Below are 55698 nucleotides of genomic sequence, written 5' to 3' on the forward strand. Positions count from 1 at the left end.
AATTTTTTGTATACCCGTGTACACTGAATCTTGTGTAGACTGAAAATATTTATAGCTGTCTCGTCTATAGCCACATGGGCATTATCGCCAACGAAGCCGTATTTTCGCCCAGCTATGTCCCCGACAGACTCCCCCACAGGGAGCAACAGCTACAGCAGCTCGACACGTTGTTTGGCGGATGGCTGAGGAGCCCCGGCAACCACTACCCAAGAGCTACCCTCCTCGGCAGGCCGGGCACCGGCAAAACAGTCACCTTGCGCAAGCTGTGGGAGCTCCGCAGAGGCGAGGCGGCGGCGCGGTTTGTCTACATCAACGGCTTTCTATTCCGCAACTTCACAACCATCGTAGGCGAGATAGCCAAGTCGCTGAATATACCCTTCCCGAGGCGGGGCCTCAGCCGCGACGAGTTCCTGGCCCTCCTCGTTGAACACCTCCGCGAGAGGGACATCTACGTTTTTCTAGTTCTAGACGACGCCTTCAACTTCGCGCCAGACATACTCTCGACTTTTATCAGACTTGGGCAAGAGACCGACAAGCTCGGGTCTTTTCGAATAGCCCTCGCCGCCGTGGGCCACAGCGATACGATCCTCAACAACCTGGACCCGTCCACCAGAGGCATCATGGGGAAATACGTCGTGCGTTTTACGCCATATACAAAAGACCAGATCTTCGACATATTGCTCGAGAGGGCGCGGGCGGGGCTCGCAGACGGGTCCTACAGCGAGGAGATACTCCAGATGATCGCGGATATAACCGGGGCGCAGAGTCCGCTTGATACAAACAGGGGAGACGCCCGGCTCGCGATAGACATTTTATACAGAGCAGCCCACCTTGCTCAACAAAGCGGCAGGAGACAGATAACGCCAGAGGACGTCAGAAGATCATCCAAGGAGGTCCTATTCGGCGTCTCGGAGGAGGTGCTCGTGGGCCTCCCCCTCCACGAGAAGCTCTTCCTACTGGCGGTCGTCAGAACGCTTAAGACCACCCGCGCCCCATACGTCTCCTTCGGCGACGCCGAGGAGGTGTACAAGATGATATGTGAAGAATATGGAGAGAAGCCCAGGGTACACAGCCAGCTGTGGACCTACCTAGGGGATCTACGGGAGAGGGGCATAATCGAGACGCGGCAGAACAAAAAAGGCGAGGGCATGAGGGGCCGCACGACGCTAATATCCATAGGGACGGAGCCTCTGGACACGCTAGAGGCCGTCCTCACCAAGATGATAAACGAGGAGCTTAAATGATAGAGCTCATTCTGGGCTCGCCCCTCCGCATACGTATCGTCCTAACCCTCTGGAGGTTTGGAGAGCTAAACGCCACAGAGCTCGCGAAGAGACTTGGGACAAACTACAGACAGCTGACGGCACACATCAAGACGCTGGCAGAAAACGGCATAGTGGAGGAGAGGCGTATAGGCAGGGCGAGACTTGTAAAACTGCGGAACACAGGGTTTGTGGAGGCCCTCGCGAAGGCCTTAGCCGAAGCCGAGGAGGCTCTGTTGAGGAGAGCCTCCGCTTAACCATCACCTTTTTAGCCACCGACATACCCACAGGCGTGGGGGCTAGGTTCGAGCGATATGTCGTCGATCTACTCCCGGCTCTAGGCCTTACGCCCAAGGCCACCCGCTACAAGATATACCGCGACGGCGTTGAAGTGGGCGAGGTAGACATCCTCGCAGTTGACCAAAACGGCAACACCTACGCCGTAGAGGTAAAGGCGGGCAAGGTGGACGTCAGCGGCGTCAGGCAGGCGTACGTAAACGCAAAGCTAATAGGGGCCAAGCCCCTCGTCATCGCTAGAGGCTATGCCGACGAAAACGCGCGCCAGCTGGCCAAGGAGCTGGAGGTAGAAGTCGTCCTTCTGCCGGACTACATCTTCCTGTCTATAGACGACTTATACACGGCTTTCACCAACGCCTTTGCCCGCTTCCTAGCCACCGCAGTCGCCGTAGCAGCCGCCCTCGACAAACGCGAGATGGACGCCGTGGAGAGTTGCCCAGACTTCCAGTGCCTATGCGAGAAAGTGGACTGCGAGACATTCTTTAGGAAACTCCCAAGGGAGGCGAAGAACTACGAGCTACTTGTCTCCGTTGTGAAGGCGGTTAGACACCTCCCAGCGCTGTGTGGAAGGCTGTAGGGATCTCCGCCTTGGGTTCCCGCGTGACAAGGTCAAGGCCAACCAGGAGGATGAGGCGTAGGCTTGTCGTAGCCGCTCTGCTTACAGTGGGGGCGCTGGCGCTACTCCTAGACGAGCCGACGGCAGGTGTCGACGTGGTACACGCCCTCGAGGTGGGGTACGCCAAGTCGAGGGGGCCCCGAGTCGCGCGGTGTGACCCGAGGGCGGCCGCGGGTCCCGGGGAGCCGCAAAGGGGGCTTGCGCGGAAACGCCGGCAACAGATAATAACCTGGCGCAAGTCGGCCATATGGAGAAGCTTGTAGAAGAGGTGAAGAGGAGGTTTAAGCCGAAGATAAAGCCAATAGAGTGGAGGGGCGATAGGCTGATCCTCCTCGACCAGAGGCGGCTGCCATTTGAGACGAGGTACGTCGAGGCGAGGACCGTGGCGGAAGTGGCGGACGCCATACGGAACATGGTGGTAAGAGGCGCGCCTGCCATAGGCATAACAGCCGCCTTCGGCATGGTTATATCTCTCCTGGAGTCGAGGCCCAAAACGGTGCAAGAGGCGCTGGCCGTGCTAGCCTCTGCAAGAGACCAACTCTCTAAGACAAGGCCGACAGCCGTTAACCTCTTCTGGGCGCTCGACCGCATGTACAACAAGGCCCAGGCCCTCGCCACATCTACAACATCGGTGGAAGAGCTCGAGGCTGGACTGGAGAAGGAGGCGGTGGCCATATTCGAAGAAGAGCTCGAGGCTGAGATAAGGATGGGTCTCTACGGCGCTGAGCTTCTGGAAGACGGCGACACTGTGTTGACCATTTGCAACGCCGGAGGGTTAGCCACAGGCACAGGGCTTGGCACAGCCACCGCCCCCATCTACGTGGCGAACATGTTGGGAAAACGAGTCTCCGTAGTAGCCCCAGAGACAAGGCCTTGGCAACAGGGGGCTAGGCTCACCGTCTACGAACTCGTCCAAAACGGCGTAAATACGACACTTATCGCGGACACAGCCGTAGGCCTCGTCATGTACCGCAAACTAATCAACCTAGTGATGGTAGGGGCCGACAGGGTGTTGCTAGACGGCCACGTCTACAACAAGATAGGCACCCTCAACGAGGCCGTGCTCGCGAGGGAATTCGGCATTCCGTTCTACGTATTAGCTCCAACGAGCACCATAGACCCGCGTAGCAGAGTAGAAGACGTCAAGATAGAGGAGAGAGATCCGGACGAGGTGCGCACCGCGAGGTCGGAACAGGGCGTGGTCTATGTAACCATGAGGGACGTCCCCGTCTACAACCCAGTCTTCGACGTCACCCCTCCGAAGTACATTACAGGCATAATAACGGAGCGGGGCATCGCGACGCAGCCGCTACATAAAACACTACGCCGTCTGTTGAAGAGCTAGTTCGAAAAACGCCGTTTGAAGACGCGATATATACTTAAAAAAGAGGCCTCTGGCAATATACTATACAAAGGTGAAAAATTTTTTAAGTCAGGTGATCCAATGCCGGCAATGAGGTTTGAAATAGTAGAGAGAAAGCTTGTCGAAGCCTTAATCATACTCTTAATCAACGCAAAGGGCCGCGTGGTCAGCATCAAGGCCACCTCTCTAGCCAAGCTCGCCGGCCTTGGCACAGACCACAGCGCCATCTTGCGAGCCGCCAGGCTCCTACAGAAGCTGTCGAGACACAACTTCCTCTCCACCGCGCCAGACATAAAAAGAAACAAGACCTACCGCTACGTTCTAAAGGAAGACGACGAGCTGTGGCAACTGGCAAGAAGAGACCCGGAGAGGGCCAAGGAGCTACTCGTCAAAATCCTCCATAGATGAACATACATGGAATAGAGATCGACGACGAACTCTACAAGCATTTTCTCCAGTTTCTTTCCGACAGCGAGATAGACGCCCTATTTCTCTCAATCACGAGACCGCCAAGGCGGTACTACATAAGGGTGAACACGGCAAAAACCACGAGAGAGGAGCTCATCGGGCGGTTGAGAGCGCGCGGGGTGACTGCCTACCCAGACGAGCGCTTTGACGACGCCTTATGGATGCCGGTGGAGGGCCCCTTTAAGATACCCACCGCGAGGAAAAGGGTAGTGGTGGACAAGAAAGCCGCAGAAAGCGTTATGATGGGCGCCGACCTCTACGCCCCAGGCGTGGTAAAGACAGACCACGTGAGACGCGGAGAGGAGGTAAACGTGGTGTCGGACAACGGCGTTGTGGTAGCCTTCGGAGTCGCCGTTTCGGACAGCGACGAGGTGATGAAGACGCGGAGGGGGCTTTACATAAGGGTTGAGACGTCTCTGTATAAAACGCCCAAGATCCGAGATCTCCCAGAGTACAGAGACGGCCTCTTCTACAGCCAGAGCCTGCCCGCCATCGCCGTAGGCCACGTGGCGAAAAGAGCCGGCGCGGCCACCGCCGTGGATCTCAACGCGGCTCCCGGCGGCAAGGCAACCCACCTCGCCCAGATGGACATGCGGGTTGTGGCCTTTGACAGATCGTGGCCGAAGATCGAGAGGCTGAAGAGAGAAGTCGAGAGGCTGGGCCTAGCCGGCAACATAGACGTGATACTGCACGACAGTAGATACGTGGATAGGGACTTCCCCAGGCTCCGCGCCGACCTCGCCCTTGTGGATCCCCCCTGTACAGACATTGGGGTGAGGCCGAAGATATATCACAGGGTCACCATGGAGATGGCTAAAACGCTATCCCGCTACCAGCTACAGTTCCTCAAAACAGCCCTAAAGATCGCGTCAAACGTGATATACTCGACATGCACCCTGACTTACATAGAAAACGAAGATGTGGTGAAAAAGTCAGGCGCCGTACCGGCCGACGTTGGGTTAGACGTGGGAGGGCCCGGCTGGGGCTGTCCAGAGTGCAGACGGTTCCTTCCCCACGTACACGACACGCCGGGCTTCTTCATAGCGCTCCTCAGCCGCCGGTAGACGAAAGGGATTTCACGGTCTTCGACACGTAGAGGTCGCACTGCTTCTTAAAACTACAGAAGCCGCAGGCGGGGGGGCTCTCCCCCCTCAACCTACGCTCCACAGCTTTACAAAGATTCCTTATGTAGTACTGCGGGAAGCAGTCCCTACATACAAACACGTCGCCGTAGATATACGCCACGTTCTTGAAGTTCACCTCGTTTCCACATACGGCGCAGCGAGGCATATGTGTAAGACGCTAGAGGTAAATAAGCTTGGCAAACTTATATTACCGCCGCTCCGAGGCTGATATGGCTGGCGCACTCTTTAAGCCGTATACGATCGAGGAGGGGGCCTACCTAGTTAAACTGGCGAGGCGCGCAGTCGAGATCTTCCTAAAAACAGGCCGGGTTGTGGAGCCGGAGGGTCCGCCGGCCAGGCTACTGTTGGACAACTACGGGGTGTTTACGACCATAGAGACCGCCGGCGAGAGGCTGGAGCTCCGCGGCTGCATCGGGTACCCGGAGGGGTATAGAAACGTAGCCTACGCCACGATCCACAGCGCCATTGGCGCCTGTTGCCAAGACCTGAGGTTTCCAGCTCTACGCCTGGAGGAGCTCCCAAACGTCGTCTTCGAGGTATCTGTCCTAAGCCCGCTTAGCCTCGTGACGGAAGACCCGAGGAAATACCCAGAGGTGGTGCAGGTAGGCCGCCACGGCCTGGTGGTGAGGCGCGGCCCCTACTCCGGCCTCCTCCTCCCCCAGGTAGCCGTCGAAGAGTGCTGGGACCCTGTAGAGTTCTTGATACACACCTGCGTAAAGGCGTGGCTCCCCGGCGACTGTTGGCTAGACAAGAGGACGAGACTCTATGTCTACGAGGCCCAGATCTTCCGCGAGACGGCGCCAGGCGGCGATGTGCAAGAGCGGGATCTTAAGGCGGAGGCCGCTAGATGTAGTCCAAAAACTCGCCGATAAAGCGGATGGTGAGGTAGTCGAGGTATTGGCCCCCCACGGCCACGAGCCTCTTTTCCCCCCTCTTCACGACGTAGACGTACGAGTCGCCCAACTTCGCCTGAAGAAGATCGACGTCTAAGCCCTCCAACTTGTCTAGACCCTCCACCCTCGCTCCTAGCTCCCTATCCCCAAGTTTCACATAGGTAAACCCAAGCAGGTCCCTCAGCTCTTCAAGCGAGGAGGGAATGTAGCCAACTCTGCCGTAGGGAGGAATAAGCTTATCTATCCTCTCCCTGAGCTCCCCCACCTGCCTAATGATCTCCTGTTCCCCAGGCGTATACCTGGCTACCGCCTCCGCCTGAGGCGGCGGAGGCTGTCTACGGGCTATGAAAAAGATTATGAAGCCCAACACCGCAACCGCCGCCGCCAACAACGATAGCTCCAACACTTGAAGATACATAGAGATGCCACAGTTGTGTGTATATAATGGTTACAATTAAAAACAGACCAGAAGCGGTGCCGCGTAAAAGCGCTTCAAGACCTTGGCAAGTTGCACTGCGGAGCCAATGCGTTTGGTTCAGCATGGGCATCTCTTCACAGGTCAGGAGACCCTTAGCTCGTCACCGTTGATACCTCGCCATAGGTATTTATGCGATTATACGTTTCCGCTGCCGCGACAAGGCCTTGCCCAGCCTGTGCATGTTCCCGAGAAGCAACATGGTAAGACCCAGCGCCACGAGCTCCGGCTCGCCCCCGATAGCCCCCATCGCCAACACCACAGCCCCATACACCGCCACCATGTGTATGAACATGCCGCTATCTACGTCGCCTGATTTAAGAACTACGCTTAAACAGATTTATAGGCAATGGCTACAGCTGTGTCGGTGAGGTCGCACGGGGACGGGCTGAACATGATGTAAATTCCGCGCGTCTGAACCACGCTCCAACATAACCGAAAGCCTCTACGGTCGCCATGCAAGAGATCAGCCGACGCCCTTGGCAAGAAACAGCAACCGAGGCCCTTGCTGTGGAAATCCCCTTTAGAGCTGAGAAGGGATCTTAAAGGCGGGCTCAGCCGCGAGAAGTGTCTTCACCTCTCTGCAAGTCCTGGAGTCATCAACGTTTATAAAATATGGACATCGGTCTATATATGCTTAAGATAGAGGAGATACTCAAGAAACTCGAAGAGGTGGACAAGGCGGTGAAAAGCGCCGACGAGGTAAAGATGAAGGCGCTAGCTCTCTCGGACCAGATTTCTAGGAAGTACTCCGACGAGATCGTGAAGAAGATAGAGGAGATAGTGAACAACGCCGTTGTTAACTACAAGAAAAACGCGGCAGAGGAGGCGAAGAAGCAAGCTGAGAAGATACTTCAAAACGCCGAGGAGCGAGGCAGAAAAATACTCCAGAGATACCAGGAGAGAAGGGGGGAGCTCGTCTCTAGAGCCCTAGCTATCCTCAATATATGAAGTTCGCCGTATCCGGCGCCGCTTCGGCGATCTTACGCCGGCCGCAACTCGGGCCTAGGGTAAGGGGGTTGAGGATAAGGGAGCTTCCCCGGGACAAGCTCATTTCGTTGATCTACGCCAACTCGCTTGAGGAATTTCTAAACACGTTGAAGACCACCCCATACGCGGTAACGCTAGATAGGCTAAGTAGAGACAACCTCGGCGAGCTCAGGCGGGAGCTCGTAAAGCTGTACCTCGACAGAGTTAGATCGATCTACCTCAGCGCCGGCGGTGACGCAAAAGCCGTGGTGCTCTCCTCCCTCAAGTACTTCGAATACGAAAACATAAGGAACCTAGCCATCGCGATAAAGGCCGGTAGAAACCCGGAGGAGTACATACTATGGGAACCCCTCGAGTTCACAAAGAGGCGCCACATCATTGCAAACCTCCTCGGGGCGAAAAACGTGGAGGAGGTGGGCGAGCGGCTTAAGGCGGCTAGACACATGGCCTACAAGGCCTTCGAGCTGGCGACTAAATACGGCGAGGACAAACTCTCGATTTTTCTAGATAGGCAGTGGATTGAGGACTTCTCCACAACTGCGCCGACGGGGAGAGATAGATCTCTCGCCACGTTTGTGGCAGACATAAGGGAATACTTCAACGTGCTGGTCGCCATCAGGGCGAGGATATGGGGGCTCGCCGAGGAGCTGGACGAGCTGGCAGTTGGAGCCCCGACCCCCCTCGTCACATCGGCGGTAAAGGACCCACCAGCCAAGTTTCTGGAAAACGCAGGCGGAACGCCGTGGGGCAAGGTCCTCCTCGATATGGTCGCCGAGGCGCCGACGCTGGAGAACATATCTATAGCTATGGACAATATATACCCAGCGTATGTGAAAAAGCTTTCAGATATATACACGGCGAGGTACTCCGAGTTCTCCCTCGGCGCTCTGGCGGCCCACCTGGAGTACATGAGGGCGGAGGTTATGACCCTCGTCAGAGCCGCCGCGTTGCTGGCAGAGGGGGTACCAACAGAAAAAAGAAGAAAAGTGTTTGAACCTCTCGCGAGGACTTAAGCCGTAAACACCAACAGGCCAATCAACAGGCCGTAGATCGCCACAGCCTCAGCCAGCGCCAGATATATCAAGTACCAGATCCTTTCCTGCGGCCTCTCGACCAGCGCCGACATGGCGGCGGCACCCGCAAGGCCTAAGGCTATCCCGGCGCCAAGACCAGCGAGGCCGGCGGCGATGCCAGCCCCCAAGTATTTTTCGCCTCCTGTGTGTGTTGTCTGTGCCATTGCCAACATCGCCATTAACACAATTGCAGATAGCGCTTTGGCGTTCATATGCGCCAGACCTCTTAGGTTTTTAAGTATTGACGTAGCTCTTCTATCTTCCTATCGATGAGCGTCTCAACTTCTTTTACCTCGTTCTTTATGTTGGCCATGGCCCTCTCAATTTCCTTGTCTATTAGCTCCTTTACGGTGGTGTTTAGATCCTTCATGGACATGTGGCTGTTGGACCTACTGTCTTATATACGTGATGTTATTATCTTTCTCCTTATGAACTCCTCTCTTTCGCCTTCCTCAAGCGCCAGCCTTATGTACTGCATGTTTTCTCTTATGCGTGGGATTATCACGTAGTCTATGCTGTTTATCATCCTCTGGTACTCCCTAACCCTCCTCAGGAGGGTGTAGAAGAGCGTCTCCTTTTCTGCGAACTCCACAAGCTTCTTGAGGAGCTCTCTCATCTTCACGAGGGCTACGTCGAGCTCCGCGGCCTCCGTGGCGAGGCTGTAGGTGGGGTAGGTCACGTAGTTGCTGACCTCGAGGCCGGTGTGCGTCCCCCTGTTTACCAGCTCTACCTTTACGGTTTTGGGGGTGAGCTCCGCTATGTTTTCTACCCTGTCGATGCCGGTCTTGGCTATCGCGATTTTGAAGTTGGTTGCTACCTCGACGAACCCGTCGGCTATCTCCCGCCTCAGCCTTTCTAGGTCGGGTATGAGGGCTCTGATCCTCTGTATTGTGGAGTTGCGCGCGTCCTCCAGGGTTTTTTTCATTCTCTGGAAAAGCACCAGCTGCCGCCTAAGCCTTATCAGCTCCAGCCTGGATGGGGGTGGTCTAAACGCCACTTGGCCCACAACGCCAAGTTTTTTAAATATTGCCTAGAGGGCGTCGTGAAGGAGACCTGGAGACTCGTGAGGAGGGTTGTGGAGGACGGCGATGTGGTTTTGGAGGTCCTAGACGCCAGAGACCCCCTGGCCACAAGGAGCGAGGAGGTGGAGGAGCTTGCGGATAGGCTCGGCAAGAGGCTTCTCGTCGTGTTGAACAAGGCCGACTTGGTGGAGAGGGGGCTTCTCGAGGAGTGGAGGAGGTATTTCGAGGGTCTGGGGAGGGCTGTGGTGTACATCAGCGCCAAGTATAGGCTGGGCACCCGGAGGCTGATCACCGCCATCAGGTACCTGGCCCCTAGGATCCCCGCCACCGTGGTGGTGGTGGGCTACCCCAACGTCGGCAAGTCCACAATTATCAACTACCTCAAGGGGCGGCATGTGGCGCCCACCAGCCCGAAGCCCGGCTGGACTAGGGGCGAGCAACTCGTGAGGGCTAAGAGCTGGCTCTTGGTGCTGGACACGCCGGGCATCGTGAGGGCTACAACCACGGGGGACCTAGCGCTTGACGTAGTTAGGGGGTTGGTGGATCCCGGCACCGTGGACGACCCAGTGCCGTACGCATACGCTCTGCTCAAGCGCGTGTTGAGCTACAACCCGGACGCCCTTAGGGAGGCCTACGGCGTTAACTGCGGCTTGGAGGAGGCGCTGGAGGAGATCGGGCGAGCTAAGAAGAGGCTTCTGAGGGGGGGTAGGGTGAACGTGGAGGAGGCGGCGCGTATCGTGTTGAGAGACTGGGTGCTCGGGAGGCTGAGGTACGCGGCGCCTCCGCCTAAACAGATATAAACACCCGGCGGATCCCGGCCGTGTGGTTGTCTATACTGGCGGCGGCTCTAGCCGTGTTCGTGGTTTTTGTAAACCCCTTCGCGAGGCCTCTCTACGCCACGGCCCCCGTAGACGTCGGAAATTTCGAAATAACAGCCGGGGGGGAGGTGGACAGGTTTCTACAGATCCCGCCGGCTTTAGCCGCCGCCGTCGCCGTGGCGTTGCTCGCCGCCGCTGTATATGTGGAGTTTTTCGCGAAGCTGAGGGTAGGGGGGTTGCCTAAGGTTCTGGCTCTGTTGGCCTTGGCCTACGCGGTGCCGCTTCCATATCTCTATCTGGTGAAGTTCAGCGACGTGGTTGTCGTGGTGAGCAACTTCGCGATGTATCTATCCCTCCCCATGTTCGGCCTCGCCCTTCTCGTGGCCGTCACCGAGAACCTCCTGGTCCCCAGGAGGAGGGCTAGGGTGATCGCTGATCTGTCAGTGACAGAGGAGAAGACCGAGAGGGGGACGTGATCTACTGCTTTTTCTGTATGCGGAGGCTCGACGTGTACAACGTCGTTAGGATAAGGTCCGAACTCTCGCTCCCCCTATATACCTACTCCTGCGACGAGTGCCTACTTAAGTACAGCGATCTGATCCTTGAGGTCGTGAAACGAGGCGAGAAAATTCCCAATTTTTCCAATAGGCACAATAGGAACGCCGTCCGAAATAGCGGCGGCTTCCGTAGAGGTTACTACAAGCGGTACAACAGAGGGGGCAAAGGCCTGTAGCTTTGTGAGGCACCTCCTGACCTTTTCTAGGTGTCTACGAGCCACCTCGCTCCAGCGGCCGCCTTTCCACCTCTTGGCCTCCGCCACGAAGGCCACCTCCCGGCTCCACGCAACCACGTCGAACTCGGCGCCTCTGCCGCAGCTCAGCCTGACGTTTGACGCCACCATGTATCCAAACTCCGAGAAGACGTGGCGTATAAACTCCTCGAACTCCCTCCAGTCTAGGTACCTGGCGTAGCTGGAGACGTCTATGCCCAACTTCAGCGCCTTGTAGAGGACGTACCCCCTTGTGGAGGGCTCCCGCCCGTCGAGGAAGCCGGCGTCCCTCAGCACCTCCAAGGCAGATCTGTCCCCGGCGAGATATCTCTTCACCGCCGCCTCTAGGCCCGCCACGTTTTAAAACTGCGGAGCGGCAATAAATACGTGATGATGAGCTGTGTGTGACCGGTGATCGAGGTCCAAAGCGCTGAGGCGTAGCAAATTTAATATAGCTCAGACAGCTACGTGCCGTGGGTTGCAGATCGGCTACCACATGTTCTCCCGAGGCCTCTCGGGAGGGGGATCTAGAGGTCGACGTGTTGGTTGTGGGAGGCGGCCTCGGGGGGTTGGCCGCCGCTCTGGAGCTTAAGAGGTACGGCTACAGCCCCAAGGTTGTGTACGTGGGCCGCCTAGGGGGACACCACGTGTTGGGCAACGCGCCGAGGTATTCAGAGGACGTCGACGTGCAGTCCATAGTTGGACGGTCCCGGGAGCTCGACCTCGTCGAGGGGTTTTTCGACGGGGTCTACGTCTACAGCGGCGGCGTGCGGTACAGAGCTAGATATAGACATCTGGTGTTGGCCACAGGCGGCGTTGATGTGCCCATCGCTTTCCCCGGCGGCGGAGGCGCGCCGCAGAAGACGGCCGAGGAGGTTATGGAGGCGCCGCCCAGCGGCCTCAAGATCGCCGTGTGGGGAACCACCGAGTGGGGCCTCCGCACGGCTATTACGCTTAGGAGGGCCGGCAACGACGTCGTCGTCCTCGACAACTCTGCCTACCTAAGGGACGTCAAGTACTTCGAGAAGGTCAAGGCCTCGGCGGACTTCCCCATCGCCACGGCGGTGAACATAAGGGAATACACACGCGGCGTTGTGAAGTACTTGGCGATGACGGAGAAGAGGAAGGCGGAGGTTAGAGAGGAGAGGGTCGATCTGCTCGTGTCCGCCGTTAGGATGGTCAACCCGTACGTCCCGGCAAAGCTCGGGTTTAGGGTCTACTACAGCTTCGAGCTCAACTCCCTGGTGCCTAGGCGGACGAACACGGGCGAGTTGCTTATACTAGACGCGGCGGGGAAGGCGGTGGGCGGCAGCAACGTCTACGCTACGGGGCACCTCTACGGCGCCTTGAGGGAGAGCCACGTCGTGGAGCAGGCCAGGCTACTGGCGGCGTATATAGCTACAAAAGACGGCCTAGAGAGCCCAGACAGAGTTAAAGACGGGCTCGACCGCTTCCTCGCCAAGCTAGCTGTGGAGGCCAACTGGCTGTTCAACCTCGGCGGTAGGCTGGAGCGGGGGACCGACGGCACTGGGCGCTATGTGGAGCCCAACGTGATAGACGTCCCCCACTGGGCCTCCTACTGGCCCCAGAAGGAAGAGGTGGAGGAGGACCTCGTCGTGTGTCCCTGCGACGGGACGCCCCTCGGCAAGATATTGGAGGAGGTGAAGAGGGAGAACAGGCTGAGGGAGGTGAAGGTCACGATCACGCACGAGGAGACAGACCTGTTGAGACAGCTCAAGGTGCCGCGGCTACATTTCGGGGAGTCCGTATGCGCCGAGTCCGTGTGTATACCCTACGCCGCAATCCTCCTGGGCGCTCTGCTGGCCCAGAAGCCCTCCTACTTCCTCTATGGGAAGCCTGCTATGCTCTACGCCGAGATGAGCTGACCGAGGAGACTCCTCAGTCTCTCGAGCCCCTCTTTTGTGCCCGACTCCATCTTGACCCTCAGCAACGGCTCGGTGTTGCTCGGCCTAATCAACAGCCTACCCTCGGCCGTCCTCACGTCTATCCCGTCTAGCTCGTAGAACTCCAAGCCGGAGGCCCTCCTCTTGGCCTCCTCGACCGCCCTCCTCGGATCGCCTACCCTTAGGTCTATCCGCTCCTCGTAGACCTTGGGGGCTTCCTCCAGAACGCGGTCTAGGGTTGTCCCCGCCTCCGCCACCGTCTTGAGGATCTTCAACGCCGCGTAGATACCGTCGTCGAAGTAGTTGTTTTCCCTGAACCCTATATGTCCGCTGTATTCAGCCCAGAAGATCGCCCCATGTTTGGCAGCTGTGGGCTTCTGGAAGCTGTGCCCTACCCGTTGCCTAACCACCTTGACCCCCCTCTCCTCGGCGACCTTCTCCAGATACAGCGGCATGGTGACGTCTAACACGACCACGTCCCCCGGCTTGGCGTAGTAGTTGAGGAGGGCGTACACCATCTTCTCCGGCCTAAAAATCCTGCCCTCCGCCGTGACCAAGCCCACCCTGTCGCAATCTCCGTCGAGTGCTATGCCTACGTCTAGCCTTTTCTCGACGACTAGCTTCTGTAGCTGCGCCAAGTTCTCCGCCTTTTCTGGGTCAGGCAGGTGGGCGGGGAACCGCCCGTCTGGGCGGTCGTTTATGGCGGCGACGTTTTTAAAGGCCCTCTCCAGCAAAGGCTTGAGCAAGACGCCGGCCGCATTTGCTGGGTCGAACCCGACCGAGAGGTCCAACTTGCCGAAGATCTCGGCGTAGTGGTCTATGTATCTTGACAGCATATCTCTCACGTATACAACGCCGCGGCCGGCCGGAGGCGGTGTCTCCAACATGGAGGCCAGCTGCTGTATCTCGTGGCTCTCCAGATCTCGGCCGCCCGGCCTCATGATCTTCATGCCGTTGTACTCGGGCGGGTTGTGAGACGCCGTTATCATGACCGCCGGCTTGTTGAGTACGTACGAGGCATAGTGCGTCACAGGCGTCGTGGAGGTCCCTATAAACACCACGTTGCTGGAGGATAGGAGCCCTCTAGACAGAGCCTCCGCGATCCTGAAGGAGTGGGTTCTCACGTCCATGCCCACTACGACGTCCTCGCCCCCGAAAAACTTAGAGATGGCTACCCCGATCTTCTCCACAAGCTCCATGGTTAGCTCTCTGTCGACGACGCCGCGTATGTCGTATGCCTTAAACACCGTCATGGCCCACCAACCACTACAAAGTTATATATTTTGACGGTGGTACACCTGTGAAGCTTGGCGGAGTTGCAGATCTGCCGCTACACGACGGCCAGGTGCCCCCCTGGCTACTCTCCCGCATGCGTAAGCTGGCGGCTCTGATGCTACACGTCATGAACGACCTCTACGGCCCGGACGGGATAGTGGAGAGGTTTGCACATCCCGTCTTCTTCCAGGCCTTCAACAACGTAATAGGCATGGACTGGGACAGCTCTGGGAGCACGACTGTGACGACGGCTGTGGTGAAGGAGGTTCTGCGCGACTCCCCCATCCCCGTCAGAGTGGCCGGGGGCAAGGGGCGCCGCGCCTTAGAAACGCCGGCTGAGCTTACAGAGATAGCGCGGCGTTTTGACCTAGACGCCGAAGCTCTCGTGACCGCCTCTAGGCTCACCGCCAAGGTGGACAACGCCTTGGTGCAAGACGGCTACCAGATATATCACCACGCCTTCTTCGTCTCAGCTTCAGGTAGGTGGGCCGTGGTACAGCAGGGGATGAACCCCGAGGTTAAGATGGCCCGGCGCTACCACTGGCTATCAACAGACGACTTCTTCAACAGCCCCCACACGGGGATAGTGGGGGTACGCCGCTCCAGAGTCCTCAACCTGGCGTCTAGATACAGCGCTGACGACAGAGCCGTCGTGTTGGAGCTGATAAACGGGGGGCCCCAGAGGGTCGCCAGGCACCTCGCCGCCCTTAGAGGCCAGACGACGCTTGTGGGAGCCGCCTACTACCACCCCTATATGAGGATAGACGTCGATGTCAGAGCCGTCTTGAGGAATCTGCCGCCTCCGGGCTCCGTGTCGAACTTCAGGGAGCTCCTGCTTAAACACGGGGTGGGGCCTAAAACGCTGAGGGCCCTGGCGCTTGTGGCCGAGGTTGTTTTTAAGGCCCCGGCCGACTGGAACGACCCCGCGGTGGACCCCTTCAAATTCGCCTTCGCGGTAGGGGGGAAAGACGGCGTGCCCTACCCAGTGGACAGGAGGACCTACGACGAGCTCATCGCGTTGCTGGACGCAGTAGTGGAGAGGGCAAGGGGCGACCCAGGGCTCTACCGCTACCTCTCCCACCTCGCCAAGAAGTCGGAGAGCTGGAGGTTTCCAGCGGAGAGGAAGAGGCCGACCTAGGGCGTTTCGAAGCAGGTGGGTCTGTACTGGGCCCACTGCGATATGCGGGCGGGGTCCTCCAGCACATATCTGCCCACGATCTCGAAGTCCGCCCCAGCCTCTATCGCGGCCCCCGGTCTGCCGCCCTGGGGCCCTATGCCCGGCGAGATGATCCTATAGCTACACCCTATCCTCTTCCTCGCCTGGGCGACCACCTCGGGCTGGTTGCCGGGGAGGACGAAGCCTCTGACGTCTTGCACGGAGTTTAGCAACTTCTCCCACATTTCGTCGTATATGGTAGGCGCGGTCATCTTGACTAGCACGTATACGTGTTGTCCCCTGGGGAGGGAGGGGTGGAGGAAGCCGTGGACGATTACACAACAAGCGCCTCTGTTGACGAGCTTCTCCACTACTCTGCTGGCGACGTGCGGCACATCCGCGATCTTTAGGTCGACGATCACGTTGCCGTATCTCGCAATTTCGCCTACTATGGAGATGCCCCCCTCGAATATCAAATCCCAGCCCACCTTGAACCCAGCCACGGCGCCTTTCAGCCTCTTCGCCACGTCGATGGCCTTTAGCACTTCTGTGTCTAGGGCAACAACCAGAGGAAGATTCGCCGCCATACGTCAAGCGTCGGCAACACTAGGTTTTAAACTTATGTGTTGCGCGGCAGGTGTCTATAAAAACAACGCCACACCTAGGGCTATGTGGCGCGGGAGAGATGTGATTTCTGCACGCGATTTCGGTAGGAGGGATCTCGAGGAGCTCTTTGAGACGGCTAGGTACATGGAGAAGTACTCAAAAAGCCGGCTGGAGTTCCTAAGGGGCAGGGTGATGGCAGTGGCGTTTTTCGAACCCTCGACGCGCACCAGGCTTAGCTTCGAAGTCGCCATGAGGAGGCTCGGGGGCGACGTCATCGGCTTCTGGGGCGCCGAGGGCACCAGCGTAGAGAAGGGCGAAACGCTTGTGGACACCGTCAAGATGTTGGACGCCTACTCCGACGTCATAGTGGTCAGGCACCGGTACGAGGGGGCATCTAAGCTGGCGGCCGAGGTGGCGGAGAGCCCTGTGATAAACGGCGGCGACGGCGCCTTCAACCACCCTACACAAGCCATGCTCGACGTGTACACCATGTGGAGGGAGTTCGGGACCGTCGATGGGCTAAACGTCGGGCTAATAGGCGATCTGAGACATGCGCGTACGGTAAACAGCCTCTTGGAGACCCTTACCAACTTCAGAGTAAGGGTCTACCTCATCTCGCCTGAGTATCTCCGCCCGCGTGTGGAGACCATCGACTACGTCCAGTCGAGGGGGCTCAAGCTCAGCTTCCACACCAACGTCGAGGAGGTCATCCACGAGCTGGACGTGTTATACGTCGTTAGGATCCAGAAGGAGCGGTTTATAGATCCGCTGGAGTATGAAAAGGTGAAAGGCAGCTACAGGATCACCGTCGACATGTTAAAAAACGCGAGGAGACACCTCATAATACTCCACCCCCTCCCCAGGGTCGACGAGATAGACCACCGAGTCGACGCGACGCCACACGCCAGATACTTCAGACAAGCGGCGTTGGGAGTGCCGCTGAGGATGGCCCTTCTGTACTTGATCCTGCAGTCATAACAACGGCCCCCGCCCTTTCGGCGAGTTGGCCCGGGGCTAGCGGCGGCGCTCTTCCCTGTAGACCGTAGCACGCCGTCGTATGCATAAATATATAGCTCAACTTTGTGCCGATGGCGGTAGATGTGGCGGTAGACGGGCCTCAGAGGTTTCTCGGGAGAGATGGGAAGACCGAGTTCGTGATACGGGAGGCCCAGATGGGGGATCTGCAGGACGTGGTAAATATCAACAGGAGGGTGCTCCCCGAGAATTACCCCGTCTGGTTCTTCGTGGAGCACCTCGAGCAGTTCCCGAAGGCCTTCGTGGTGGCCGAAGTCGGCGGCAGGGTGGTGGGCTACGTGATGTCGCGTGTAGAATACGGCTGGAGCAACATCGAGAAGGGGAGGCCGGCTAGGAAGGGCCATATCGTCTCCGTGGGCGTTCTGCCGGAGGCGAGGCGGCTCGGGATAGCCACGGCGATGTTGAAGAGGGCTATGAAGGCCTTGAAGACCTACTACGGCGCGTCTGAGGCATACCTAGAGGTGCGGGTGTCCAACAAGCCTGCTATATCCCTCTACGAGAAGCTCGGCTACAGAGTCGTGGGCAGAGTTCCGCGTTACTACAGCGACGGGGAGGACGCCTACATAATGGCCTGCACACTATAGAGGGCACAAAACAAAATATTTAAGTGGGAGAAGGTGGATGCTCGTGTTTAGCCCGTTGATCAAGTGGCAACTGAGGGGTATCGAGAAGACCGACCTCGACCCTCTGAAGTTTAGGGGGACAGCCAGGCTCTTCAACCTCCTGGGCTTGGGGGTTTTGAGCGCCGGCGGCGTTTTCACGGCGCTGGGGGCGCTCCCCCTCGGCCCTCTGTTCCTCGGCGTAGGGGCTCTGCTCTTCTTCTTCCCCAAGCTTGTGGTCTCTCTACGCGCCGGCTCCATCCGCGAGCTCTTGACCACCGAGATGGTTTTCTTCACGGCGCTTGTCCAGATGGCCTTCGCAACGAAGGCCCACCTGAACCTAGTCATCGAGAGGATGATGCGCTATAGGGAGCTCCCAGGCGTGAGAACCCTAGCGATAGCCGCGTGGAACAACGCCAAGATGATCGGCATGGAGCCGATGGACGCCATGAAACGCGCCGTGGAGAAGCTGGCCCCCCAGAAGCTGGTGTACCGCTTCAACTCCCTATACACCTCCCTCCGCATCGGCGAAGATATCGTGGCGAAGCTCTCCCTCTACATGGATATGGACATCGTGGAGTTCTCGACGGCTATGCAGAGGCGTATGGACAGGCTGACGTCCCTCATATCGTCCCTAGTGGTGGGCCTAGCGATGCTGTCGGTCACGGCGGTGGTCATCGGGAGAGGTAACCCGGCCATGCTCGTGCTAATGGGCGGCCTCCTCCCCGCCATCTTAGGCGTCGTCATGGCCCTCTTCATAAACGTGCCGCTTATGAAGATGGACTTTAGGATCCCCCCGCTCCTCTTTGGCATCGCCGCAGCCGTCGCCATGATCGTGCTGGGCTTCACGCCGATGTCCTTCTACGCGCCGCTCATCGCCTTCGGCATAGCACTGGCTGGGTGGGTTATCACGCGGGAGAGGGTCGACGCCAAGGCCTTCGAGAGGGGGTTCATGGACTTTGTATATACGGTGTTTGACGAGCTTAAGAGGGCCCCCTCCGTCTACCGAGCGGTTGAAAACGCCATAACCTTCGGGGACTACGGCCCGTTTAACAGCAAGGCGGCCGCGCTCTTGCAGACCATGAAGGTGGGAGACAGCAGGCTTGAGGATGTAGCTTTAAAAGGCATGCAACCGGTAATGTCTGTGATATTGAGGATGCTCTTGGATATATACCGCCTCGGCACGTTGCCCCGATCCACCATAGACCAGCTACAGAACTTCGTGGTGAAGCTCTTCGAGTACAGGTCCGAGATCGGCAGGACGTTGAACATAACCCGCTTCCTCGCGCTCGCGGGAGCCGCCATGGTGGCCTTCGTAAACACCTCAATGATTAGGCTGACTGAGGCGATGTCTAAGATCTCCGGCGGGGCGCAACTGGGCGGCATAGGCATGAGCATGCTGTATCTAGCGCTCGCCATAATGTCCGTGGGGTACTACTTCCTCTTCACCAAGATAAGCTTCTCCACTAGAGGCGGGCTTCTGTATTTAGCCCTGCTGTATCTGGCCGTATTCGTTGCGTCGTTTGCGGTGGGAGTGTTCCTCAAGGCGTAGGCCATGCTGGACTTTAGACTCGACTCCTGCAGGGGGGCGGTCGTTGAGGAGTACCCCTCCGAGGGGGCCCGCATCCAGATATACAGGTCTGAAGACGGGTACTGCTACAACGTGGCGTACGCCTTCCCCTACTCGGAGAAAGTGGGCGAATACGCCTACAAGGTGGTGGAGTACCTCACGGCCAACCAGATAATTAGGCCTAACCTCACCAGGGAGGAGCTCGGCAAACTTATCGAGATGGCCATGGCGGACATTGGGGTTCCGAGGCAGCTACGCGCCGCCGTGAGGTACTACGTCCAGCTCGAGGCCGCCGACTACTCCTACCTCACGCCGATTCTCTACGACATAAAGCTGGAAAACGTGAACATAAACGGCACAGACAGCCCCATCTATGTGGATCACAGAGACTACGGCTACAACGTGAAGACCAACGTGATACCTACAAACAAGGAGACCCTGATCAAGGTCATAGGGAGGGTCTACGCGGAGACCGGCCGCCCGCTGAACGAGCAGTACCCCATACAGGATACGTACATACGCCTCAGAAACGGGGCGCTTCTGCGCTTCGCCACTGCGATGTCTGGCAGAGTGGCGAGAAACCCGCCCTACGTATCCGTCCGTATACAGCCTCCGCACCCCATATCGCCCACCGAGCTGATAAAGAGGCGCACCATCTCCGCCTTAGCGATGGCCTATCTATGGTACCTATTCGAGCACCACAAGTCGGTGATGGTTGTTGGCGGCACCGGCACGGGCAAAACGACGTTGCTAAACGCGTTGCTCGTCCTTCTGCCCCACAAACGCCTCGCCATAGCGGAGGAGACCCCCGAGATCAGGATGCCTCCTAGCTACCAGAACGTGGTTATGCTTTTCACATCGCCGATGTACGACTACATGAAGAACCTGCCCGGGTCGGAGTCCGCGATATACCTAATAGACCTCGTCAAGTATCTGCTCCGCGCGAGACCTGACATCATCGTCATAGGCGAGAGCCGCGGCAGAGAGATCCACGAGCTGATACAGGGAGTCTTGACGGGCCACGGCGGCGCCACCACCTTCCACGCCGAAGACATAATGGAGGTGTTTATGCGTCTCACAGGAGAGGCCATGGGGGTATCCTCGGAACACATATCCGCGTTCCACGTGACGGCCACGATAAAGAGGTTCGAGTTCGGCAGAAGGGTCACCTCCATCACCGAGGTCGTCTGGCTCAGGGCGTATCCATACGCCGCGCCGGGCAAGATAAAGATCAAGGAGGAGGAGTTCGGGCTTATAAACGTGGGCTGGTACGACCAACGTAGCGACACAGTAGAGGTGGATCTGAGGCGGTCCTACTGGCTTCAGAAGCTCGGCGGCTATGACGAAATAGCGGAGAGGGCTAAGTTCCTCACGTCTCTGGTGGAGCGGGGGGTCTTCGACGCCGAAAAGGTGGGCGAGGCGGTGAGGGAGTACTACAGGCAGAAACATGCTCTACTACGGAAGGCCTGAGGATCTGGCGAGGGCCGTGCGGCGCGAGATCGAGCTGCTAGGTGCTTTGCTCAACATCGACGAGAGGCTGGACGCCTTCATAAAGAGGAAGATAGAGCTACTGAACAGATGTCTTTCCCAGGTGGAAAGGCTGCCGCAGGGCGAGTACCAGCTTATCGCCGTGGGCGGTTGTGAAATAGTGCCGATATGATCGACCTCTACATAGCGGGGGCTGTGGCGGTGCTTTCGGCGATGGGCGGCATCTTCATAAAGGACTTAAAGGCGTTATCTATCTTCACAGTTCTGATAGCCGCAGCCGCCTTCTTGTTGGCATACGCCGTGGGTATGCCTGCCGTTGTGCTAGGGCTGGTGGGCCTCTCCACCGCCGCGGTAAAGATGGGGAGGGCCGGCAAACGCGTCGTCGAAAGGAAGGTGCGCACCTATAGGTCGCGGAGGAGGCTAGCGGGTCTTGAGGAGTCGGTGAGGGCCATACCTGAGAACATACTCGACGTGGTGCCCGCGGGCTCCGTGAGGGCGATACATCCGAAGATCGTCGGCTTAGTCGCCTTAATCAACGACGCCTACTCCAAGGGCTACACGGTAGAGGAGCCCGCCTGGTTCAAAGTGGTTAGGCAGTACCTCGCCTCGGTGGGGCCTCAATACACCGCGGATAGGGCGAAGGTGATCTCGGAGTATGAGGTAGTCGAGCTGGAGCGTTAGTTTTTATGCCCGTTGAGGCGTCCTACGTCCAAGGAAGCGCTTAAAAAGGCCTGGGCGCAGACGCCCTGTGTCCTTTGAAATAGTTGCTAAGGACTTGGCCGGGAGGGTGGGGCTACTCCACACGAAGAGCGGGGTGGTGGAGACGCCGGCTCTCTTCCCGGTTGTAGACCCTAGGAAGCAGGAGGTGCCTCTGGAGGCGGTCCAGCGGTATTTTGGACAGGTGATCACGAACTCGTACTTCATATATAGGCTGACCGGGGGGAGGGCCGTTGATGTGAAAAAGATGCTGGGGTGGGGCGGCGTCGTTATGACGGACTCGGGCGCCTACCAGATCTTGAGGTACGGCACCGTGGAGGTTGACCCAGATGAAATTCTGCGCTTCCAACAGAAGATCGGTAGCGACATAGGCGTAATTCTAGACCTCCCCTTCGACTACGAGGAGCCGTACGGAAGCGCGTTGCTCAAGGTGGAGGAAACCATCAGGCGGGCGAAGAGGGCCGCCGCCTATCTGAAGGAGATGGACATGTTGGTGGTGGCGCCTATCCAGGGAGCTCTCTACGCCGACCTCCTCGCCAGATCCGCCAGAGAGCTTTCGAGACTGGGCTTCCACATATTCGCCATAGGGAGCCCCACCACCTTGCTGGAGGAGTATAGGTTTGACCTCATCCTCAGGGTGGTTCTAGAGGTGAAGGCCAACATAGCTAGGGAGGCGCCTATACACCTATTTGGGGCAGGGCACCCGCTGGTGTTGCCCTTCGCCGTGGCGCTGGGGGTGGACCTCTTCGACAGCGCTTCCTATATACTCTATGCGCGAGACGACAGAATCATACTTAGGGACCGCACTCTCCGTCTAGACGACGTTAAGACAGACTACCTCCCATGTAGCACTAAGCTCTGCTACACGCCTGTGAAAGAGCTAAGGGAGATGCCCAAGCAGGAGCGCACGCTTCTAATAGCGGAGCACAACCTGGCCGTCCTAAGGGAGGAGCTCCTGGAGATAAGACAGAGAATTCACGAAGGCACCCTCTGGGAGTACCTGGAAATCAAGGCGAGGGCGCATCCGACGCTGTATAGGTTCCTCAAGTCTATCGACCGCCGTCTACTGGAGGAGTACGACCCGGAGACGCATCCAGATCCACACGGCCTCTTCTTCTACTCAGACACCGCACCGCGGAGGCCGGAGCCGGCGAGACACAGGGAGAGGCTAAACAACGTAGAGCCCCTCTCTAGGAGGGCCGTCGTTATAAAGGTGGAGGAGAAGCCGTACAACCGCAACTGGCAGTACCTCTACCTGAAGAAGACGCTGGGGGACCGCGCCCACATACTCTTCTACGACCCCATCTTCGGGATTATTCCAGAGGAGATCGCTGAGGTGTACCCGCTGTCTCAAAACGAGTCAGAGGGCGAAGACGAGGAGGCTAGGGCACACGCCTATGAGTGGCTGAGGCGCTACGACCTGGTGGTGCTGTACAACGTCGATATCCCGCTGATGGGGAAAAAGGTCGTTAAGGCCAGATCTCTGGAGGAGGTAGCGCTATATATACAGCCTTGAGGTCTCCTCCCTCTTGCTCTGCTCCTCGAGCCTCCTGCGCACCTCCTCCAACTCCCTCTCCAGCTCCTCGGCCATCTGCCTAAGACCGCTGGTGTCTATCGAGATGCCGAAGAGCTTTGAGAAAAAGTCGACGGCGATGCTTGCTGCGTATGGATCCGCGGGCCTGGTGACGTCCGCATAGGGCAGAACCACAAGGGCGGGGAAGTCGAGCTCTTCGAAGAACGAGGTTAGGAGGGCGAGGGGGCCCACGATCTGGAGCCCCTGCTCAAGCACCTTGGCTCCGCCGGTAGGTAGCCCGGCTCTTCCATAGGCCGAGGTGTAGACCACGCGCAGTAGGTCGTCGCCCTTACGTAATCTGCCGTCTAGCCCCCCGAAGAGGACGGCGGTTTTAAAGCCGTTGGCGGCTACCCAGTGGGCTAAGGCCCTAGCATAGTCGTATGTGGCGGCTTCGTGGATGCCGTAGTTGTTCACGACGCCCACGACGCCCCCGCCGCAGGAAAAGATCTCGTTCTGTAGCAGAAGCCGGCCTCCCTCTATAGACACCACGGGGGGCTCCCCCCTGTACCTCACCACGCCCACGACTTCGCAGTTTCTCGCTATGTACTTGGTGGCCAGATGGCCCACTATGCCGATCCCGGCGAACCCCGTTATAAACACCTCGTAGTTCTCCACCGGCTTGAAGACCTTGAATTCTATCTTCATATCTTATCTATAGACTCGTACGCCTTTGTAAGCTTGTCGATCTCCTCAACGTTTTCCACGTACTCAAGCTGCGTGCCGCAGACCGGGCACACCCCGCCGTAGTTTACGGCTTGGTCTAAGGTGTAGCGCATGTGGCAGGTTGGACAGACGTAGTACGCCCCCTCGGTCAACGACTTAATCAAGGAGGATATCTTCTCCTTCGCCACCTTCGCCCTGTTTTTTATCGCCTGGCGTATCACGTCGTCGTCGACGTACCAAGTGTACTCGATCCTGTAGTCCTCCGTCGTCCTCTTCTTAACGCCGACCAGACCGAGTTTCATCAGGTACTGCAGTATCCTCCTAGTCTCCGCCGTGGATATGTTCAAGAGTATCGCAACTCTGTCGTCTGTCAGATCCTCCTTACGGTCGTAGAGAAGTTCGACAACCTTACGCGCAAGTCTCCCATACTCAGGGCTGTCGAACTCCCAAGCCACGGACTTCTCGACGATATATAGGTAGGCCTCCTTCACGCCACCTACCCCCTACGCCTTTATAAGTTTGACAGAGGTCTGCCGACTTACGGCCGTCGGCGACGAATCAGACGGCCCTGGGGAGGACGCCACTATCTCGCATCATCTCCGCGGGCGGGTCCCGAGCTCCCCCGGGGAGACCGGGAGCCGCAAAGGGGAGCTGGGCGCGTGGCTACGAACGTCACATCTCCGACGCGTAGGCCTCTTGCCCCCTCTGCGCTGGCGGTTCTGGATATCTGGTAGCCCGGCGTTTTGAAAAACAACACGGCTTTGAGCGCCTCGATCCCAAAGCCGGTAAGGGCGGACACCGGGATGAACCAGCTGAAGTACCTACCCACTATGCCCCGCAGATTCTTCACCTCCGCCACCCCGATTTTATCCACCTTGTTGACAACGGGTATCACCCTGTCTCGGCTTATGCCCACCTCGCCCAGGGTTGCCACGGAGGTCTCTATCTTGCGGGAGATCTCCTCCCGCGGCTCCGAGCCGTCTACGACTAGGAGAATGACGTCGGCGTCTATGATCTCCTGGAGCGTCGAGTGGAAGGACTCGACGAGGAGCGGCGGGAGGTCATCTATGAAGCCTATGGTGTCTGTCACAACGACTCTCTTGCCCCAGAGGTCCAGAGATCGGCTGTAGGTCTCCAACGTGGCAAAGGGCTTGCCGTCCACCAGTTTGTCCTCGCCCACCAGCCTATTGAAGAGCGTCGTCTTGCCGGCGCTGGTGTAGCCGGTGATCACCACCTCGGGAACCCCCGCCTCCTTCCGCTTAGCTATATGCATGACTCTACTCCTGCGCACCTCCTCCAGCTTTCTCCTAATCGTCGAAATCCTCTTCACCATGTGGCGGTAGTAGGCGTCGACTATGTACTCGCCGGCGCCCATGAAGCCGAGCTGCTCGCCCATCTTAGCTCGCCTCAGGTACTCCTTGACCTTAGGCAGTTCGTATCTAAGGCGGGCTAGCTCGATCTGGAGCTTCGACTCTATGCTACCAGCCCTTTTTTCAAAGATCATGAGTATGACCAGAACCCTATCCAGCGCCCTACGTTTAAACAGCCTCTCCAGGTTGAACACCTGTAGAGGGGTGAGGCTGTGGTATGCGATAAAGACGTCGAAGTCCTTAGCCGCCACCGCCTCGGCCTTGCCCGGGCCGAGGTAAAACCTGGTGTCGGCTCTGCCGAACTGGGTAATTAGGTCCACCACCTCGAACCCGGCCACCTCGGCGAGGGATACAAACTCCTCAAGCTTGTAAGCTAGGTTGGGCGTCTTGGGGCCTACGTATGAGAGAAGGGCCCTATTCCTCACCCCCGTCTCTTATCTCCGCCACTTCGCCCAACGTGAGACCCCTCTCGGCCCCCCTCCCCGTCTGGGCTACGCCCTCTTCCACAGACTCCACCAAAAGCCTAACTCCAAGCGTTTTCTCCAGCTTCCTCGCTAGGGCGAAGTCGGGCTGCAGTTGCCCGGCCTCGATCCTCCTCAACACGGTCTCCTTCACCCCCAACATGGCGGCTAGGGCCTCTCTAGATAGGCCGAGGTTCTCCCTCGCCTTTTTCACCACCTCGCCGAAGTTCTCCACAATCTCCACCTCGGGAGGCGGCGGGCGGGGGGCGGCGGGCTTAGGCCTCGGCGTCTTCTTCACGGCAGGCGCGGCTTGTTGCTGAATCACTTTCTTCCCATATGTGGCGGCGCAACTTCTGCAGACGTATAAGACGGCCTTATCCACCTCTATCGGTATCGGCTCGCCCTCTATGGGCCTTCCACAGATTTCACAATACACGCCTCTCCCTAGTGATGTATTTATAAAGAATTCTTGGGGGGTCGCGTGTCGGCGGTCTTGAACATAATCGCCTACATATACGGGAGGGGCACGGCCGAGAAGTTGAAGGGCAGGAGGGTCGAGGTTGAGTACAACAAGGCCGGGAGGGTCAGGAGGGTGTTCATAGATGGAAGACTGGCCTTTGTGTTACGTAACAACGACGGCTATCTACTGCCGACGTTATACGGGGCCTCGTTTCTAGAAAACAGGGTGGTTGTGCGGGGGGAAGCCGCCGAGTATGTAGCTGGCGGACGCAACGTGCCGGCTAAGTATATAGCGGACGTCTCAAGCGGCTCTAGAGCCAACGGGGAGGTCGCCGTCGTAGACGCAGAGGGGCGCCTAATCGCCGTGGGAAGGTTGGTCTACAGCTCTAGGGAGCTGTCGCTGGGGAGGGGCTACGCCGTCCGGGTTCGAGAGGCGTTGAAAGACGTCACTGGGAAAGAGCCGCGAGAGCCTCCTCGATAGTGCGGTACTCGCCCAGCGGCTCGGAGCCTCTGAAGACCTCCACCTTCTTGAGGACGCACTGTTGGAGTATGTTCTGTGGCGTAACGCCGGGGAAGACGCGGCTCCAGGGGGCGGGCCTCCCCTCCTCGTCTAAGGCCTTGATCTCCCGGTCTATGCCGACTTTGCCGCGGCACTTGGAGAAATGTAGAACGAAGCGGATCCCCCGTGTTCTAGAGATCTCCACCAAGCGCTCAAACGCCTTGAGCATAGACGTTGCGGGGGAGTCTGATCCTCCTGACGAAGTAGTACGTCACTGTGCCGTCGTTGCTAACTAGGGCCAAGACCGTGTCCATAGAGAGCGTCTCGCCCATGTTTATAACGCTTAACAACGTCTGGGTTGTCACCTCCACGCCCTCCACCATCACGTAGAAGAGGTACTTCTCCTTCTTCTCAGCTACGAACATCCTGTCGCCTAGCTTTTCAAGGATCTTGAAGCCCTTGGATCTTAAATCCCTGGTTACCTGCTCAAAAAGGACGTCGCTCACGTCCCCCCACTCGGCGTCGGTTTAAAATATTGTGTGTAGACTCCCTTGTGGGGGCCCGTCGGGCGTAAAACTTTATATATCTACCCCAGTGCTGAGGCATGGCTTCGGATATATCTAAGTGTTTCGCGACGTTGGGCGCCACGCTACAGGACTCCATCGGCAAACAGGTGTTGGTGAAGCTTAGGGATAGCCACGAGATCAGAGGCATACTCCGCTCCTTCGACCAACACGTGAATCTCCTTCTAGACGACGCCGAGGAGATCATAGACGGCAACGTCTACAAGCGTGGAACTATCGTCGTAAGAGGCGAAAACGTCCTCTTCATATCGCCGGTGCCATGAAGGGCACCCCGTCGATGGGTAAACACAACAGAGGCAAAACCCACATTAGATGCCCAAGATGCGGCAGACACTCCTACAACGTCACCAAGAAGTACTGCGCTTCGTGCGGCTGGGGGAGGACCAAACGTTGGAGGAAGTACAGCTGGGCAAAATAAAAAACCTCCGCCGCTATATAGAAACGGTGGAGAAGGCCCGTCATCGCTGATAGGTGAATGACAAATCTGGGTTCTGACCTAATGGAGCTACTGACGGCCGTGGTTGCCCTCTACGTAATAGTTGACCCTCTCGGCAATATACCCCTATTCGCAGCCCTCACGGCTGGGCTGAGCGAGGCGCAGAGGAGCAGGGTGCTTCTGCTCTCCGTGTTGGTGGCCTCGGCCGTGCTCGTGCTCTTCGCCGTATTCGGCGTCGAGATCTTCGGCTACTTCGGGGTGGAGCTAGGCGATTTCATGATAGCCAGCGGCCTCATCTTGATCTCCTTCTCCCTCCACCAACTGATAAGGCCCTACGAGCAGCGTCCCGCAACAGACGGCCTTGAGGTGGCGGTCGTCCCTCTCGCTGTTCCTTACCTGGCGGGCCCCGCGTCCATCTCCTACGTCCTCCTCATGTCTAAACACATGGGCGTCGCCCCCACTCTCTTGGCCGTCGCGGCGGTGTCGCTCCTCACCTTCGCCACCCTACGCGCCTCCGGATTTATAATGAGGGCGTTGGGCGTGCTCGGGATTAGGGTGGTGGAAAAGATAATGCTTATCCTAAGCGTCGCAATTGGGGTATCGTTGGTGAGGAGGGGGCTAGAGGCCGGGTGGTCTCTCGGCGCAAGTAGCAGGGGCTAATTTATAAATTCACAACAACGTCTGTCTGTGTCGGTAAAAGTCAGCATCAGGGGCCAATCCGCCGCCCCCGGCTCCCTCGCCGACGCTCTAAAGGGGGTAAAGCTGAAGCTCGTCACAATATCAGGCAAGGGAGGAGTTGGGAAATCCCTCGTGACCGCCTCTATCGCGGTAGGCTTCGCGATGAGGGGCTACAAAGTCGGCGTTTTAGACGGGGACGTATACGGGCCGACCGTCCCGAAGATGCTCGGCGTATCGAACAGCACCCTCTTCGTAGACGAGAGGACAGGCAAGATCGTGCCCGTCACGGGGCCTCTCGGCATCAAGGTGGTCTCTATAGAGTTTGCGCTTCCGAGCGACGACACGGCGGTCATATGGAGAGCGCCGCTTGTCAACCAAGCGCTTAGGGACTTCATAGCGCAGGTGGACTGGGGCTCCCTAGACCTTTTAGTCGTTGATCTTCCGCCGGGAACCGGCGACGCGCCTCTCACGATCGCCCAGAGCCTCCAGGGAGGGCTAGACGGCAGTATCGTTGTGACAATACCCACTGAGATCTCCAGGAGGATCGTGCTTAAGTCCGTGGACTTCTCGCGCAAGTTGAACATCCGCGTCGCAGGCGTGGTTGAAAACATGTGCTGTTTCAAGTGCCCCGACAACGGAAAGATCTACTACATCTTCGGGAGAGATGCGGGGAGGAGGGTGGCCGAAGCCGCCGGAGTGCCGTTTCTAGGCGGCATACCGATCGACCCCGAGCTATCGCATTACCTGGACTCGGGCAGACTCCACGAGTTCCTCGCGAAAGAAAACGACACCGCCAGAGCCGTATTGGCTATAGTGGATCAACTGGCCGAGATGTATAAGGATAAGCTCTCCCAACAAGTCAAAGCCGAGGAGAAGCCAAAACGCCTATCGCTCCTTAAACTGCCCGGCGAAGAGGAGGAGTAGCCTCCTTTTGCAGCCCCCGGTCTCCCCGGGGGCTCGGGTCATTGGGGACTGGCGGCGCCCCCGTTTCTGCGCCGGGCCCTAGACCGGGTGCGCGGCTCATAATACAAACGTCGCCGGTTCCCGGCGGAGCGTGGCGGAACAGAAAGAGGACGGTCTTGGGCTTAAACCTCACTCCTAGGCGTTTTTGGCAGCCGGGTTGGCGTAAAGGGGTTGGGCAGTAGCTCGCTTAATTTCGCCGTGTATGTCCTGGAGCGCCCCGCCATCACTATCAAGGCGTCTGGGTTAAACTCCGCTATCACCTGCCTACAGGCGCCGCAGGGCGGCGTGGGCTCTTCGGTGTCTGTGTAGACCACGACGGCTTCAATATCTCTGTCTCCTTCCGATACGGCTTTGAAAACCGCCACGCGTTCTGCGCAGATCGTTAGCCCATATGAGGCGTTTTCCACGTTGACTCCAGTGTATATCCTCCCGCTTTTTGTCCTAACGGCGGCCGCCACTCTGAAGTTGGAGTAGGGGGCGTAGGCGTTTTTCAGCGCCGCCTTGGCCCTCTCTATCATCTCCTGTAGTCCAGGGGGCTCCACGGAGGTGCCGATGTGGCAGTTTATATATGTGGTTCAAGCATGGCGCTTGTGCCCTCTGCGGAGGAGGTGAGGAGGAGGATCGTGGAACACGGGCTCTCTATCCGCGACAAGGTGGTTGAAACTCTTCCACACAGCTACGGCCTTGTCGTAGAACAGGTAAAGTCGATATCGCGTGTCTACAAAGGCGACTTCGAGACTTATCTGTCGAGTCTGTCAAACGTGAAGGGGCTTGATCTGTTGGTTATATACGCGGCGCTCGTGGCCGCGCTGTATAGCCGTAGGCCTATCGGCGAAGAGGAGCTGAGGAAGCTCGCCGGCGCTTTTGAGGCAAACGTGTATGACGTGGTCTCAGCCTCGAAGCTGCGTAGAGCTCTTGAGGCTGTTGGGGTCGAGAGGGAGGTGGCAGACGAGACCATCTCCAACCTCTTGAGGATGTTGAACGTGGTGGGCGTGAGGTATAAATCGCCGTATCTCTGGGTGGCTAAACAGAGGAGGTTGCCCAAGTTCGAAAAGGAGGTTAGAGACTTCATCTTCAGGGGCAGGGGAGGGGGGCGCGTGGGGAGGGGCGTAAAGCTCTTCCTAAGGCTCTTCATACACGAGACCAACATCCCGCTGGCGCTCAGGATCGCCTACACGCCAGAGTATAGAAAATACATACTACATGGGGATATGTACACCGCGTTGGTCACGTTGAGATCCGGCGCCTTCGAAGACGTGACCACCCTCACGGCGGAGCGGATAAGGGCTAGGGTGGCCAAGAGGATACTGTGCGAGGCCAGAGAGGGGGGTCCCCGGTGCCGCGACGTGGTTTTTAGGCTTGAGAGCGTCCGCGGCCTTGTGAGATACGTGGGCAAGATAAGCGGCGATCCTGTGTTGTACGAGAGGGGGGCCTACGACATAGGGGCTAGGTACTGCCGTGATCTAAAATGCGATTCGTGCCCAATAAGGGACGTGTGTAGACGCTACACCTTCATTAAGCTGAAGTAGCCAACGTTATAAGAGGGGGCTCTTCTATACCTATGCTAAAGGGCAAGGTATCTATAGTCACCGCGGCGAGCAGAGGGATAGGACGCGGCGTTGCCTCCGTTCTCGCGAGGGAGGGCTCAGACCTCGTAATCGCGGCTAGAGACTGGGGGCGTCTAAAGGAGGTGGCTGAGGAGCTCTCTTCACAACACGGCGTCTCGGTGGTGCCGGTCGCCGCCGATTTGACAAAGAGGGAGGACGTCAAGAGGATAGTTGAGACGGCCGTGAAACAGTTCGGCAAAGTGGATGTTCTGGTGTACAACACGGGGCCGCCTAAGCCGGGGACCTTCCTAGAGCTTACCGAGGAGGACTGGGATTACGGCGTGAGGCTACTGCTCATGAGCGCTGTGTGGATAACAAGAGACGTCCTCCCACATATGGTGGAGAGGAGGCAGGGCAGGCTCATATACATAACATCCAGCACTCTGAAACAGCCTATACCGACCCTCACCCTCTCCAACGTCGTCAGGATATCTCTCGCGGGTCTTGTAAAAACCCTGGCTTACCAGCTGGGGAGGTACAACATCCTCGTGAACGGCATAATGCAGGGCTACGTCGACACTGACCGGGTGAGGGAGGTGGCGGCAGCCAGAGCCCAGAGGGAGGGGCGCACCGTCGAGGATATACTAGAGGAGATGGGGCGGGAAATCCCGTTGGGTAGGCTGGCGAAGCCCGAGGAGATAGGCGAGCTCGTCGCCTTCCTCGCCTCCGAGCGGGCTAGCTACATCACGGGTTCCCTTATCCTGATAGACGGCGGGCGCACCTTATGTATTTAGGTTCAGCGAATTAAAGACCTTCTCGACCTCTCCCCTGTCTATTTTAAACCCGTACTTGATCTCTAGGTAGGACTTCCTGAACTCAACGACGTCGCGCCGCACAGCGGCTGGGTCCTCGCCGCGGAGCACGCGGGCTATGAATCTCGCTATCTCCCTCATCTCGTCCTTCCCCATCCCAAACCTAGTCATCTCCTGTACCCCCATCCTGATGCCGCTGGGCTTCAACACGCTTTTATCCCAGGGCAACGCGTTCTTGTTCACTATTACGTTCGCCTCCTCTAGAAGCGCCGCCGCCTTGTCGCCTCCGCCGAATTTGGACACGTCCACGGCGACTTGGTGCGTCCTCGTGTAGCCTAGCTTCTCCGCGACGGGGGGCACCCCCTCGGACGCCAAGGCCTCGGCCAGAGCTCTGGCGTTCTCCACGATTCTGGAGGCGTATTCCCTGCCGAAGACCTCCATCTCGACAAGCGTTACGTAGGTGGCGGCGTATCTATGTAGGTGGTAGTTGGAGGTGAAGGTTGGGAAGACCGCCCTCTGTATCTGCGAGTTCCTCTCATCGTCTAGCGCCGTGGCTATCACCCCGCCTTGGGGGCCTGGAAAGGTCTTGTGGGTCGAGGCGGTGGTTACGTGCGCCCCCTCCTTCAACGGGTTGGGGAAGACCCCGCCCACTATGAGTCCAAAGACGTGGGCTGAGTCGTGGAGCACGTAAGCCCCCACAGTCTTCGCCGCCTCGGCCACCTCCTTAACTGGATGCGGGAAGAGGTACAGGGAGGCTCCCAGTATTATCAGGTTAGGCCTCTTCTCCTCTATAAGCTTACGGGCCGCGTCTACGTCGACGTTGAAGTTCTCCAGATCCCACGGCAGTTCAACGGTCTTTAGCCTAAGCGCCTTAACCCCCCCGACTGTGTTATGGCTTATATGGCCGCCGTATTTCACGGGCAGAGACGCCACAGTGCCGCCCTCGGGCGTCAGCGCGAAGTACGTGGCCAGGTTAGCCACAGTGCCAGATATGGGCCTTACGTCTACGAACTTGGCCTCTAGAACCGCGGAGAACTTCTTAACGAGGGCGTCCTCCAACACATCTACGTACCTTGTCCCCTGGTAGTATCTATTCCCCACCGTGCCCTCGGCATATCGGCCAGCCAAGTCGTTTATATAGTACAGCTCTGCGAGAGGCGACATCACGTTTTCGCTGGCTATGAGGTTTATAGTCTCCTTACGTCTCCAGGCGTTGTGCCTAGTGACCACGTCGAGGATCTCCCCTAGTTCCCGCGGAAGCATTGTCTCGATAAACCCGGTATTTAATTATGCATCCGCCTCTCTGCGGCTCCCAACCACGACGGGCCCGCCACAGAGCCTCCAAGCCTCTACGGCCTGGCCCCCCTAGGCCTCGTTGGGGGTCCGAGACGTCAGCCGCGGAGCGTTATGACGGCGATCTTCGTAGCGGGGTACTGGCCCATCTCGTCTTTTTCCCACTTCTTCACCATATCCCAAATGGTGAGGAGCGCCACGCCAACTGCGAAAAGAGCCTCTGGTGCTGGCGACATGTCTCTGGCCTTTACAGTGGCTGTGGCCTCGACGCGGCTCCCCGCCTCTATGTCGATCTTGAAGTGTTGGATGGAGGGGCAGGGGCCGCCCAGGAGCTCGCACAACCTCTTGGCGTTTAAGGCGGCGGCGGTCTGCGCCGCATATATCGGATGTCCCTTCTCCACAGGTCCCTTCGCCAACTCGACGTTTCTCAACACCATTTCCCCATATGCCGAGGTCTCTAGATCGCCGCCTCTGGCAAAAGGCGTCTCCTGTAGCGGCCCGGCCGAGAGGTCCGGCGGCGCCTCCCCCTTCTTTTTGACGTCTACAGAGAGATTTCTTATTGTTTCTATGCCGGAGGCCACGGAGCCGACCAAGGCCCCAAATAGGACGTCCATCTCAACCCCCGTCTGCCACTCGGCGGCTCCCTCAACGTAGAGCTTGCCGCCTCTGCATCCAGCCGAGGCGCGTAGAGGCAGAGGATGTAGGAAGGGCAGATATCTGTACGCCTGTAGGGCGGCCCGCGCCGCGACCGACGTGTTGCACCGCTCCGCGGCCACCTCCGCGGAGGCCACGGCGTATCTATACACGTCCGGCTTCCTAGATACGTCGACGATCATTGGAAGCACCTCTCGGCGTCGGAGTAGAGCCTCGCGAGCTCGGCTTTAGAGAGCTTGCGCCTCTCCGCCCTCTGGATGAGTATCTTAGCCGCCAGCAACCTCGCGTTTTTCTCGTCCAGCTCCTTCATCAGCTGGGCTAGAAGCTCCTCGCAACTCTCCGCCGGGGCGTCTATGTACTTCTCGAAAAGCTTAGCCTTCTTTATATCCGTCTCGATCCACGTGTAATCGACGTGGGGTATAGCCCATCTATGTCCACAGCGACGACAGAGAAACTCGTTGCTAGGCAGAAGGGCGACCTCTCTAGAGCCGCACTTGGGGCAAGACACGCCGGTATCTGCTCCGGTGCTTAAAAATTTAACAAGTGAGCCCCCTCTGCTCCAGCCAGCTTCTCAGACGCGGGCCGTAGACCCGAGGCGCCGACGCGATATCTTTGACAGTCCTAGCGCCTATGAGAAACATGGCCGTCTTCACCTCGGCTACGACGGTCTCTATCTCCTCCTTCAGCCTCCCCTCCAGAGCCGCCTTTAGAAGAGGTTGCGACATGGTGAAGAAGCTGGCGCCTAGCGCCAACGCCTTCACGCCGTCGAGCCCGCTTCTGATGCCCCCCGAGGCGATTATGTAGCCCCCGTAGCCGGACTTCGCCTCACATATCGAAGCCGCGGTGGGTATCCCCCACAGCTTAAACGTCTCGGCGATCCTCCGCCGAAGCTGGGCCCCGGCGCCGGCCGCTCTAGCCCCCTCTATCGCTATGAAGGAGGTCCCCCCGTAGCCCCCCACGTCGATGGCGTCCGCAACCCCCGCGAGGCGTGCGGCCACCTCCCTAGATATGCCGTTGCCAACCTCTTTTACAATAAGCGGCCTGCCGGCCGCCCTTTTCACCACCTTGATCTTCTCCAGCACCCCCCTGAAGCGGGGCTCGCCCTCCGGCTGGACAGCCTCCTGGGCGGCGTTTAGGTGGATAGCCACCGCGTGCGCGTCGACCATGTCTACCGCCTGCGAAACCCACTCGGCCAGCTTAACCTCGTCGAGTTCCACAAGCTGGGGCGCCCCCAAGTTCGCCACCTTCGGCACAGTTGGGGCGTTCTTCTTAACAACCTCGAAGGTCCAGCGCACCTCTGGCTTAACCAACGCGATCCTCTGGGAGCCGACGTATATCGGGATCCCAAACGCCTCGGCGGCTTTGGCCAACTCCGCGTTTATCTTCCCAGCTAGCTCAGTCCCGCCGGTCATAGCGCCGATTCCAAACGGCGCCTTGACCTCGGCCCCCAGGAACTTGGCAGTGGTGTCTACCTCCGACAGATCTAGCTCGGGCAGGGCGTTGTGGATTAGGATTACCTCGTCGAACCAGGGGGAGCCCACTTGAGAAATCTCGGAGCTCGCCAGATAAATGTGGTCGTTTTTCCGCCTGTCAATCTCCATTACTGCTTCTGTTGCGCCCTAGCTCTCACACAGCCGCGGCCTGTACACCTGGAGCCGATGAAGCCCACCTTCTGGCCGGGAGGCGCCGTCTTCGACACAGGCGTGCCGCCCTTCTGGTGCGATCCGCCGCCGTGTGGGTGGGCATATGGAGACATGGCTTTGCCTCTGACTAAGGGGTACTTCCACGCCTTTGCCCTCGCTCTGTAGTACTTCTTCCCAGCCTTAACCATGGGCTTTTCTATTCTGCCGCCGCCTGCCACAAGGCCCACCGTCGCCCTCCCCCTGGCGTCCACCTCCATCGTTCTACCGCTGGGCAGCCTAACGATGGTCTTGTTCTCCTCGGGCTTCTGCCCCACGACCACCGCGTAGGTGCCCCCAGACCTCGCGAACTTCCCCCCATCGCCGGGCCTCTTCTCGACGTTGAAAACCATGGTGCCCTCCGGCGCCTTCCCGAGAACCACCACGTTGCCGGTCTTGGGAGACGCCGCCTCGCCTATTTCGATCTCCTGCCCTACGTACAGACCCTCGGCGGCGTAGTTCAGAAACTCCAAGCCGTTTTCGAGACGTATCTTGGCCACAGGCGCGTTGAGGCCGGGCACGTGGATTATGTCAACGACGTAGCCTCTGCCGGCTGTGCCGAGCGGCGGGTACCTAACGGGGCCCTCCCTCCTCCAACTCGGCGACCTAAACTGAGAGCCTCCTCTGCCCCTCCTCTGCACAAGTATCCTCTTGCCCATCGCGCCCCTAGAGGGCTAAGGTTTATAAATATTTTCGGAGGATAAGCCGCGTTATATAGCGCTGTCGTGATGTCATGCACCTCGTCCGAGAGGTGAGGAGCTCATGGCGTGCTGAACATTTAAATACACCCTACCGGCTCTCGCGCCATGGGTCGCGTTAGGCCCAGATACATTAAGTCCCTCGGCGACAAGCTCCTCGAGATGTACCCAGACAGGTTCACAGACAGCTTTGAGGAGAACAAGAAGGCCGTGGCGCAGCTGGCAGATATACCGAGCAAAAGAGTTAGAAACAGGGTAGCCGGCTACATAACGAGGCTGGTGAAAAGGCGCAAAGCCCAGGAAAAAGCTGAGGCAGCGGCGTAACCATGCCGCTCGCGAAGGGAGACTACATACTCCTTGACTACACGGTTGTTGTAAAAGACGAGAACAAGGTCGTCGAGACAACTCAGGAGTCTGTGGCGAAGGAGGCGGGCATATACAAGCCCGAGGAGATCTACGGCCCCCGTCTGGTTATCCTAGGCGAGACCCCTCTCTGGGAGCCCGTAGAAGCCGCGTTGTTGAAGGCCGACGAGGGACAAGACTTCGAGGTAGAGGTGCCGCCGGAGAAGGCGTATGGGGTAAGAGATCCGGGGAAGGTGAAGGTGGTCTCCATTAGGGACTTCCACCGCCACGGCATTGTCCCAAGCGTCGGCGACGTGGTCGACTTCGAAGGACAGCGCGCCAGAGTTGTCTCCATCTCCGGCGGACGGGTGGTGCTGGACTTCAACCACCCGCTGGCGGGCAAGACCTTTATCGTGAGGGGGAGGGTGGCCAAGAAGCTCACGTCTGTCGAGGAGAAGGCTGTGGCGTTGCTCCGGCTGTACCTCCCCAGGGTGCCGGAGGAGAAGATGAAGGCCTCTCTAGAGGGCGGGGTACTCGCCGTCTCGCTACCCGCCGAGGTGTTGCTCTACGAGCGGATAGGCGGCGTCCTCCTACAGTACGCCTCCGAGGTCTCCGCAAAGTTTTCAGACGTGAAGAAGGTGCGGTTTATCGAGGAGGTGGAGCTCAAGAGCTAGTATTTATTAAGTCAACACAACACACAGCCGATGACCACCACCGTAGGCATCGCCGTTAGAGAGGGCGTCGTCCTCGCCACAGATAAACGGGTAACGGCCGGCTACTACATAGCGCATAAGCAGGGGGAGAAGATATGGAAGATAGACGACCACGTGGCCGCCACGATGTCGGGAGGGGTGGCCGATCTACAGTCTGTGCTCTCCTTCCTCACCCTGCGGGCGCGTGAGTACAAGATGGAGTACAAGAGGCCTATCCCAATACGCGCTCTGGTGAACTACGTCTCGCTGATCCTCTTCTACTCCAGGCCCTACATATACATAGTACACTCAATAATAGGCGGCGTTGACGATGAGGAGGGGGCTGTCCTATACATGGCCGACTGGCTCGGCACCGTGACCAAGGAGAGGTACATAGCTACGGGCAGCGGATCGCCCTACGCCAAAGGCGCACTGGAGGTGGGCTACAGAGAGGATATGTCTCTAGAAGACGCCGTGGATCTCGCCATAAAGGCGGTGAAGGCCGCGATTAGAAACGACCCAGGCTCCGGCGAGGGGATAGACGTAGTGGTTATCACCAAGAGGGAGGGCTTTAGACGCGTGTTTACGGCACAGCAGAAGATCGTCTTAGCCGAGTAGGCCTACGCATAAATACCACCAAATTCCGGGGGGCATGCAGATCGAGGACGTCTGGATTAGGAAGGTTTTCACCGGCCGCGGAGATATAACCGTTGAGGTGGAGCTCACCGCGGAGGACCCGGCCGCCGGCGGCTACGTGGTCACCAGGGCGGCGGCGCCCGCAGGCGCGTCGAGGGGAGCCCACGAGGTTCTGTACTTCCCCGAGGGCGGTGTAGACGCCGCGTTGGCGGCCTTTGAAAAACTGGTGGCCCCCGAGGTGGTTGGGCTCGACGTCACGGAGACCTACGCTGTAGACGGCAAGCTCGAGGAAGTCGACGGGACGCCTAGGTTTGAGCGTATAGGAGGCGCCGTGGCTATAGCTACGTCCTTCGCCGCGGCTGAGGCCGGCGCGGCTTCCCTAGGCGTCCCCCTGTTTACATTCCTCGGCGGGGCCTACGCGAGGAGGCTACCTCTGCCGCTCGGCAACGTGATCGGCGGTGGTAAACACAGCAGAGGTCTAGGCCCGGACATACAGGAGTTCCTCGTAATTCCGCTGAATCCGCCGGACGCGTTCACCGCGGTTTACGTCAACGCCGAGGTTCACAAAAGGGCGCTGAAGTACATCCTCAAGGTCGATAGCTCCTTCACAGGGGGGAAAAACGACGAGGGTGCCTGGACCCCCCGGATCTCGTCTATAACAGCCTTGAAGATCTTGAAGGAGGCCGCCGCCGAGGTGGAGAAGGAGCTGGGGGTGGAGGTAGGGCTTGGGGTAGACGTCGCAGCCTCCAGCCTCTGGAACGGCGGGAGGTACGTGTACAAAAACGAGGGGGTCGAGAGGGGGCCTAGAGAGCAGATGGAGTTCATATCTAAGCTCGTGGAGGAGTTCGACCTAATATACGTCGAAGACCCCTTCCACGAGGAGGATTTCCAGTCCTTCGCCGAGCTCACAGACAAGTTCAGAGATAGGCTCATAGTAGGCGACGACTTATTTGTGACAAACCCCGACCGCATAAAGAGAGGCGGCGAGATGAAAGCCGCCACGGGGGTCATAATAAAGCCGGACCAGATCGGCACCTTGATGAGGGCCCACCAGGCGGTGGAGACGGCAAAGAGGTTCGGCATGCGCGCAGTTGTTTCTCACCGCTCCGGAGACACCGAGTACAGAACCTTGGCGCATATAGCGGTCGGCTTCGGCGCAGACGTCATAAAGACAGGCATCATGGGCGGCGAGAGGACGGCTAAGTTAAACGAGCTGATAAGAATCGGTGACTACCTCGGCAAGTGGGCCGCCATCGCACGCATAAGGTAGCGTTGCGACCAAGCACGTCGATCCGGTTTCCCGCCCGCCGCGTTTCTCGCGGAGGGGGCGAGACTTGTCGCTGTTGTGAACGTATTTTAATAGCATCAAGTGTGTAGTCGTGGCGGTTAAAGTCAAGATGCGCATCTGGGTTGACAAAGATGGGCAGGAGATCTTGGGCCCCGGCATCTACAACATCTTGAAAGCGCTGGAGGAGACCGGGTCTATCGCCTCGGCGGCGAGAAAGCTGGGATATTCATACAAATTCATATGGACATATATAAAGAAGCTTGAGGACGCGTTAGGCGTGCCCCTCGTGGAGTCCCGCCGGGGCGGCAAGGAGAGGGGGGTCACGGAGCTGACGGAGGTGGGCAAGCTGCTCGTGGCCTACTACGAGTCTATGAATAGGGAGTTGGAAAACGTTGTGAAGACTTGGGAATCTAAGTTCTCCGAGCTCGTGGCTACGCTTGAGCAGTACTCCAAGGAGGCGAAGGAGGAGGGGGGCGGAGAGGAGATCCCCTACTACGAGGAGGAGTGAACGCCGCCTGAGGGTACGCCCGGCTCCGCTGGGCGTGCCAGATACAGCTTAAACCTCGGCTCTCTCTGCGCCAACGCGGTTTTTACGGCATATAGCAACCCCTCCTCGTCTCTAGCCTTGATGAGGGGCATCAGATCAACGCTCGGCTCTGCGTATATGCAGGTCTTAAGTTTTCCATCGCTCGTCAGCCTCATGGTGGTGCATCCGCTACAGAAGGAGGCGTTGCCGTAGTTCTTTATCAGCTCTATGGCCACCCCCGCGAGCACGTAGATAGGCCTGTTGTGTAGCTCCTTCCTCAGCTTGAGAGGTCTACCGCCCAGCTCCGCTACGGCCTTGGCCACCGTCTCAACCGGCTCGTAGTACTGTTCGAAGACGTGGGCACCCTCGCCCGTAGGCATAAGCTCTATGAACTGCAACGACGCGTCTAACGACGCCGCCAGCTTGACCAGCTCTTTTACGCTGTCTCTATCCGTGTTTACGCCCCTAAGCACAACGACATTTATCTTCAGGGAGATGCCCAACGACCTAGCCTCGCGGAGGCCGCGTAGGACGGCCTTTAGAGCGGCCGGCGGCGCCCCGGTGACCTTCGAATACATGCCCGGATCCGTCGAGTGTACAGAGACGTTGACCCTCTGGAGGCCGGCGGCGGCGAGCTTCGCCGCCCACCTCTCCAGCAACAAGCCGTTTGTGGTAAGCGTAACGGCGCCCCCCGTCTTAGCTATGTTGTACACCACGGCGTCTATGTCCCGCCTCAGCAGAGGCTCTCCCCCCGTTATCTTGAAGTCGGAGACCCCCACCTTCCTGAAGACAGAGGTGGCGAAGCCGTAGTCTTCGGCGGTCAGGTAGACCCCCCGGCGCCGGGCCTGCCCCTCGAAGTGGCAGAAAATGCAACTGTAGTTACACTCGTCGTTTAGGATATACCTAAGCTTCAGGAAAGGTCTCCCGTATCTGTCAAACAACACGCCCTTTCTCGAACTGCAGATTAAATATATTGCCGTCTACGTCTACTACACGTATACTTATATCCCCTCCCGTTTGATTCAACGGTGTTGAGCCTGCTGTGGACGCTACCAGCCATCTTAGCCGCCGTGGCCGGCTGGAGATTCTACAGACACAGTGTCGCCCTCCTGTGGCTAACCGCGGCATCTTCCCTGGCTTTCCTCTTCCCAGAGGGCGCCGCGTTGTTCGTGAACTCGCTCGTCGTCGCGGCCGTGGCGGCGAGGGCCATATTCGACCGATTCAGGAAGCCGATAACTGCCGTGTTTATAGTTGCGGTTGTCGCAAAGCTCTACATATTCACCGAGTACTACCTCGACGAGCGGCTGAGCTACGTCTACTATATAGCAGACGGCGTATTTACCGGGCTGTCCGCGTTCCTCCTGCTGGCCTACACGTTCAAGCCGCCGAGGGTTGGGGAAGCCCTCTGGCTGTTGCTCCCCGCCTCCGCGCTGTCTTCCACCTACACGCTGGCGGTGCAGCCGCTCGCAGGCGCCGTCCTAGCGCTGGCTGACGCACGTCCGCTGTACGTAGCCGCCGCCGCGGCGGCCAACCTCTACCTCCTCTTCACCTCGGGCGACCCCCTGCCGGCTCTCCCGGCCTCCCTCCTCGTGCTCGCCTACGTATTCACACACAAGAGGGTGACGTACCTCTCGCCTCAGTCCCCCGTTGGGTGGCTCCACGCGTGGCTGGGCGGTAGGTACAAGGTGGTCCGGCTCCTCGGGGTAGGCGGGTTTAGCTATGTTTTGGCCGTCAAACAGAGGGGGGCCCTATACGCCGCCAAGATACTGCGCTACGTAGACGACTACGGAAGCCCACTCGCCGGAGATGAAAACATCTTGCGCATCTTTGGGCAAGAGATGCAGAGGTACCTAGAGATAAAGTCGGACCACGTGGTTAAGGCCTACGAGGTATATCTACCCGCCGTGGGCTACAGAGATGTGGCTCAATATATGAGGAACCCGCCGTATATCCTGCTTGAGTATATGGAGGGGGGGACCCTCAGAGATCTACTGAGGGCTAGGAAGAGGCTATCTATCCCGGAGGCGGTGGAGCTGTTTAGACAGCTGGCGCGGGGGCTCCACGACATACATAAACACAGCGTGGCCCACCTCGACATAAAGCCCGAGAACATCATGTTCACGGGGGATAGAAAAACGGCGAAGATAGGCGATATGGGAATCGCCAAGGTGGTAAGCGGGGAGTACGTGCGGAGTAGCTACATGTCCCCCGCCTATGCGGCCCCGGAGGTTAAAAAAGGCGCGGCGTCTCTGGCGTCCGACGTGTACTCCCTCGGCTGCGTCATGTATGAGGCGTTGACCGGGATAAACCCAAACGTCTTCGTCGAAAACGGCTACAGAGTGCCGCCCCCAAGCGCCTACAACCCAGAGGTGCCGCCGTGGCTCGACGAGCTTCTGCTTAAGATGCTCGACGTAGACCCCGCCAGAAGGCCAAGCGCCTCGGAGTTAAACACCTTTTTAAACCGCCTCTCCGGGGGCTGATAATGCCTTGGAAGTGTCCTGTGTGCGGCGCCGAGAACAGAGACGAGGATCTGACCTGTAAAATATGCGGCGCCTACAAGCCCGAGGCGACTACGAAAAAGGTGGCCCAGATCCCGAGGGAGACTGCGACGGCCGTGCTGGCGGTGGAGGTGCTGGAGAGCCCGGTCGAATCTCTGGTGGGGAAGAGGTTCGAGTTCAGGGTAAACAGCCCCGGCGTAATAGTGACCGTGGGGCGGGCCGTGGATAACCAAATCGTTGTGCCCGACCCCGCGGTCTCTCGGAGACACATGAGGCTGATAGCCACCGCCGGAGGCGTAGTTGTAGAGGACCTCGGCAGTAGCAACGGGACGTATCTAGTGGAGGGCGGCGGCGAGCGTCTAATAAAGGTGGAGAGCGTGGGGAAACAAGCGGTGGTGAGGATAGGAAACACGAGACTGAGGGTAGCCCTCGTTTGATCTGGCGCGGGCTCAATGTTTTTAAACCCCTAGAGATGGCGTCGTCGTATGGCAGAGGAGGCCTATGAGTATCTGGTCCCCCTGGAGAAATACCTAAGCGCCGGCGTTAGGTTGGGCACACGCCTCTCCAACAGGTACCTCGAGGAGAGGGGCTTCATCTTCGCGGTTAGGCCAGACGGGCTGAGGATCTTCGACATAAAGAAGATAGACGAGCGCTTGAAGATAGCGGCTAAGTTCATCGCTAGGTATCCGCCCGACAGGGTGTTGGTGCACACAACAAGGCCCTACGGCTTCAAGCCGGTGCAGATGTTCTGCAAATTCGTGGGTTGCAGGGCGTTGACCGGGCGGTTTATCCCAGGGACCTTGACCAACCCCAACCTCCCCCACTACCAGGAGGTAGACCTCCTCTTCGTCGTCGACCCCAAGCTGGACGCCCAGGCGGTTACAGAGGCGGCTAAGATGGGCATACCCGTGGTGGCGCTGGTGGATACAGACACGCCGCATCAGTACATAGACCTCATGGTGCCCTGCAACAACAAGGGCAGGAAGAGCCTCGCCCTGATCTTCTGGATTCTCGCAAGGCAGATTCTGAGGGAGAGAGGCGAGCTTAAGCCGGACCAAGACCTCCCGGTGCCCCCCGAGGAGTTCGAGACAAGGCTCGTGCAGTAAGTATATAAGCCGGGGGCGGATCTACCTCGATGGCTAGAGGCGTTAGGAAGCCCGCCGTCGCCGGCTATTTCTACGAGGCCGACCGGGAGAGGCTTATACAGCAGATAGAGTGGTCTATAAAACACGAGCTGGGGCCGAAGGCGCCCCAGTTGCCTAAGCTCGGCGCCGAGGCCCTCGGCGGCGTTGCGCCACACGCGGGATACATGTACTCGGGCCCAGTCGCCGCCTGGATATACGCCGCCCTGTCGGGCTTCGGGAAGCCCGACGCCTTCGTCATAGTGGGGCCGAACCACTACGGCATCGGCGCGCCCGTGGCCATAATGAAGTCCGGCGCCTGGGAGACGCCCCTCGGGAGGGTGGAGATAGACGCGGAGCTGGCCGAGGAGATAGCTAGAAGCGGGGCGGCGGAGGAGGACCCCCACGCCTTCTCTAGAGAGCACTCGATAGAGGTGCAGATACCGTTTATACAGTACTTCTTCGGCGACGTGAAAATAGTGCCAATCGCCCTCTGGAGGCAGACCCCCTCGGCGTCGCGGGAGCTGGGCAAGGCGATCGCCGCCGCGTTGAAGAAACGAGGGGGGAGGATATACGTGATAGCCAGTAGCGACTTCAACCACTACGAGCCCCACGACGTCACGGTCAAAAAAGACGAAATGGCCATAGGAAAGATCCTGAAGCTTGACGAGGCCGGCCTCTTCGAGGTAGCCTCCAAGTTCGACATATCCATATGCGGCCTGGGACCCATAGGCGTGCTCATAACGGCCGCGAAAGAACTAGGGTACAACAACGCTACGCTCCTAAAACACGCCACCTCTGGAGACACAAGCGGCTACAGAGACGAGACGGTGGGCTACGCTAGCATCCTCATTCACCGGTAAACCTCAGCCCCGACCCTCCACAGAGCCACGGCGCATTGCGAAGAGCGGGCTCGGCAAATCCCGCCGAGGGCGACCAGCGCGGCGGTTACACCGCCCTCTCGATCCGCGGCCTGCATAAACTCAAGCTCTCTCCTGTGAGCCAACCGGCCCTGGGGGAGCCGGCCGGTTGCAGAAGCCCGTCCGCGGGGCTGGATCCTCGGGCCGATCGGCGGACAGGCCCGACCCGAGGGGGACATTACAAAGGGGGAGCTGGCGGCTACAGTGCTCTAATTCTCTCGCCTACCTTAGGCACCACTGTAGTTATCTTGTACTTCAGCTCTATGGAGGTGGCCAGGCTGACTATCTTGGAGGGCTCGCCGTGTATCAACACGATCTTTCTAGGCTTGGGCTCGAGGTGCTCCACGTACTTCATGAGCTCCCTCCTATCGCTGTGGCCTGAGAAGCCGGGTATGGAGACCGCCTCCATCCGCATCTCTACCTTCGCCTCGCCCCCCACCAAGCTCCTGACCACGAACTCCCTCTCGCCGTTTAGGATCCTCCTGCCGAGCGTCCCCTCGGCTTGGTAGGAGACGAACACCAGCTTGTTCCTCGGGTCGTGCGCCAGCTGTGAGAAGTAGTCCACCACAGGCCCCCCGTTTAACATGCCGTGTGGCGCAATTATGACGGCTGGCTCCTCGCTCTGGGCTATCTTGGCCACCTGGTTTATCCTATCCTCCACCCGTTTGGCGCGGTCCACAATGACCACGCTTCCCGAGGTGGTGAAGGGGTTGACCCCGCCGTAGACCTCCTCGGCGACCTCGGGGTTTAGGTAGTGGGGGTACATGAGGTAGGCGTTGAGCGTCTCTACAATCATCCCGTCTACGTAGACGGGCACCCTGGGGATCAAACCCCCCTCGATCATCTTGTTGAGGATATAGAGGATCTCCTGGCCCCTCCCCGTGCTGAAGGCGGGGATCAGCACCTTGCCGCCTCTCGACACGGCCTCGGCCACGTGTTTAGCCAAGGCGTTCTCGGCCTCAACCCTAGGCGGTTGCACGTCGTCTCTACCGCCGTAGGTGGACTCCATTATGAGCATCTCCACCCTCTTGAACTTAGACACGGCGCGGTTCAGAAGCCTCGTCTTGCCGTATTTGAAATCCCCGGTGTAGAGGATGTTGTACCTCCCGTTGCCTATGTGCAGATGCGCCATGGCAGACCCGATCTCGTGGCCCGCGTCGTAGAAGGTCAGCTTGACGTCTGGCGCTATGTCGGTGACCTCCTCGTAGTCCAGCGTTATGGTGTGGTATATGACGGACTCCACGTCGGCTTTGGAGAAAGCCGGCTCCAGCCCCTCCCTCTCCTTCAGCTCTATGTAGTCCATGAGGAGTATAAACGCTTGGTACTTGGTGGGGTCGGTCATGTAGACAGGCCCCCTGTAGCCGTACTTGTAGAGAAACGGGAGGCAGCCCACGTGGTCCATATGGGCGTGGGTTAACACAACCGCGTCTAGCCTATCGATATCTACGGCGTCTAGCATGGGGAAATCCTCGTCGTATTGGCCGGGCTTCAGCCCGCAGTCGAGCAACACGTTGCTCTCGGTGGTGCTGACCAGTATCGCGCTGCGGCCCACCTCCATCGCGGCTCCGAGAAAGGTGACAGTTATCGCCCCCTCCTTGACCACCGGCTCCTGGTGTATATATCTGGCCAAGCGCTCCATAAGCTCCCTCCTCTGGGCGTAGGCACCGTGGAAGATCTGGCGCACCCCCACGATCTCGTGGGCAGGGAGCTTGACCTTGTCCCGGGGCACCCCGCTCTCCACCACAGCCCTCCAGCCGGTCCTCACGAAGACCTCCCGCGCTACGGCTCTTATCTCCCTCTCCCGCATCGGCTTGGCGAGGTAGATATAGACGTCGCCGCTTTCCTCGAAAACGACGTCGTCGACGTCCTCCACCACCTCCCTAATTATCTGGGAGGCCTTCTTCTCCGGCAGTCTGCTGGAGGCCTCGGTCCTCAAAACCACGCGCTTCTTGAGGGCCTTGGCCACCTCGCCGACCATGTCTAGGAGAGCCTCCGAGGGCTTCTTCACATAGATGCAGAGGTTCGGGCCCTCGTAGCTGACTCTGGAAACCTCGGCGCCAGATAGAATAGACCTTACCCTACTCTCAACTTCCGAAAAAGACACGCGCCCCAGAAATGCACATGTATATAAACAATGTGGTTCGGGGGTGGCGTGCGGATCTACAACACCGCCACTAGACAGGTGGAGGAGTTCACAACGTACGTCCCCCGCCTGGCTAGGGGGTACGTGTGCGGCATAACCCCCTACGACCACATGCACGTGGGACACGGCAGGGTCTACGTCTTCTTCGACATATTCAGAAGGTACCTGGAGAGACTGGGCTACGAGGTTAGGCTTGTTATAAACTTTACAGACATAGACGACAAGATCGTAAACAAGGCGAGGGAGGAGTTCGGACACGAGGCGTACAAGAGGTGGAGGGAGGTGCCCGAGCGCTACATAGCCGAGTACTTCGAAATGACGAGAAGGCTCTACATAAAGCCGGCGTATGCGTACCCCAAGGTGACGGAAAACGTGGAAGACATGGTGAAGTGGATATCTACGCTCGTGGAGAAGGGATACGCCTACGTTGCCCCCGACGGCTCCGTCTACTTCGAGGTGGCGAAGGTGCCCAACTACGGCGTGTTGTCGAGGCAGAAGATAGAGGAGCTCATAGCGGGGGCCCGCGTCGAGCCGGAGCCCGGCAAGAGAAACCCCCTCGACTTCGCCCTCTGGAAGAGCTGGACCCCTGGCGAGCCATGGTGGAACTCGCCGTGGTGCCCCGGGAGGCCCGGGTGGCACCTCGAATGCGTCGTCATGTCGACGAAGCACCTGGGGGCGCCCTTCGATTTCCACGGCGGCGGCGCCGACCTCATATTTCCACACCACGAAAACGAGATAGCGATAGCGAGGGCCTACTTCGGCGTAGACAACTTCGCGAGGTATTGGATACACGTGGGCTACCTCACAGTTAGAGGCGAGAAGATGTCTAAATCCCTCGGCAACATAATAACACTGAGGGAGGTCCTCTCTAAACACAGCGGCGAGGCCCTAAGGCTTGCATACGCCATGAGCCACTACAGAAAGCCGATGGAGTTCACCTACGAGCTGTTGCAACAGGCGGAGGACATGGCGAAGACCCTCTACACCGCCTACGACGAGTTGAGCCAAGCCCTCCGAGACGCCGGGGAGAAGGACCAAGAGCCGATAGCCCAAGAGGCGTTGAAATACGCCGGGGCTTTCTACGGCGCGTTAGACGACGATATGTCGACGCCGGAGGCCGTACAGCAACTATACGGCATGGCTAGGTACATAATCTCCACGGTTCTGCACAGGGTCGAGAAGATCTCGCGCGAGACGGCGCTGGCCGTGTTGAACAAATACGTAGAGATGGCCGACGTCTTAGGCGTGTTGGAGAGGCGCCAGATCCCAAAGGAGCTGGAGGAGGCCGTAAAAGCGCTGGTGGAGACCAGGGCAAGGCTACGCCAAGAGCGGCAGTACCAGCTGGCGGACTACATCAGGCAGAGGCTGGCCGAGCTCGGCGTAGAACTACACGACTTCGGCCCAAGGACTTACTACACCTACAGAAGGGCTTGAACTGCGCCAGCTCTACGCAAAACGCCTAGCCACAAGTATCGAGAGGCCCAGGAGACCGTATATGGCTGGCTCTATGTGCCGGAGAGTCTCAACTACAGCGAGATTCGGCGTCCGGCCCGCCGACAGATCGCCCTCCACCAACGCCCGCGCCAGGAGAGTCATTGGAGTCGGCGGCGCCGTATAGAGCTGGGAGATGCCGTCGACAAGAGCCCAATCCCCAGTCGCCACCGCCTTCTCCACAAGGAAGCGGAAGTACTCCGCGGCGCGTTGCGACATGTTGCCGGCCGCTTCGGAGGCCCGGATGTAGCTCTGGGGAGGCACGGCGAAGCCCACAAAGGCCGTCTTGTTCCTAACTCCCATATACTCGCCGTAGATGGTGAAGTTCACTAGGCCAAGCGCGTCGTAGCGGCCCACCACCACTACGCTACCGTTGACTCTAGAGCCGTTTAGGTACAGCGCGGCGGATAGAGAGCCGGCGGCGAACACGGGAAGCCCCCCGGCTGTGCCGAGGATCAGAGCCTCGGGTCTCACCTCCAGAGGCCCCCAGTAGAGTCGTCTGGAGACAAGACTGGAGTTGGTCCGGAAGACCAGATGGAGGACGCAGGTTCTGTTGTAGACGAGATCCAGGGTGTAGTTCAGCGGCACCGTCCTCCTGAACTGCTCGCAGCCCCAAGCCTCGACCACCGCGGAGACCGCCACGCGGGGCTCCACAAACCCCCCAAGCACCACCCGCGCCCCGGCGCCCAGAGGTAGCGCGGCCGGCCCCGAGATGGATAGGTTGTAGACCCTGTACCACAGCACCGGCACAGACACAGTGTACGGCCCCGCCTTAAGCACCACGAGGTATCTGCCGGGCCTCTCCGGGGAGGTCACGTTGACGGCGTATTGGGCATGTGCCCCCGGCCCCACGTCGACAAAAACGCTCTGCGTCCCGTTGACGTAGAGGGGAACTCTCAAGGTTAGATTCGGCGGCGTGGAAACGGCAACGAAAACCCTAGCCGGCGTGCCCAACTCGGCCGCCTCGGCGCCGGCGCTCAACCTGAGGGGTGGGCGGAGGATGCGCACCTCCCCAAATCCGTAGCTAAAGACGGCCGCCCCGTCCGAGGCGGCGACCTCTACAACCTTGGAGAGGCGCCCACGCACCTGATCCCCCCCGACCACGTAGGTGTAGTTGGGCGGGGCGTAGATAGTTAGGTTGAGAAGGGCGGACTCCCCACCGCGGTCCACACGCCAGTTGAGCAAGCGGACAGCCACAGTGGGCCTGGGGATGTGGATGACCTTTTCCACATCGCCGAAGTTCGTAGAAAGCGTCAACCTGAGATCCTCCCTGTAGGGAAGCGACGCGCCGGCCGTAGCCCTCCCCGTCGCGCAGAGACCGGCGCCGGCTGGAATATGTAAGACCGTCCCGTTTATATAGACAAAGTAGTCCGCGTCGACGGAGGGGTTGCAGATAGACGCCTCTATAGACAGGGACACGTCTACGCTTGAGGGCGTTACCACCACCCTGGAGACGTCTATGCGGAAGCTGGGGCGCGGGAGCCTAACCGATATGGAGCCCCGCTCGACGGCCGTGTAGCTGATGTTTATCACCTCGTCGTATCTAGCCTTGAGGATGCAGACGGAGGCGCAGCCAACGCCGCCATCTACCCTCACGGTGATGTTCAAGCCGGGGAAGTTGGTCACAGGCTTGAGGAGTAGCTCCACGACGGAGCCGTTGACTCTCGCCTTGACCACCTCAAGCCTAACCTGCGGCTTTGGAAGCGCAAGGGTGTACTTCGCCTGGCCTACCCTAACGTCGACGGCGTTTTTACCGATCGGGGCGTCGTAAGCCACGGAGAGGGCGGACTGACCCACGCCGGCTGGGCCTGTATCTATACGGATTTTGCCGGCGTCGCGGCCGTCCACGGCGACTGTGGCGAGATATGTGGCGTTCGGCGTCCCGGAGACGGATCCAACGACGGTTATGGAATACTGTAGCAGTCCCCCGCCGGCTCCCACGGGCTTTACGTCGATCTTGAAGTCTGGCACGGCCAGGCGTATAGATAACGTGGCCGCCGTGTAGCCGGCCCCCGGCACCCTAAGCGTTGTCGAGAGCCCGGTGAAGTTGGCAGACGCCGCGTATCCCCCCAAAGTCGCGTATACAGCGCCGGCTCCCCTGTCGAGGTCGTAGTAGATCCTGTACGTGGGCCGCGCCGCCTTTACGGAGAGCGTTGCCGTCGAGCCGGCGTAGGAGATAGAGAGGAGGCAGTCGCCCGGCGTGGAGACGTTGAAAGGTAGCTTAGCCAAGGCGCTACCGCCCGGCGGAATCTGCAAAACGGCGCCGCCCCCGAAGCCGGGGCACCCAGCCGCCTTCAGCGTCCCCACAACGACGAGGGGGTTGGGGTTGTAGACCGTGACGTTGACGGCGCCCCAGGCCCCAGGCCCCACCAGCAACACGCCCGGCGCCGCCGCCAGCTGGAGGCCCGTCAGATTTACCCTAACGACGGTGGTGTAGCTACCGTTAGACACAACCAGGGCGTAAGGCCTTAGGGCCCCCCTTGTGACATAGGTGGCAAACCCGCCCCTGGCCGTCACGCCGGTCCCGTTTATGTAAACCACCCCGTTTGCGGGACTCCCGTCCACAGCAACGTAGAGATCCAGCGCGAGGGTCCCGTTGTCGTAGTAGGCGCCCCCCGTGAACTTAGCGTACAGCCCTCCGAAGTACATCTTCACGGTGGTGTATACGGGAGACGTCGTGGGGTTGACGAAGGCCACCCTCAACGTGCCGTTGACCCAGATGGGCTGGCCCAGAGGCACGTTGGAGACAACGCCGGCGGCCTCTATTGTGAGATATCCGGGGTAGGGTGGCGAGATCTCGTAGTAGGCCGCGGTGAGGCCGTCTAGGCTGAGCGGCTGGGGGTTGTAGCCGGGGGCCAGCTGGTACTTCTGAAAATCGGGAGCCAGTTGCACGCCGCCTATGGAGACGCCTTGTGCCAGAGCTAGGAGGAATTTCACATACATGGAGACGAGGGCAGGGTCGGCGTTGCCCCTCGTTGCGTTTACCACCACGGGAGTCCAGTTCCCAAGGCTCTGGAGGTACCAGGCAAAGACGGCGCTGTATTTATACCAGTCGTCGTGGGAGGCGGAGTAGGGATTTACCTGGTAGAGCTTGCCCGAGAAGTATCTGTAGGGGAAGTAGAAGTACTGGGCTCCCACGGCCGCCATGCCCTCGGGGAGGGCCTCCACAGGCCACCTCTGGTCGTAGAGCATGTCTGGGTTGATGTACCTAACCTGGAATACGTGCGCCACCTCGTGGTAGGCAAGATGTCTAAGCTCCACGTCGCTAAGGCTTTGGCTGAAGTCAAGCCTCTGGACGCACACAGTTGATCCCGAAAGGCCCACCCGGGTGTCGCCGGACGCCACCGATGTGATGTTGACGAAGTACTTTCCGCCAGAACACGGCGGAGCAGGAGAGAGGCCTTTCCCGACGTAGAACCCGTAGGCCTCCTCAAGGTAATTGGCGAGCTTCTGGGAGTATGTGTCGTTGCCCACCACATAGAAATGGGGGGTCTCCACGGCGAGAACAAGCGCCGCGGCGACCAACAAGGCTAATACAAGCCTCACGGAGGTTTGGGCGGGGGGTAATTAAAAACCTTTATTTAGCTACCGCACCACGGCCCCATGAGATGGCTCATTCCCCTGGCGGTGGCGGCGGCGTTGATCGCCGTGTACCTCATGTTGCAACCACCTCCGCCGCCTCAGGCGGGGATAACTACGACGGCCACGCCGCAACAGCCCACAACCGCCCCAACCCAAACGACGGCAACCGCCCAGACGCCAACCGCGACGGCGCAGCCCACAGCTACGACGACAACGGCGCCGCGCCCCCCCGCGCCTCAGCCCGTCTACCTGCCCAAGATAACCTGGAGGCTCTCCGCGCCGCCTGTAGTAAACACGACCAAGTTGCCTCTCGCGGTTAACTACACCATAACCCTGGCCAACGAGGGCAACGGCACGGGGGCGGTGGAGGTAGACGGCGTGGTGTACACGCTTAAGCCCGGCGAGAGGATAAACGTTACGAAGAGCGTAGTGGCGAAGACCGCTGGTAGGCAGAAAATAGCCGTGGTGATCAACGGCACAGAGTACGCCTACGCCACGGCCGTTTACTACTACGCCCCCAAGCTCGTGGCGGAGCCCATCGCGGTAAACGTAACAAAGATGCCCGCCAACGCCACAGTAGAAATAGTGATCAAAAACGTGGGCAACTACAGCGCGGTGGTCGACGGCGTTGTTATACAGCCTGGGCAGACTGCCAGGATAAAAACCACGTTAAACATCACGGCGGCCGGCACCTACTACGTCAACTACAGCGGCGTACCCATAGCGGTGACCGTCAACTACCTAACCCCCAACGTAGAATACAAGCTGGGCGGCCCCACGTACCTAGAGGTGCTCCCCGGCGAAAACGCCACGGCGTGGCTCTGGCTCTACAACAGAGGCAACGCCACGGCGGAGGTCAAAATCGACGGCAGAGCCTACGCGATAGCGCCCCGGAGCTACATCAACATCACCAAGAGCGTCAGGATAAACAGCGGCGGGCTCTACGCCGTGGTCTTCCACGCCGAGGGGGCCCTCAACGGCACGTTAGAATGGCGCGTAAAGGCGGCCCTCGTGGCCGTGAGAGTAGAGATAGTCGTGTGGAAGCCGGACCTAATGAGGAGCTGGCCGGCGCCCACCGACACCCTAGCCCTCTCGGTGACCAGCAAATCGGTAGACATAGCCTGGGGGTACATCATATCGACAAACGCCACCTACAGACCCATCACCTTGAACATACAGGGACCTGGAGGCGGGACGTACGTCCTTAAGCCGGGGGCTTACATATCGGCGAACTCCACAGCCACGCTACAAGCGCCGGGGACGGGAGAGCTCGCCGTATACATAAACGGCACCAAATACGCCACCACTATACGGCTAGACCTAAAGCCGCCCACGGTTTCCGTGTCAGACGTAAGCCAGATATGGTTCGAAGACGCTAGACCCATATACTCCGTCCAGATAAACTGCAGAGTGGCAACCATCCAGTTCGACCTCATGAGGGTAAGCGGCACTGTGACATACAGCCCCACGGCTACAAACCTACAGGGGACAATAACGGTGAAAACAGCAAGCGGCGTCTACACAGGAGACTACAGCGGATACGTCTCCGGAAACTCGGGACACGTCAGCATAAGCATAGCAGGGCGCAGAGTAGACATAGACTTCACGGTATCCCCACTAGCCCCAACTAGGATACTGGTAGACGGAAGCCAAGTCACATGCACAGCGCCCACATACCTAATACCACCTGTGCTATACCGACAGAAGCCGACCACCCCGCCGACGTCTGCCACAGCCTACGCCTCCGCGCTAGTTTCGCTCTTCGCTAAACAAGACGGCGACAGAGCTCAATCTGCTGTGTGGAACGGAGACTACGTGGAGGTCACAGACGGGTGGGGCAACAAGATGGCTGTGTACATTAGACAGGGCCAGATCGAGATAAGCGGAGCCCTATCGGCAAGAATTACCGCAGTAATATCATAAGGAGAAAAAAACTTTTAAACTCCACCTTTTTGAAAAGTCATGCATAACAAAACAAGGTTACTCCTGTTAGGGCTACTGCTCGCTGTCGCGCTCCCCGCAATGATATACGCACAAACTCAGAGGGGAGGGGGATACGTCCTACCCTCCACCTTCAATGTGGTAATGCAGATAAACGACGCCAGAGCCGCATACCAACTAGACCCCAACTACGTCCTCTGTAACCCCTGGTCAAAATCGCTCTCGAACTACCCGACCTATAGATTCGCGGCAGGCAAAAACTTCACCCTAATAATTAGAGAAATAAGACAAAACCCCGTATATCCGCCCCAGTTCAAGGACCTAAGGACTAGCGCCACTGCAAATGCCACAGGCTTCGTAAACTTCCAGATAAGCTTCCCAAGCGGTCTCAATGTAACAAAACCTTCGGACTGGTATGTCGCTATCGTCGTAGAGTGGCCCCGGCCAGGCTACTACTTCCTCATATACAACAAGACATTTACAAACACGCCGCTTATAGACGTTCTGGGCAATCTGACGGGCAGACCGGATCTCACTGGCCAGGAGGTATACAACGGACCGTGGGGCGTCATAAAGGTTTATAATGGGCAGGGACACTACGGCAACTTCTCCGCCTCGACGATACACACGTTCTACATAGGCGTAAACACCCTGGGCAAGCAGTTCCCGCTTACGCTTACTAGGACTGTCACAATTGGGGGCGCCACCATAACGCTGGATAACAACGTCGGCCCGGCGGTAGGGCCGACCAACTACGTTAGGAGCATAGATCCCAACGTGCAGGCGGTATTTGGCCCGTTCACATACCTAGGGTCCTACGTCTATAACCTCGGTGGCGCGGGTACAACGCCGGATCAATACAGCGTTAAGGTTGACCAGAAACAAGTGTCGTATGGCTACTACATCTACCTCACCATTGAGGGCAACACGGGCGTTGTGATACAGAGCAAGAACTCCATCCAGTATGCCTACAACCTCCTGAGGTACGTATCTATGACGCTTAACAAGACCGCAGGCCCCGGCACCGGCACGCCGGTGCCCATGTCCTGCGGCCTGGTGATCTGGAACATGACGACGTACACCGTCAAGATCACAGGCTTGCTAGACCTCAAGGGCAACCCGGTATTCAACCCAGAGAGCTTCAGGTTCAAGATACAGACGAAGATAGGCGACAACTGGGTCACCTTCGACCGCGCCCAGGGCTCATGGCGTTTGGACATAGGCGATGTCAAAGCCGCCCTCAACCAGGTCTGTGGTACTATAACCAGCTTCAACGACCTAAAGCAGTGCTACTACAACCTAGGGCCTGATGGGTTCAGAGCAGCAGTGCTGAGCTTGTACCAGCCGATAATTCTGACAAGACTCGGCGGGATGCTGAAGTTGACGGATACCACCGCTGACCTATCTACACAAGATTTCGTGACAAAGCTGGTGGCCGAGTACGTATACAACAGCGGCAACGACGTGGTCAACGCCCTCGTGTTCGAAGCTCCGCTTATGGCGCCGGTGAACTGGCAGGGCGTCCTCAACGTGTCGATTCTGCCCGTCCAGATTAGGCTGTGGAGGTGGAGCAACCTGTCGCTACCTCCTGCGTTGCCTAATCCAAGGGAGTACTACTACAGCGATCCGCTCGACCTAGCCTCGCTGAGGTTTGTGGTAAGCGGAGACACCGTGTACATTGACAGATATGCCTACGACGGAGCTATTACGTACGATCCATGGCTCGGCCAAGTGATATGGTCCCTGCCGCCCTATGTGCCTGCTCCCGGGTTTGTCGGCAACGTCAGAGTTAGCCTACTTGCGTGGTTCAACGCAAGCGGCTACCTACCAGCCCCGACCTTGATCGCCAACTTGACAACCAGCGGCTTTAGGTACTTCAACTACAGCGATGCCATGGCGTACAGCGGCTACTTCTCCAAGTTCAACATTGGGATCGTCGGAAGCTACTCCTACAAGTTCAGGATCTACTACAACGACGCCCTGGTAGGTACCGCTAACATCATCGTGAGGTATCCAAACGTCACGTCCACGGGCTTGATGAAGCAAGACGCCGCCTCTGTCAGAGGAGTGCTCCAGCCGGTATATGACTCCAACAACAGGGTTGACATGTACAATGTTGAGTACGCCACCCCCGCCAGATTCTACGACAGGGAGCACGTGATACACATAGCGATTATTAGGATATTCCAGAACATACTTCTGAGGGACGCATGTGGCAACCCGATATCCGGCGTATCTGCCGGCCTGGCCGGCGCCTACCTAACGCTGAACGTGACGGTTGGAGACCGTAGCGTAACAATCAGCAGGCTACCGCTTGGAAGCGAGGTGCCTGTCGACGTGTACATACCGATTGACCAGTGGGGCAACCCGCAGCTCGACCTAACAAGAGGCTCTATTGTAGCGTATCCAGTCCTCTACTACTTCGGCTACAAGCTCTACCCAGTGGCCAACGTTTCCCAGATCCCGGCGAGTCAGCCCATGCCTCTGACGATTCCGATTAAGTTCGGCGTTGTGAGGAAGCCGGTGCTCTACCTGCCCATCGCGCCGTTGCTCTTCAGAGTCTGGAGCCAGGCGATATCAGCCGACTACGACCCGCTCAAGGAGCCGC

Annotated in this window: 64 protein-coding genes (1 of these 64 only partly in view); 40 read left to right on the forward strand and 24 right to left on the reverse strand. The window is 58.6% G+C overall.

Annotated elements, in window-relative coordinates; translation table 11 throughout:
* The first annotated feature begins 74 nt into the window (after positions 1-74).
* From TNEU_RS00005 to TNEU_RS00035, 7 genes are all read left to right on the forward strand, one after another.
* The gene (locus tag TNEU_RS00005) at positions 75-1244 is read left to right on the forward strand and encodes an ORC1-type DNA replication protein (protein WP_012349381.1); all 1170 of its coding nucleotides are present in this window, start codon (positions 75-77) and stop codon (positions 1242-1244) included.
* A complete protein-coding gene (locus tag TNEU_RS00010) occupies positions 1241-1519 on the forward strand; it encodes an ArsR/SmtB family transcription factor (protein WP_012349382.1) in 279 nt (92 codons plus the stop codon). Before TNEU_RS00005 ends, TNEU_RS00010 begins: the two co-directional genes overlap by 4 nt.
* 35 nt (positions 1520-1554) lie before the next feature.
* On the forward strand, positions 1555-2136 hold the full coding sequence (locus TNEU_RS00015) for a restriction endonuclease (RefSeq protein WP_012349383.1): 582 nt from the start codon (positions 1555-1557) through the stop codon (positions 2134-2136).
* Positions 2121-2438, forward strand: coding sequence for a hypothetical protein (locus tag TNEU_RS10375; protein WP_245521962.1), 318 nt, complete (start codon positions 2121-2123; stop codon positions 2436-2438). Before TNEU_RS00015 ends, TNEU_RS10375 begins: the two co-directional genes overlap by 16 nt.
* Positions 2423-3520, forward strand: a complete 1098-nt coding sequence (locus TNEU_RS00025; protein ID WP_012349385.1) for an S-methyl-5-thioribose-1-phosphate isomerase — start codon at positions 2423-2425, stop codon at positions 3518-3520. The genes TNEU_RS10375 and TNEU_RS00025 overlap by 16 nt, the downstream gene beginning before the upstream one ends.
* Positions 3521-3628: 108 nt before the next feature.
* The gene (locus tag TNEU_RS00030) at positions 3629-3946 is read left to right on the forward strand and encodes a hypothetical protein (protein ID WP_012349386.1); all 318 of its coding nucleotides are present in this window, start codon (positions 3629-3631) and stop codon (positions 3944-3946) included.
* A complete protein-coding gene (locus TNEU_RS00035; protein ID WP_012349387.1) occupies positions 3943-5070 on the forward strand; it encodes an RsmB/NOP family class I SAM-dependent RNA methyltransferase in 1128 nt (375 codons plus the stop codon). The genes TNEU_RS00030 and TNEU_RS00035 overlap by 4 nt, the downstream gene beginning before the upstream one ends.
* Here TNEU_RS00035 and TNEU_RS00040 read toward each other — a convergent pair.
* Positions 5057-5296 (reverse strand): hypothetical protein, encoded by a 240-nt coding sequence (locus tag TNEU_RS00040; RefSeq protein ID WP_012349388.1) that lies wholly within the window; start codon positions 5294-5296, stop codon positions 5057-5059. The genes TNEU_RS00035 and TNEU_RS00040 overlap by 14 nt on opposite strands.
* 64 nt (positions 5297-5360) lie before the next feature.
* On the opposite strand from TNEU_RS00040, the gene TNEU_RS00045 reads away from it, so the two are divergent.
* Positions 5361-6023 carry a TIGR00296 family protein gene (locus TNEU_RS00045; protein WP_012349389.1) on the forward strand — a complete coding sequence of 221 codons (663 nt, stop codon included), beginning with the start codon at positions 5361-5363 and terminating at the stop codon, positions 6021-6023.
* Here TNEU_RS00045 and TNEU_RS00050 read toward each other — a convergent pair.
* Together TNEU_RS00050 and TNEU_RS10165 are read right to left on the reverse strand one after the other, a co-directional pair.
* A complete protein-coding gene (locus TNEU_RS00050; protein WP_012349390.1) occupies positions 5995-6462 on the reverse strand; it encodes a hypothetical protein in 468 nt (155 codons plus the stop codon). The two genes, TNEU_RS00045 and TNEU_RS00050, sit on opposite strands and share 29 nt — an antisense overlap.
* Before the next feature lie 187 nt (positions 6463-6649).
* A complete protein-coding gene (locus tag TNEU_RS10165) occupies positions 6650-6814 on the reverse strand; it encodes a hypothetical protein (protein ID WP_012349391.1) in 165 nt (54 codons plus the stop codon).
* 338 nt (positions 6815-7152) lie between these two features.
* Here TNEU_RS10165 and TNEU_RS00055 point away from each other — a divergent pair, with 338 nt between their 5' ends.
* Both TNEU_RS00055 and TNEU_RS00060 read left to right on the forward strand, forming a co-directional pair.
* A complete protein-coding gene (locus TNEU_RS00055; protein ID WP_148682246.1) occupies positions 7153-7470 on the forward strand; it encodes a hypothetical protein in 318 nt (105 codons plus the stop codon).
* A complete protein-coding gene (locus TNEU_RS00060) occupies positions 7467-8522 on the forward strand; it encodes a V-type ATPase subunit (RefSeq protein WP_012349393.1) in 1056 nt (351 codons plus the stop codon). Before TNEU_RS00055 ends, TNEU_RS00060 begins: the two co-directional genes overlap by 4 nt.
* On the opposite strand, the gene TNEU_RS00065 is transcribed toward TNEU_RS00060, so the two are convergent.
* Genes TNEU_RS00065 through TNEU_RS00070 form a run of 3 tightly spaced genes read right to left on the reverse strand, consistent with a single transcriptional unit; the run spans position 8519 to position 9579 of the window.
* Positions 8519-8794, reverse strand: a complete 276-nt coding sequence (locus tag TNEU_RS00065) for a H+transporting two-sector ATPase subunit C (protein WP_012349394.1) — start codon at positions 8792-8794, stop codon at positions 8519-8521. The two genes, TNEU_RS00060 and TNEU_RS00065, sit on opposite strands and share 4 nt — an antisense overlap.
* 14 nt (positions 8795-8808) lie before the next feature.
* Entirely contained in the window at positions 8809-8958 is a 150-nt protein-coding gene (locus tag TNEU_RS10170) for a hypothetical protein (RefSeq protein WP_012349395.1), read from the reverse strand.
* A 21-nt stretch (positions 8959-8979) separates the two neighbouring features.
* Positions 8980-9579, reverse strand: coding sequence for a V-type ATP synthase subunit D (locus tag TNEU_RS00070; protein ID WP_148682247.1), 600 nt, complete (start codon positions 9577-9579; stop codon positions 8980-8982).
* Positions 9580-9624: 45 nt separating this feature from the next.
* Between TNEU_RS00070 and TNEU_RS00075 the strand changes: the two genes are divergently transcribed.
* Together TNEU_RS00075 and TNEU_RS00080 are read left to right on the forward strand one after the other, a co-directional pair.
* A complete protein-coding gene (locus TNEU_RS00075) occupies positions 9625-10404 on the forward strand; it encodes a GTPase (RefSeq protein ID WP_012349397.1) in 780 nt (259 codons plus the stop codon).
* 20 nt (positions 10405-10424) lie between these two features.
* Positions 10425-10898: a hypothetical protein gene (locus TNEU_RS00080; RefSeq protein WP_012349398.1), complete on the forward strand. Its 474-nt coding sequence runs from the start codon at positions 10425-10427 to the stop codon at positions 10896-10898.
* Between the two features lie 101 nt (positions 10899-10999).
* Here the strand turns inward: TNEU_RS00080 and TNEU_RS00085 are convergent, their stop codons facing one another.
* Positions 11000-11548: a restriction endonuclease gene (locus TNEU_RS00085; protein ID WP_012349399.1), complete on the reverse strand. Its 549-nt coding sequence runs from the start codon at positions 11546-11548 to the stop codon at positions 11000-11002.
* 116 nt (positions 11549-11664) lie between these two features.
* On the opposite strand from TNEU_RS00085, the gene TNEU_RS00090 reads away from it, so the two are divergent.
* The gene (locus TNEU_RS00090) at positions 11665-13077 is read left to right on the forward strand and encodes an FAD-dependent oxidoreductase (RefSeq protein WP_012349400.1); all 1413 of its coding nucleotides are present in this window, start codon (positions 11665-11667) and stop codon (positions 13075-13077) included.
* Here the strand turns inward: TNEU_RS00090 and TNEU_RS00095 are convergent.
* Positions 13059-14348, reverse strand: a complete 1290-nt coding sequence (locus tag TNEU_RS00095) for a phosphomannomutase/phosphoglucomutase (protein WP_012349401.1) — start codon at positions 14346-14348, stop codon at positions 13059-13061. The two genes, TNEU_RS00090 and TNEU_RS00095, sit on opposite strands and share 19 nt — an antisense overlap.
* Positions 14349-14395: 47 nt before the next feature.
* On the opposite strand from TNEU_RS00095, the gene TNEU_RS00100 reads away from it, so the two are divergent.
* Positions 14396-15508: a DUF763 domain-containing protein gene (locus TNEU_RS00100; protein ID WP_012349402.1), complete on the forward strand. Its 1113-nt coding sequence runs from the start codon at positions 14396-14398 to the stop codon at positions 15506-15508.
* On the opposite strand, the gene TNEU_RS00105 is transcribed toward TNEU_RS00100, so the two are convergent.
* On the reverse strand, positions 15505-16113 hold the full coding sequence (locus tag TNEU_RS00105) for an orotidine 5'-phosphate decarboxylase / HUMPS family protein (RefSeq protein ID WP_012349403.1): 609 nt from the start codon (positions 16111-16113) through the stop codon (positions 15505-15507). The genes TNEU_RS00100 and TNEU_RS00105 overlap by 4 nt on opposite strands.
* Positions 16114-16195: 82 nt before the next feature.
* Between TNEU_RS00105 and pyrB the strand changes: the two genes are divergently transcribed.
* The 7 genes from pyrB to tgtA all read left to right on the forward strand — a co-directional run bounded on the left by pyrB (position 16196) and on the right by tgtA (position 23057).
* Positions 16196-17110 (forward strand): aspartate carbamoyltransferase, encoded by a 915-nt coding sequence (gene pyrB / locus TNEU_RS00110; protein ID WP_012349404.1) that lies wholly within the window; start codon positions 16196-16198, stop codon positions 17108-17110.
* 110 nt (positions 17111-17220) lie between these two features.
* Complete coding sequence (rimI, locus tag TNEU_RS00115; protein WP_012349405.1) at positions 17221-17751, forward strand: ribosomal protein S18-alanine N-acetyltransferase; 531 nt, start codon at positions 17221-17223, stop codon at positions 17749-17751.
* A 37-nt stretch (positions 17752-17788) separates the two neighbouring features.
* Positions 17789-19318, forward strand: a complete 1530-nt coding sequence (locus TNEU_RS00120; RefSeq protein WP_012349406.1) for a hypothetical protein — start codon at positions 17789-17791, stop codon at positions 19316-19318.
* 3 nt (positions 19319-19321) lie between these two features.
* Entirely contained in the window at positions 19322-20806 is a 1485-nt protein-coding gene (locus tag TNEU_RS00125) for a type II/IV secretion system ATPase subunit (protein ID WP_012349407.1), read from the forward strand.
* Positions 20784-20996 carry a hypothetical protein gene (locus TNEU_RS00130; RefSeq protein ID WP_012349408.1) on the forward strand — a complete coding sequence of 71 codons (213 nt, stop codon included), beginning with the start codon at positions 20784-20786 and terminating at the stop codon, positions 20994-20996. The genes TNEU_RS00125 and TNEU_RS00130 overlap by 23 nt, the downstream gene beginning before the upstream one ends.
* Entirely contained in the window at positions 20993-21505 is a 513-nt protein-coding gene (locus TNEU_RS00135; RefSeq protein WP_012349409.1) for a hypothetical protein, read from the forward strand. Before TNEU_RS00130 ends, TNEU_RS00135 begins: the two co-directional genes overlap by 4 nt.
* Positions 21506-21572: 67 nt before the next feature.
* A complete protein-coding gene (gene tgtA / locus TNEU_RS00140; RefSeq protein ID WP_012349410.1) occupies positions 21573-23057 on the forward strand; it encodes a tRNA guanosine(15) transglycosylase TgtA in 1485 nt (494 codons plus the stop codon).
* Here tgtA and TNEU_RS00145 read toward each other — a convergent pair.
* The 4 genes from TNEU_RS00145 to TNEU_RS00160 all read right to left on the reverse strand — a co-directional run bounded on the left by TNEU_RS00145 (position 23040) and on the right by TNEU_RS00160 (position 26044).
* A complete protein-coding gene (locus TNEU_RS00145) occupies positions 23040-23759 on the reverse strand; it encodes a proteasome assembly chaperone family protein (RefSeq protein WP_012349411.1) in 720 nt (239 codons plus the stop codon). The genes tgtA and TNEU_RS00145 overlap by 18 nt on opposite strands.
* Positions 23756-24268, reverse strand: coding sequence for a transcription factor (locus TNEU_RS00150; protein ID WP_012349412.1), 513 nt, complete (start codon positions 24266-24268; stop codon positions 23756-23758). The genes TNEU_RS00145 and TNEU_RS00150 overlap by 4 nt, the downstream gene beginning before the upstream one ends.
* A gap of 92 nt (positions 24269-24360) precedes the next feature.
* Complete coding sequence (gene hflX, locus TNEU_RS00155) at positions 24361-25572, reverse strand: GTPase HflX (protein ID WP_012349413.1); 1212 nt, start codon at positions 25570-25572, stop codon at positions 24361-24363.
* Complete coding sequence (locus tag TNEU_RS00160) at positions 25562-26044, reverse strand: multiprotein bridging factor aMBF1 (RefSeq protein ID WP_012349414.1); 483 nt, start codon at positions 26042-26044, stop codon at positions 25562-25564. Before TNEU_RS00160 ends, hflX begins: the two co-directional genes overlap by 11 nt.
* 45 nt (positions 26045-26089) lie before the next feature.
* Here TNEU_RS00160 and TNEU_RS00165 point away from each other — a divergent pair, with 45 nt between their 5' ends.
* Positions 26090-26548, forward strand: a complete 459-nt coding sequence (locus TNEU_RS00165) for a PUA domain-containing protein (protein ID WP_012349415.1) — start codon at positions 26090-26092, stop codon at positions 26546-26548.
* Here TNEU_RS00165 and TNEU_RS00170 read toward each other — a convergent pair.
* Together TNEU_RS00170 and TNEU_RS00175 are read right to left on the reverse strand one after the other, a co-directional pair.
* Positions 26514-26795 carry a hypothetical protein gene (locus TNEU_RS00170; RefSeq protein WP_012349416.1) on the reverse strand — a complete coding sequence of 94 codons (282 nt, stop codon included), beginning with the start codon at positions 26793-26795 and terminating at the stop codon, positions 26514-26516. The two genes, TNEU_RS00165 and TNEU_RS00170, sit on opposite strands and share 35 nt — an antisense overlap.
* On the reverse strand, positions 26779-27072 hold the full coding sequence (locus tag TNEU_RS00175) for a PDDEXK family nuclease (protein WP_012349417.1): 294 nt from the start codon (positions 27070-27072) through the stop codon (positions 26779-26781). The genes TNEU_RS00170 and TNEU_RS00175 overlap by 17 nt, the downstream gene beginning before the upstream one ends.
* Before the next feature lie 98 nt (positions 27073-27170).
* On the opposite strand from TNEU_RS00175, the gene TNEU_RS00180 reads away from it, so the two are divergent.
* The 4 genes from TNEU_RS00180 to TNEU_RS00195 all read left to right on the forward strand — a co-directional run bounded on the left by TNEU_RS00180 (position 27171) and on the right by TNEU_RS00195 (position 29188).
* A complete protein-coding gene (locus tag TNEU_RS00180) occupies positions 27171-27413 on the forward strand; it encodes an LSm family protein (protein ID WP_012349418.1) in 243 nt (80 codons plus the stop codon).
* Entirely contained in the window at positions 27410-27568 is a 159-nt protein-coding gene (locus TNEU_RS00185) for a 50S ribosomal protein L37e (RefSeq protein ID WP_011899567.1), read from the forward strand. Before TNEU_RS00180 ends, TNEU_RS00185 begins: the two co-directional genes overlap by 4 nt.
* A gap of 81 nt (positions 27569-27649) precedes the next feature.
* Positions 27650-28246 carry a MarC family protein gene (locus TNEU_RS00190; protein WP_245521963.1) on the forward strand — a complete coding sequence of 199 codons (597 nt, stop codon included), beginning with the start codon at positions 27650-27652 and terminating at the stop codon, positions 28244-28246.
* A 27-nt stretch (positions 28247-28273) separates the two neighbouring features.
* Entirely contained in the window at positions 28274-29188 is a 915-nt protein-coding gene (locus TNEU_RS00195) for an Mrp/NBP35 family ATP-binding protein (RefSeq protein WP_012349420.1), read from the forward strand.
* Between the two features lie 161 nt (positions 29189-29349).
* Here the strand turns inward: TNEU_RS00195 and TNEU_RS00200 are convergent, their stop codons facing one another.
* Positions 29350-29745, reverse strand: coding sequence for a cytidine deaminase (locus tag TNEU_RS00200; RefSeq protein ID WP_012349421.1), 396 nt, complete (start codon positions 29743-29745; stop codon positions 29350-29352).
* A gap of 63 nt (positions 29746-29808) precedes the next feature.
* On the opposite strand from TNEU_RS00200, the gene TNEU_RS00205 reads away from it, so the two are divergent.
* Entirely contained in the window at positions 29809-30756 is a 948-nt protein-coding gene (locus TNEU_RS00205) for a hypothetical protein (protein ID WP_012349422.1), read from the forward strand.
* Between the two features lie 32 nt (positions 30757-30788).
* Entirely contained in the window at positions 30789-31568 is a 780-nt protein-coding gene (locus TNEU_RS00210) for an SDR family oxidoreductase (RefSeq protein ID WP_012349423.1), read from the forward strand.
* Here TNEU_RS00210 and glyA read toward each other — a convergent pair.
* The 5 genes from glyA to TNEU_RS00235 all read right to left on the reverse strand — a co-directional run bounded on the left by glyA (position 31557) and on the right by TNEU_RS00235 (position 35871).
* Complete coding sequence (glyA, locus tag TNEU_RS00215) at positions 31557-32849, reverse strand: serine hydroxymethyltransferase (protein WP_012349424.1); 1293 nt, start codon at positions 32847-32849, stop codon at positions 31557-31559. The genes TNEU_RS00210 and glyA overlap by 12 nt on opposite strands.
* A 128-nt stretch (positions 32850-32977) precedes the next feature.
* Complete coding sequence (locus TNEU_RS00220; RefSeq protein ID WP_012349425.1) at positions 32978-33715, reverse strand: cyclic pyranopterin monophosphate synthase MoaC; 738 nt, start codon at positions 33713-33715, stop codon at positions 32978-32980.
* The gene (locus tag TNEU_RS00225; RefSeq protein WP_012349426.1) at positions 33712-34041 is read right to left on the reverse strand and encodes a zinc ribbon domain-containing protein; all 330 of its coding nucleotides are present in this window, start codon (positions 34039-34041) and stop codon (positions 33712-33714) included. Before TNEU_RS00225 ends, TNEU_RS00220 begins: the two co-directional genes overlap by 4 nt.
* Before the next feature lie 28 nt (positions 34042-34069).
* A complete protein-coding gene (fni, locus tag TNEU_RS00230) occupies positions 34070-35134 on the reverse strand; it encodes a type 2 isopentenyl-diphosphate Delta-isomerase (protein WP_012349427.1) in 1065 nt (354 codons plus the stop codon).
* Entirely contained in the window at positions 35134-35871 is a 738-nt protein-coding gene (locus tag TNEU_RS00235; protein WP_012349428.1) for a 50S ribosomal protein L2, read from the reverse strand. Before TNEU_RS00235 ends, fni begins: the two co-directional genes overlap by 1 nt.
* A gap of 147 nt (positions 35872-36018) precedes the next feature.
* Here TNEU_RS00235 and TNEU_RS00240 point away from each other — a divergent pair, with 147 nt between their 5' ends.
* The 5 genes from TNEU_RS00240 to TNEU_RS00260 all read left to right on the forward strand — a co-directional run bounded on the left by TNEU_RS00240 (position 36019) and on the right by TNEU_RS00260 (position 39376).
* Entirely contained in the window at positions 36019-36234 is a 216-nt protein-coding gene (locus TNEU_RS00240) for a 30S ribosomal protein S17e (protein WP_012349429.1), read from the forward strand.
* A 2-nt stretch (positions 36235-36236) separates the two neighbouring features.
* Positions 36237-36926 (forward strand): peptidylprolyl isomerase, encoded by a 690-nt coding sequence (locus tag TNEU_RS00245; protein ID WP_012349430.1) that lies wholly within the window; start codon positions 36237-36239, stop codon positions 36924-36926.
* A 30-nt stretch (positions 36927-36956) separates the two neighbouring features.
* Positions 36957-37562: an Ntn hydrolase family protein gene (locus TNEU_RS00250; RefSeq protein ID WP_012349431.1), complete on the forward strand. Its 606-nt coding sequence runs from the start codon at positions 36957-36959 to the stop codon at positions 37560-37562.
* Between the two features lie 34 nt (positions 37563-37596).
* A complete protein-coding gene (gene eno / locus TNEU_RS00255) occupies positions 37597-38850 on the forward strand; it encodes a phosphopyruvate hydratase (protein ID WP_012349432.1) in 1254 nt (417 codons plus the stop codon).
* A 109-nt stretch (positions 38851-38959) separates the two neighbouring features.
* Positions 38960-39376, forward strand: coding sequence for a winged helix-turn-helix domain-containing protein (locus tag TNEU_RS00260; RefSeq protein ID WP_012349433.1), 417 nt, complete (start codon positions 38960-38962; stop codon positions 39374-39376).
* On the opposite strand, the gene moaA is transcribed toward TNEU_RS00260, so the two are convergent.
* Complete coding sequence (gene moaA / locus TNEU_RS00265; protein WP_012349434.1) at positions 39361-40338, reverse strand: GTP 3',8-cyclase MoaA; 978 nt, start codon at positions 40336-40338, stop codon at positions 39361-39363. The genes TNEU_RS00260 and moaA overlap by 16 nt on opposite strands.
* Before the next feature lie 84 nt (positions 40339-40422).
* Here moaA and TNEU_RS00270 point away from each other — a divergent pair, with 84 nt between their 5' ends.
* From TNEU_RS00270 to amrB, 4 genes are read left to right on the forward strand one after another with little or no spacing between them, the layout of a single operon-like run.
* Positions 40423-41874 carry a serine/threonine-protein kinase gene (locus TNEU_RS00270; RefSeq protein WP_012349435.1) on the forward strand — a complete coding sequence of 484 codons (1452 nt, stop codon included), beginning with the start codon at positions 40423-40425 and terminating at the stop codon, positions 41872-41874.
* Positions 41875-41876: 2 nt separating this feature from the next.
* Complete coding sequence (locus tag TNEU_RS00275; RefSeq protein ID WP_012349436.1) at positions 41877-42329, forward strand: FHA domain-containing protein; 453 nt, start codon at positions 41877-41879, stop codon at positions 42327-42329.
* A gap of 48 nt (positions 42330-42377) precedes the next feature.
* A complete protein-coding gene (gene rpsB, locus TNEU_RS00280) occupies positions 42378-42998 on the forward strand; it encodes a 30S ribosomal protein S2 (RefSeq protein ID WP_012349437.1) in 621 nt (206 codons plus the stop codon).
* 29 nt (positions 42999-43027) lie between these two features.
* Positions 43028-43876: an AmmeMemoRadiSam system protein B gene (gene amrB / locus TNEU_RS00285; protein WP_012349438.1), complete on the forward strand. Its 849-nt coding sequence runs from the start codon at positions 43028-43030 to the stop codon at positions 43874-43876.
* 256 nt (positions 43877-44132) lie between these two features.
* Here amrB and TNEU_RS00290 read toward each other — a convergent pair whose 3' ends face one another.
* Positions 44133-46037, reverse strand: coding sequence for a beta-CASP ribonuclease aCPSF1 (locus tag TNEU_RS00290; protein ID WP_012349439.1), 1905 nt, complete (start codon positions 46035-46037; stop codon positions 44133-44135).
* A gap of 48 nt (positions 46038-46085) precedes the next feature.
* Between TNEU_RS00290 and cysS the strand changes: the two genes are divergently transcribed.
* Positions 46086-47510, forward strand: a complete 1425-nt coding sequence (gene cysS, locus TNEU_RS00295) for a cysteine--tRNA ligase (protein WP_012349440.1) — start codon at positions 46086-46088, stop codon at positions 47508-47510.
* 12 nt (positions 47511-47522) lie between these two features.
* Here the strand turns inward: cysS and TNEU_RS00300 are convergent, their stop codons facing one another.
* Positions 47523-51113, reverse strand: coding sequence for a hypothetical protein (locus TNEU_RS00300; RefSeq protein WP_012349441.1), 3591 nt, complete (start codon positions 51111-51113; stop codon positions 47523-47525).
* Positions 51114-51170: 57 nt separating this feature from the next.
* On the opposite strand from TNEU_RS00300, the gene TNEU_RS00305 reads away from it, so the two are divergent.
* Both TNEU_RS00305 and TNEU_RS00310 read left to right on the forward strand, forming a co-directional pair.
* The gene (locus TNEU_RS00305; RefSeq protein ID WP_012349442.1) at positions 51171-53072 is read left to right on the forward strand and encodes a hypothetical protein; all 1902 of its coding nucleotides are present in this window, start codon (positions 51171-51173) and stop codon (positions 53070-53072) included.
* Between the two features lie 39 nt (positions 53073-53111).
* Positions 53112-55698: the beginning of a collagen binding domain-containing protein gene (locus TNEU_RS00310; protein ID WP_012349443.1), read on the forward strand. 5444 nt of this gene lie beyond the right edge of the window; 2587 of the gene's 8031 nt are visible here — the first part of the coding sequence; it begins with the start codon at positions 53112-53114; its stop codon lies beyond the right edge, outside the window.

Source organism: Pyrobaculum neutrophilum V24Sta, from assembly GCF_000019805.1.
Classification (GTDB): Archaea; Thermoproteota; Thermoprotei; order Thermoproteales; family Thermoproteaceae; genus Pyrobaculum; species Pyrobaculum neutrophilum.

Excerpts from the sequence above, each read along its gene's own strand:
- TNEU_RS00005 (WP_012349381.1), top strand. The coding sequence starts at position 75 with ATGGGCATTATCGCCAACGAAGCCGTATTTTCGCCCAGCTATGTCCCC.
- TNEU_RS00010 (WP_012349382.1), top strand. The coding sequence starts at position 1,241 with ATGATAGAGCTCATTCTGGGCTCGCCCCTCCGCATACGTATCGTCCTA.
- TNEU_RS00025 (WP_012349385.1), top strand. The coding sequence starts at position 2,423 with ATGGAGAAGCTTGTAGAAGAGGTGAAGAGGAGGTTTAAGCCGAAGATA.
- TNEU_RS00030 (WP_012349386.1), top strand. The coding sequence starts at position 3,629 with ATGAGGTTTGAAATAGTAGAGAGAAAGCTTGTCGAAGCCTTAATCATA.
- TNEU_RS00035 (WP_012349387.1), top strand. The coding sequence starts at position 3,943 with ATGAACATACATGGAATAGAGATCGACGACGAACTCTACAAGCATTTT.
- TNEU_RS00040 (WP_012349388.1), bottom strand. The coding sequence starts at position 5,296 with ATGCCTCGCTGCGCCGTATGTGGAAACGAGGTGAACTTCAAGAACGTG.
- TNEU_RS00045 (WP_012349389.1), top strand. The coding sequence starts at position 5,361 with ATGGCTGGCGCACTCTTTAAGCCGTATACGATCGAGGAGGGGGCCTAC.
- TNEU_RS00050 (WP_012349390.1), bottom strand. The coding sequence starts at position 6,462 with ATGTATCTTCAAGTGTTGGAGCTATCGTTGTTGGCGGCGGCGGTTGCG.
- TNEU_RS10165 (WP_012349391.1), bottom strand. The coding sequence starts at position 6,814 with ATGTTCATACACATGGTGGCGGTGTATGGGGCTGTGGTGTTGGCGATG.
- TNEU_RS00055 (WP_148682246.1), top strand. The coding sequence starts at position 7,153 with ATGCTTAAGATAGAGGAGATACTCAAGAAACTCGAAGAGGTGGACAAG.
- TNEU_RS00060 (WP_012349393.1), top strand. The coding sequence starts at position 7,467 with ATGAAGTTCGCCGTATCCGGCGCCGCTTCGGCGATCTTACGCCGGCCG.
- TNEU_RS00065 (WP_012349394.1), bottom strand. The coding sequence starts at position 8,794 with ATGAACGCCAAAGCGCTATCTGCAATTGTGTTAATGGCGATGTTGGCA.
- TNEU_RS10170 (WP_012349395.1), bottom strand. The coding sequence starts at position 8,958 with ATGTCCATGAAGGATCTAAACACCACCGTAAAGGAGCTAATAGACAAG.
- TNEU_RS00095 (WP_012349401.1), bottom strand. The coding sequence starts at position 14,348 with ATGACGGTGTTTAAGGCATACGACATACGCGGCGTCGTCGACAGAGAG.
- TNEU_RS00105 (WP_012349403.1), bottom strand. The coding sequence starts at position 16,113 with ATGGCGGCGAATCTTCCTCTGGTTGTTGCCCTAGACACAGAAGTGCTA.
- pyrB (WP_012349404.1), top strand. The coding sequence starts at position 16,196 with ATGTGGCGCGGGAGAGATGTGATTTCTGCACGCGATTTCGGTAGGAGG.
- rimI (WP_012349405.1), top strand. The coding sequence starts at position 17,221 with ATGGCGGTAGATGTGGCGGTAGACGGGCCTCAGAGGTTTCTCGGGAGA.
- TNEU_RS00120 (WP_012349406.1), top strand. The coding sequence starts at position 17,789 with ATGCTCGTGTTTAGCCCGTTGATCAAGTGGCAACTGAGGGGTATCGAG.
- TNEU_RS00125 (WP_012349407.1), top strand. The coding sequence starts at position 19,322 with ATGCTGGACTTTAGACTCGACTCCTGCAGGGGGGCGGTCGTTGAGGAG.
- TNEU_RS00130 (WP_012349408.1), top strand. The coding sequence starts at position 20,784 with ATGCTCTACTACGGAAGGCCTGAGGATCTGGCGAGGGCCGTGCGGCGC.
- TNEU_RS00135 (WP_012349409.1), top strand. The coding sequence starts at position 20,993 with ATGATCGACCTCTACATAGCGGGGGCTGTGGCGGTGCTTTCGGCGATG.
- TNEU_RS00145 (WP_012349411.1), bottom strand. The coding sequence starts at position 23,759 with ATGAAGATAGAATTCAAGGTCTTCAAGCCGGTGGAGAACTACGAGGTG.
- TNEU_RS00170 (WP_012349416.1), bottom strand. The coding sequence starts at position 26,795 with ATGCTCAAGGCGTTTGAGCGCTTGGTGGAGATCTCTAGAACACGGGGG.
- TNEU_RS00180 (WP_012349418.1), top strand. The coding sequence starts at position 27,171 with ATGGCTTCGGATATATCTAAGTGTTTCGCGACGTTGGGCGCCACGCTA.
- TNEU_RS00185 (WP_011899567.1), top strand. The coding sequence starts at position 27,410 with ATGAAGGGCACCCCGTCGATGGGTAAACACAACAGAGGCAAAACCCAC.
- TNEU_RS00190 (WP_245521963.1), top strand. The coding sequence starts at position 27,650 with ATGGAGCTACTGACGGCCGTGGTTGCCCTCTACGTAATAGTTGACCCT.
- TNEU_RS00200 (WP_012349421.1), bottom strand. The coding sequence starts at position 29,745 with ATGATAGAGAGGGCCAAGGCGGCGCTGAAAAACGCCTACGCCCCCTAC.
- TNEU_RS00205 (WP_012349422.1), top strand. The coding sequence starts at position 29,809 with ATGGCGCTTGTGCCCTCTGCGGAGGAGGTGAGGAGGAGGATCGTGGAA.
- TNEU_RS00210 (WP_012349423.1), top strand. The coding sequence starts at position 30,789 with ATGCTAAAGGGCAAGGTATCTATAGTCACCGCGGCGAGCAGAGGGATA.
- glyA (WP_012349424.1), bottom strand. The coding sequence starts at position 32,849 with ATGCTTCCGCGGGAACTAGGGGAGATCCTCGACGTGGTCACTAGGCAC.
- TNEU_RS00220 (WP_012349425.1), bottom strand. The coding sequence starts at position 33,715 with ATGATCGTCGACGTATCTAGGAAGCCGGACGTGTATAGATACGCCGTG.
- fni (WP_012349427.1), bottom strand. The coding sequence starts at position 35,134 with ATGGAGATTGACAGGCGGAAAAACGACCACATTTATCTGGCGAGCTCC.
- TNEU_RS00235 (WP_012349428.1), bottom strand. The coding sequence starts at position 35,871 with ATGGGCAAGAGGATACTTGTGCAGAGGAGGGGCAGAGGAGGCTCTCAG.
- TNEU_RS00240 (WP_012349429.1), top strand. The coding sequence starts at position 36,019 with ATGGGTCGCGTTAGGCCCAGATACATTAAGTCCCTCGGCGACAAGCTC.
- TNEU_RS00245 (WP_012349430.1), top strand. The coding sequence starts at position 36,237 with ATGCCGCTCGCGAAGGGAGACTACATACTCCTTGACTACACGGTTGTT.
- TNEU_RS00250 (WP_012349431.1), top strand. The coding sequence starts at position 36,957 with ATGACCACCACCGTAGGCATCGCCGTTAGAGAGGGCGTCGTCCTCGCC.
- eno (WP_012349432.1), top strand. The coding sequence starts at position 37,597 with ATGCAGATCGAGGACGTCTGGATTAGGAAGGTTTTCACCGGCCGCGGA.
- TNEU_RS00275 (WP_012349436.1), top strand. The coding sequence starts at position 41,877 with ATGCCTTGGAAGTGTCCTGTGTGCGGCGCCGAGAACAGAGACGAGGAT.
- rpsB (WP_012349437.1), top strand. The coding sequence starts at position 42,378 with ATGGCAGAGGAGGCCTATGAGTATCTGGTCCCCCTGGAGAAATACCTA.
- amrB (WP_012349438.1), top strand. The coding sequence starts at position 43,028 with ATGGCTAGAGGCGTTAGGAAGCCCGCCGTCGCCGGCTATTTCTACGAG.
- TNEU_RS00305 (WP_012349442.1), top strand. The coding sequence starts at position 51,171 with ATGAGATGGCTCATTCCCCTGGCGGTGGCGGCGGCGTTGATCGCCGTG.